The sequence below is a fragment of the Synechococcus sp. MIT S9504 genome (genome assembly GCF_047497135.1).
Taxonomy (GTDB): Bacteria; Cyanobacteriota; Cyanobacteriia; order PCC-6307; family Cyanobiaceae; genus Synechococcus_C.
Map to the genome: position 1 here is coordinate 388104 of NZ_CP138942.1, position 54260 is coordinate 442363.

65 protein-coding genes and 3 tRNA genes (2 of these 68 cut by a window edge) are annotated in these 54260 nt (G+C 58.9%); 32 read left to right on the top strand and 36 right to left on the bottom strand.

The genetic code is table 11. The features are described 5' to 3' along the window. Positions 1-1348: the 5' portion of an NAD(P)H-quinone oxidoreductase subunit N gene (locus SIB58_RS02170; protein WP_066905984.1), read on the bottom strand. 224 nt of this gene lie to the left of the window's left edge; 1348 of the gene's 1572 nt are visible here — the first part of the coding sequence; it begins with the start codon at positions 1346-1348; its stop codon lies beyond the left edge, outside the window. A 127-nt stretch (positions 1349-1475) separates the two neighbouring features. On the opposite strand from SIB58_RS02170, the gene topA reads away from it, so the two are divergent. The 5 genes from topA to SIB58_RS02195 are packed head-to-tail and all read left to right on the top strand — an operon-like array spanning position 1476 to position 7537. Then, positions 1476-4178, top strand: coding sequence for a type I DNA topoisomerase (gene topA, locus SIB58_RS02175; protein WP_066905982.1), 2703 nt, complete (start codon positions 1476-1478; stop codon positions 4176-4178). After that, positions 4178-4699 (top strand): hypothetical protein, encoded by a 522-nt coding sequence (locus SIB58_RS02180; protein WP_067325872.1) that lies wholly within the window; start codon positions 4178-4180, stop codon positions 4697-4699. The genes topA and SIB58_RS02180 overlap by 1 nt, the downstream gene beginning before the upstream one ends. Beyond that, complete coding sequence (locus tag SIB58_RS02185) at positions 4699-5343, top strand: DUF2232 domain-containing protein (RefSeq protein ID WP_066905978.1); 645 nt, start codon at positions 4699-4701, stop codon at positions 5341-5343. Before SIB58_RS02180 ends, SIB58_RS02185 begins: the two co-directional genes overlap by 1 nt. Next, positions 5315-6517: a nicotinate-nucleotide--dimethylbenzimidazole phosphoribosyltransferase gene (locus tag SIB58_RS02190; RefSeq protein WP_067325869.1), complete on the top strand. Its 1203-nt coding sequence runs from the start codon at positions 5315-5317 to the stop codon at positions 6515-6517. Before SIB58_RS02185 ends, SIB58_RS02190 begins: the two co-directional genes overlap by 29 nt. Before the next feature lie 9 nt (positions 6518-6526). Beyond that, a complete protein-coding gene (locus tag SIB58_RS02195) occupies positions 6527-7537 on the top strand; it encodes a twin-arginine translocation signal domain-containing protein (protein WP_066905974.1) in 1011 nt (336 codons plus the stop codon). On the opposite strand, the gene SIB58_RS02200 is transcribed toward SIB58_RS02195, so the two are convergent. Together SIB58_RS02200 and SIB58_RS02205 are read right to left on the bottom strand one after the other, a co-directional pair. Further along, positions 7526-8659 carry an aldo/keto reductase gene (locus tag SIB58_RS02200; RefSeq protein WP_066905972.1) on the bottom strand — a complete coding sequence of 378 codons (1134 nt, stop codon included), beginning with the start codon at positions 8657-8659 and terminating at the stop codon, positions 7526-7528. The two genes, SIB58_RS02195 and SIB58_RS02200, sit on opposite strands and share 12 nt — an antisense overlap. Positions 8660-8679: 20 nt before the next feature. After that, the gene (locus tag SIB58_RS02205; RefSeq protein WP_066905970.1) at positions 8680-9264 is read right to left on the bottom strand and encodes a bifunctional nuclease family protein; all 585 of its coding nucleotides are present in this window, start codon (positions 9262-9264) and stop codon (positions 8680-8682) included. Between the two features lie 65 nt (positions 9265-9329). Here SIB58_RS02205 and SIB58_RS02210 point away from each other — a divergent pair, with 65 nt between their 5' ends. Then, positions 9330-9977, top strand: a complete 648-nt coding sequence (locus tag SIB58_RS02210; protein ID WP_066905968.1) for a riboflavin synthase — start codon at positions 9330-9332, stop codon at positions 9975-9977. Between the two features lie 73 nt (positions 9978-10050). After that, positions 10051-10641 (top strand): HdeD family acid-resistance protein, encoded by a 591-nt coding sequence (locus SIB58_RS02215; protein WP_066906171.1) that lies wholly within the window; start codon positions 10051-10053, stop codon positions 10639-10641. Between the two features lie 92 nt (positions 10642-10733). Here SIB58_RS02215 and SIB58_RS02220 read toward each other — a convergent pair whose 3' ends face one another. From SIB58_RS02220 to SIB58_RS02235, 4 genes are all read right to left on the bottom strand, one after another. Continuing rightward, the gene (locus SIB58_RS02220; protein ID WP_067325866.1) at positions 10734-11090 is read right to left on the bottom strand and encodes an AbrB family transcriptional regulator; all 357 of its coding nucleotides are present in this window, start codon (positions 11088-11090) and stop codon (positions 10734-10736) included. Positions 11091-11185: 95 nt separating this feature from the next. Continuing rightward, positions 11186-11788 (bottom strand): heme-copper oxidase subunit III, encoded by a 603-nt coding sequence (locus SIB58_RS02225; RefSeq protein WP_066905963.1) that lies wholly within the window; start codon positions 11786-11788, stop codon positions 11186-11188. After that, on the bottom strand, positions 11785-13455 hold the full coding sequence (gene ctaD, locus SIB58_RS02230) for a cytochrome c oxidase subunit I (RefSeq protein WP_067325863.1): 1671 nt from the start codon (positions 13453-13455) through the stop codon (positions 11785-11787). Before ctaD ends, SIB58_RS02225 begins: the two co-directional genes overlap by 4 nt. Continuing rightward, positions 13452-14276 (bottom strand): cytochrome c oxidase subunit II, encoded by an 825-nt coding sequence (locus SIB58_RS02235; RefSeq protein WP_066905960.1) that lies wholly within the window; start codon positions 14274-14276, stop codon positions 13452-13454. Before SIB58_RS02235 ends, ctaD begins: the two co-directional genes overlap by 4 nt. Positions 14277-14507: 231 nt before the next feature. On the opposite strand from SIB58_RS02235, the gene SIB58_RS02240 reads away from it, so the two are divergent. Genes SIB58_RS02240 through SIB58_RS02270 form a run of 7 tightly spaced genes read left to right on the top strand, consistent with a single transcriptional unit; the run spans position 14508 to position 19783 of the window. Continuing rightward, positions 14508-15437 carry a COX15/CtaA family protein gene (locus SIB58_RS02240; protein WP_066905958.1) on the top strand — a complete coding sequence of 310 codons (930 nt, stop codon included), beginning with the start codon at positions 14508-14510 and terminating at the stop codon, positions 15435-15437. Further along, a complete protein-coding gene (locus SIB58_RS02245; protein WP_066905956.1) occupies positions 15430-16437 on the top strand; it encodes a heme o synthase in 1008 nt (335 codons plus the stop codon). The genes SIB58_RS02240 and SIB58_RS02245 overlap by 8 nt, the downstream gene beginning before the upstream one ends. Before the next feature lie 28 nt (positions 16438-16465). After that, positions 16466-17479: an ATP-binding cassette domain-containing protein gene (locus SIB58_RS02250; RefSeq protein ID WP_066905954.1), complete on the top strand. Its 1014-nt coding sequence runs from the start codon at positions 16466-16468 to the stop codon at positions 17477-17479. 37 nt (positions 17480-17516) lie between these two features. After that, positions 17517-18374 (top strand): ABC transporter permease, encoded by an 858-nt coding sequence (locus SIB58_RS02255; protein ID WP_066905952.1) that lies wholly within the window; start codon positions 17517-17519, stop codon positions 18372-18374. Next, on the top strand, positions 18367-18858 hold the full coding sequence (locus tag SIB58_RS02260) for a hypothetical protein (RefSeq protein ID WP_067325861.1): 492 nt from the start codon (positions 18367-18369) through the stop codon (positions 18856-18858). The genes SIB58_RS02255 and SIB58_RS02260 overlap by 8 nt, the downstream gene beginning before the upstream one ends. A 21-nt stretch (positions 18859-18879) precedes the next feature. After that, positions 18880-19581, top strand: a complete 702-nt coding sequence (locus tag SIB58_RS02265; RefSeq protein ID WP_369813413.1) for an N-acetylmannosamine-6-phosphate 2-epimerase — start codon at positions 18880-18882, stop codon at positions 19579-19581. Positions 19582-19600: 19 nt separating this feature from the next. Beyond that, positions 19601-19783: a hypothetical protein gene (locus tag SIB58_RS02270; protein WP_066905948.1), complete on the top strand. Its 183-nt coding sequence runs from the start codon at positions 19601-19603 to the stop codon at positions 19781-19783. 25 nt (positions 19784-19808) lie between these two features. Here SIB58_RS02270 and groL read toward each other — a convergent pair whose 3' ends face one another. Next, on the bottom strand, positions 19809-21470 hold the full coding sequence (gene groL, locus SIB58_RS02275; RefSeq protein ID WP_066905946.1) for a chaperonin GroEL: 1662 nt from the start codon (positions 21468-21470) through the stop codon (positions 19809-19811). Positions 21471-21599: 129 nt separating this feature from the next. On the opposite strand from groL, the gene SIB58_RS02280 reads away from it, so the two are divergent. Then, positions 21600-21776, top strand: coding sequence for a hypothetical protein (locus SIB58_RS02280; RefSeq protein ID WP_170953727.1), 177 nt, complete (start codon positions 21600-21602; stop codon positions 21774-21776). Positions 21777-21801: 25 nt separating this feature from the next. Here the strand turns inward: SIB58_RS02280 and fabG are convergent, their stop codons facing one another. The 3 genes from fabG to SIB58_RS02295 are packed head-to-tail and all read right to left on the bottom strand — an operon-like array spanning position 21802 to position 24532. Further along, complete coding sequence (gene fabG / locus SIB58_RS02285) at positions 21802-22554, bottom strand: 3-oxoacyl-[acyl-carrier-protein] reductase (RefSeq protein ID WP_066906169.1); 753 nt, start codon at positions 22552-22554, stop codon at positions 21802-21804. A 47-nt stretch (positions 22555-22601) separates the two neighbouring features. Next, positions 22602-23702 (bottom strand): potassium channel family protein, encoded by a 1101-nt coding sequence (locus tag SIB58_RS02290; protein WP_066905944.1) that lies wholly within the window; start codon positions 23700-23702, stop codon positions 22602-22604. Beyond that, entirely contained in the window at positions 23702-24532 is an 831-nt protein-coding gene (locus SIB58_RS02295; protein ID WP_066905942.1) for a glycosyltransferase family 9 protein, read from the bottom strand. Before SIB58_RS02295 ends, SIB58_RS02290 begins: the two co-directional genes overlap by 1 nt. Positions 24533-24604: 72 nt before the next feature. On the opposite strand from SIB58_RS02295, the gene ispD reads away from it, so the two are divergent. Beyond that, on the top strand, positions 24605-25276 hold the full coding sequence (gene ispD, locus SIB58_RS02300; protein ID WP_066906167.1) for a 2-C-methyl-D-erythritol 4-phosphate cytidylyltransferase: 672 nt from the start codon (positions 24605-24607) through the stop codon (positions 25274-25276). Here ispD and SIB58_RS02305 read toward each other — a convergent pair. Both SIB58_RS02305 and SIB58_RS02310 read right to left on the bottom strand, forming a co-directional pair. Beyond that, on the bottom strand, positions 25267-26184 hold the full coding sequence (locus SIB58_RS02305; protein WP_067325858.1) for a S66 peptidase family protein: 918 nt from the start codon (positions 26182-26184) through the stop codon (positions 25267-25269). The genes ispD and SIB58_RS02305 overlap by 10 nt on opposite strands. After that, complete coding sequence (locus tag SIB58_RS02310; RefSeq protein ID WP_066905938.1) at positions 26184-27077, bottom strand: 4-hydroxybenzoate polyprenyltransferase; 894 nt, start codon at positions 27075-27077, stop codon at positions 26184-26186. The genes SIB58_RS02305 and SIB58_RS02310 overlap by 1 nt, the downstream gene beginning before the upstream one ends. Positions 27078-27178: 101 nt before the next feature. On the opposite strand from SIB58_RS02310, the gene SIB58_RS02315 reads away from it, so the two are divergent. Further along, entirely contained in the window at positions 27179-28840 is a 1662-nt protein-coding gene (locus SIB58_RS02315; protein ID WP_066905936.1) for a Ppx/GppA phosphatase family protein, read from the top strand. On the opposite strand, the gene SIB58_RS02320 is transcribed toward SIB58_RS02315, so the two are convergent. Continuing rightward, positions 28824-29630 (bottom strand): helix-turn-helix domain-containing protein, encoded by an 807-nt coding sequence (locus tag SIB58_RS02320; RefSeq protein WP_066905934.1) that lies wholly within the window; start codon positions 29628-29630, stop codon positions 28824-28826. The two genes, SIB58_RS02315 and SIB58_RS02320, sit on opposite strands and share 17 nt — an antisense overlap. Positions 29631-29833: 203 nt before the next feature. Here SIB58_RS02320 and SIB58_RS02325 point away from each other — a divergent pair, with 203 nt between their 5' ends. Next, the gene (locus SIB58_RS02325) at positions 29834-30208 is read left to right on the top strand and encodes a hypothetical protein (RefSeq protein WP_066905932.1); all 375 of its coding nucleotides are present in this window, start codon (positions 29834-29836) and stop codon (positions 30206-30208) included. A 135-nt stretch (positions 30209-30343) separates the two neighbouring features. Here SIB58_RS02325 and SIB58_RS02330 read toward each other — a convergent pair whose 3' ends face one another. The 7 genes from SIB58_RS02330 to petC form a co-directional block, all read right to left on the bottom strand. Continuing rightward, the gene (locus tag SIB58_RS02330) at positions 30344-30535 is read right to left on the bottom strand and encodes a hypothetical protein (RefSeq protein ID WP_066906165.1); all 192 of its coding nucleotides are present in this window, start codon (positions 30533-30535) and stop codon (positions 30344-30346) included. A gap of 220 nt (positions 30536-30755) precedes the next feature. Next, positions 30756-31049: a DUF1330 domain-containing protein gene (locus SIB58_RS02335; RefSeq protein ID WP_066905930.1), complete on the bottom strand. Its 294-nt coding sequence runs from the start codon at positions 31047-31049 to the stop codon at positions 30756-30758. Between the two features lie 304 nt (positions 31050-31353). Continuing rightward, positions 31354-31425 (bottom strand) — tRNA-Val (locus SIB58_RS02340). 37 nt (positions 31426-31462) lie between these two features. Further along, entirely contained in the window at positions 31463-32218 is a 756-nt protein-coding gene (gene cobM / locus SIB58_RS02345) for a precorrin-4 C(11)-methyltransferase (protein WP_066905928.1), read from the bottom strand. Continuing rightward, positions 32215-33066, bottom strand: a complete 852-nt coding sequence (lgt, locus tag SIB58_RS02350) for a prolipoprotein diacylglyceryl transferase (protein ID WP_066906163.1) — start codon at positions 33064-33066, stop codon at positions 32215-32217. The genes cobM and lgt overlap by 4 nt, the downstream gene beginning before the upstream one ends. A 20-nt stretch (positions 33067-33086) precedes the next feature. Next, positions 33087-34019: a cytochrome f gene (gene petA, locus SIB58_RS02355; RefSeq protein ID WP_066906161.1), complete on the bottom strand. Its 933-nt coding sequence runs from the start codon at positions 34017-34019 to the stop codon at positions 33087-33089. A gap of 41 nt (positions 34020-34060) precedes the next feature. After that, positions 34061-34597: a cytochrome b6-f complex iron-sulfur subunit gene (petC, locus tag SIB58_RS02360; protein WP_066905926.1), complete on the bottom strand. Its 537-nt coding sequence runs from the start codon at positions 34595-34597 to the stop codon at positions 34061-34063. A gap of 104 nt (positions 34598-34701) precedes the next feature. Between petC and SIB58_RS02365 the strand changes: the two genes are divergently transcribed. Next, on the top strand, positions 34702-35049 hold the full coding sequence (locus SIB58_RS02365) for a DUF3067 family protein (protein ID WP_066905923.1): 348 nt from the start codon (positions 34702-34704) through the stop codon (positions 35047-35049). On the opposite strand, the gene tatC is transcribed toward SIB58_RS02365, so the two are convergent. Then, positions 35000-35734 (bottom strand): twin-arginine translocase subunit TatC, encoded by a 735-nt coding sequence (gene tatC / locus SIB58_RS02370; protein WP_066906159.1) that lies wholly within the window; start codon positions 35732-35734, stop codon positions 35000-35002. The two genes, SIB58_RS02365 and tatC, sit on opposite strands and share 50 nt — an antisense overlap. A 117-nt stretch (positions 35735-35851) precedes the next feature. Next, positions 35852-37570, bottom strand: coding sequence for an NFACT family protein (locus SIB58_RS02375; RefSeq protein WP_066905921.1), 1719 nt, complete (start codon positions 37568-37570; stop codon positions 35852-35854). A gap of 63 nt (positions 37571-37633) precedes the next feature. On the opposite strand from SIB58_RS02375, the gene gmk reads away from it, so the two are divergent. Next, on the top strand, positions 37634-38206 hold the full coding sequence (gmk, locus tag SIB58_RS02380) for a guanylate kinase (protein ID WP_066906157.1): 573 nt from the start codon (positions 37634-37636) through the stop codon (positions 38204-38206). 5 nt (positions 38207-38211) lie between these two features. Here gmk and psaJ read toward each other — a convergent pair whose 3' ends face one another. Further along, positions 38212-38328, bottom strand: a complete 117-nt coding sequence (gene psaJ / locus SIB58_RS02385; protein ID WP_066905917.1) for a photosystem I reaction center subunit IX — start codon at positions 38326-38328, stop codon at positions 38212-38214. 32 nt (positions 38329-38360) lie between these two features. Next, complete coding sequence (locus SIB58_RS02390; protein ID WP_066906154.1) at positions 38361-38840, bottom strand: Photosystem I reaction center subunit III; 480 nt, start codon at positions 38838-38840, stop codon at positions 38361-38363. Positions 38841-38916: 76 nt separating this feature from the next. Here SIB58_RS02390 and tsaD point away from each other — a divergent pair, with 76 nt between their 5' ends. Next, positions 38917-39987, top strand: a complete 1071-nt coding sequence (tsaD, locus tag SIB58_RS02395; RefSeq protein ID WP_066905915.1) for a tRNA (adenosine(37)-N6)-threonylcarbamoyltransferase complex transferase subunit TsaD — start codon at positions 38917-38919, stop codon at positions 39985-39987. A 38-nt stretch (positions 39988-40025) separates the two neighbouring features. Further along, entirely contained in the window at positions 40026-40220 is a 195-nt protein-coding gene (locus tag SIB58_RS02400; RefSeq protein ID WP_066906153.1) for a hypothetical protein, read from the top strand. Between the two features lie 17 nt (positions 40221-40237). On the opposite strand, the gene SIB58_RS02405 is transcribed toward SIB58_RS02400, so the two are convergent. After that, positions 40238-41398, bottom strand: a complete 1161-nt coding sequence (locus SIB58_RS02405) for a type IV pilus twitching motility protein PilT (protein WP_066905913.1) — start codon at positions 41396-41398, stop codon at positions 40238-40240. 112 nt (positions 41399-41510) lie between these two features. Between SIB58_RS02405 and wecB the strand changes: the two genes are divergently transcribed. Genes wecB through SIB58_RS02425 form a run of 4 tightly spaced genes read left to right on the top strand, consistent with a single transcriptional unit; the run spans position 41511 to position 44643 of the window. Further along, entirely contained in the window at positions 41511-42623 is a 1113-nt protein-coding gene (gene wecB / locus SIB58_RS02410) for a non-hydrolyzing UDP-N-acetylglucosamine 2-epimerase (RefSeq protein ID WP_066905911.1), read from the top strand. Next, the gene (locus SIB58_RS02415; RefSeq protein WP_231857009.1) at positions 42604-43149 is read left to right on the top strand and encodes a DUF1643 domain-containing protein; all 546 of its coding nucleotides are present in this window, start codon (positions 42604-42606) and stop codon (positions 43147-43149) included. The genes wecB and SIB58_RS02415 overlap by 20 nt, the downstream gene beginning before the upstream one ends. Beyond that, positions 43149-43394, top strand: coding sequence for a hypothetical protein (locus tag SIB58_RS02420; protein WP_066905907.1), 246 nt, complete (start codon positions 43149-43151; stop codon positions 43392-43394). The genes SIB58_RS02415 and SIB58_RS02420 overlap by 1 nt, the downstream gene beginning before the upstream one ends. Beyond that, complete coding sequence (locus SIB58_RS02425; RefSeq protein ID WP_067325855.1) at positions 43384-44643, top strand: cation:proton antiporter; 1260 nt, start codon at positions 43384-43386, stop codon at positions 44641-44643. Before SIB58_RS02420 ends, SIB58_RS02425 begins: the two co-directional genes overlap by 11 nt. Here the strand turns inward: SIB58_RS02425 and gltX are convergent. From gltX to SIB58_RS02455, 6 genes are all read right to left on the bottom strand, one after another. Then, positions 44587-46020 carry a glutamate--tRNA ligase gene (gene gltX, locus SIB58_RS02430; RefSeq protein WP_066905904.1) on the bottom strand — a complete coding sequence of 478 codons (1434 nt, stop codon included), beginning with the start codon at positions 46018-46020 and terminating at the stop codon, positions 44587-44589. The genes SIB58_RS02425 and gltX overlap by 57 nt on opposite strands. Positions 46021-46041: 21 nt before the next feature. Next, a tRNA-Asp gene (locus SIB58_RS02435) sits at positions 46042-46115 on the bottom strand. Between the two features lie 426 nt (positions 46116-46541). Then, on the bottom strand, positions 46542-46730 hold the full coding sequence (locus SIB58_RS02440; RefSeq protein WP_006043540.1) for a hyperconserved protein Hcp: 189 nt from the start codon (positions 46728-46730) through the stop codon (positions 46542-46544). Between the two features lie 36 nt (positions 46731-46766). Further along, positions 46767-46839: transfer RNA gene (locus SIB58_RS02445), tRNA-Trp, on the bottom strand. A gap of 62 nt (positions 46840-46901) precedes the next feature. Next, positions 46902-47363 carry a 50S ribosomal protein L19 gene (gene rplS / locus SIB58_RS02450; protein ID WP_066905902.1) on the bottom strand — a complete coding sequence of 154 codons (462 nt, stop codon included), beginning with the start codon at positions 47361-47363 and terminating at the stop codon, positions 46902-46904. Between the two features lie 33 nt (positions 47364-47396). Further along, positions 47397-47720, bottom strand: coding sequence for a peptidase (locus tag SIB58_RS02455; RefSeq protein WP_082823319.1), 324 nt, complete (start codon positions 47718-47720; stop codon positions 47397-47399). A 60-nt stretch (positions 47721-47780) separates the two neighbouring features. On the opposite strand from SIB58_RS02455, the gene map reads away from it, so the two are divergent. Then, on the top strand, positions 47781-48620 hold the full coding sequence (map, locus tag SIB58_RS02460) for a type I methionyl aminopeptidase (protein ID WP_066906145.1): 840 nt from the start codon (positions 47781-47783) through the stop codon (positions 48618-48620). Here the strand turns inward: map and SIB58_RS02465 are convergent. After that, on the bottom strand, positions 48601-49389 hold the full coding sequence (locus SIB58_RS02465; protein WP_156486592.1) for an SDR family oxidoreductase: 789 nt from the start codon (positions 49387-49389) through the stop codon (positions 48601-48603). The genes map and SIB58_RS02465 overlap by 20 nt on opposite strands. 2 nt (positions 49390-49391) lie before the next feature. Here SIB58_RS02465 and ebsA point away from each other — a divergent pair, with 2 nt between their 5' ends. From ebsA to SIB58_RS02480, 3 genes are all read left to right on the top strand, one after another. Further along, the gene (gene ebsA / locus SIB58_RS02470) at positions 49392-49787 is read left to right on the top strand and encodes a type IV pilus biogenesis protein EbsA (RefSeq protein ID WP_231857008.1); all 396 of its coding nucleotides are present in this window, start codon (positions 49392-49394) and stop codon (positions 49785-49787) included. 29 nt (positions 49788-49816) lie between these two features. Next, positions 49817-50926 (top strand): phosphotransacetylase family protein, encoded by a 1110-nt coding sequence (locus tag SIB58_RS02475; protein WP_067325852.1) that lies wholly within the window; start codon positions 49817-49819, stop codon positions 50924-50926. 81 nt (positions 50927-51007) lie between these two features. Continuing rightward, the gene (locus SIB58_RS02480) at positions 51008-51493 is read left to right on the top strand and encodes a DNA-protecting protein DprA (RefSeq protein ID WP_231884138.1); all 486 of its coding nucleotides are present in this window, start codon (positions 51008-51010) and stop codon (positions 51491-51493) included. Positions 51494-51496: 3 nt separating this feature from the next. Here the strand turns inward: SIB58_RS02480 and SIB58_RS02485 are convergent, their stop codons facing one another. Then, positions 51497-51940 (bottom strand): NfeD family protein, encoded by a 444-nt coding sequence (locus SIB58_RS02485; RefSeq protein ID WP_066905896.1) that lies wholly within the window; start codon positions 51938-51940, stop codon positions 51497-51499. 59 nt (positions 51941-51999) lie between these two features. Here SIB58_RS02485 and SIB58_RS02490 point away from each other — a divergent pair, with 59 nt between their 5' ends. Continuing rightward, positions 52000-52914, top strand: a complete 915-nt coding sequence (locus tag SIB58_RS02490) for an SPFH domain-containing protein (RefSeq protein WP_067325847.1) — start codon at positions 52000-52002, stop codon at positions 52912-52914. On the opposite strand, the gene SIB58_RS02495 is transcribed toward SIB58_RS02490, so the two are convergent. Then, the gene (locus SIB58_RS02495) at positions 52911-53363 is read right to left on the bottom strand and encodes an MAPEG family protein (protein WP_066906144.1); all 453 of its coding nucleotides are present in this window, start codon (positions 53361-53363) and stop codon (positions 52911-52913) included. The genes SIB58_RS02490 and SIB58_RS02495 overlap by 4 nt on opposite strands. Before the next feature lie 231 nt (positions 53364-53594). Here SIB58_RS02495 and SIB58_RS02500 point away from each other — a divergent pair, with 231 nt between their 5' ends. Continuing rightward, a complete protein-coding gene (locus SIB58_RS02500; protein ID WP_067325844.1) occupies positions 53595-54089 on the top strand; it encodes a YajQ family cyclic di-GMP-binding protein in 495 nt (164 codons plus the stop codon). A gap of 3 nt (positions 54090-54092) precedes the next feature. On the opposite strand, the gene SIB58_RS02505 is transcribed toward SIB58_RS02500, so the two are convergent. Then, positions 54093-54260, bottom strand: partial view of a carbohydrate porin gene (locus SIB58_RS02505; RefSeq protein ID WP_066906142.1) — the final stretch only. 1107 nt of this gene lie beyond the right edge of the window; 168 of the gene's 1275 nt are visible here — the last part of the coding sequence; the start codon falls outside the window, past its right edge; its stop codon occupies positions 54093-54095.

Consider the following 54260-nt stretch of genomic DNA (forward strand, 5'->3'; position numbering starts at 1 on the left):
TGACCACCATCATCTTGATCACTCCGATGTAGTAGTAGATCGAAACCACCGAGGTGATCAGGCCCACCACCACCAGCAGATACTGGTGATCAGCCCAGCCCGCGAAGAAGAGATAGATCTTGCCGAAGAAGCCGAGCATGGGCGGGATGCCACCAAGCGACAGAAGGCAGAGACTGAGCCCGAGTGTGATCAGGGGATCCTTCTGATATAGACCGGCGTAATCGGAGATTCGATCACTGCCGGTGCGAATTGAAAACAGGATGATGCAGGCAAAAGCCCCCAGGTTCATGAACAGGTAGGCAGCCATGTAGAGGACCATGGCGGCGAAACCGTCCTCGGTGCCGCAAACCAGGCCGATCATCACGAAGCCGGCCTGACCGATGGAGCTGTAGGCCAGCATCCTTTTCATCGAGGTCTGGGCGAGCGCAACGACATTGCCGAGGGTCATGCTGAGCACCGCGAGAACGGTGAACAGCAGTTTCCATTGCGTGTCGAAGCTGCCAAAACAGCCCACGAGGATTCGAAGAGCCAGGGCGAAACCGGCGGCTTTGGAACCGACTGACAGGAAGGCGACCACCGGGGTCGGAGATCCCTCGTAAACGTCTGGTGTCCACTGGTGAAACGGCACTGCCGCGATCTTGAACGCCACGGTTGCCAGCACGAAAACGAGTGCCAGAGCAGCAAGAGGGGTGGGACTGGTCAGCAGTGATTGCCCGATCGCTTCAAGGCTGGTGGAGCCGCTGAGTCCATACAGGAGAGATGAACCGTAAAGAAAGACCGCAGCTGCGGCGGAACCCACCAGCAAATATTTCAGCGCCGCTTCCGAACTGCGGGCATCGCGTTTCATGTAGCCGGAGAGCAGGTAACTCGCGACTGAAAGAGTTTCCAGCGAAACAAAAATGCTCACCAGATCGGTGGCACCGCAGAGCAGCATGCCTCCAAGCGTTGCCGCTAACAGGATTGCGGCGTATTCACCCACAGGGGTTCCACCCTGTTCGGCATACCTCCAGCTAATCAGCAAAGACAGCAGCGTTGAGCAAGCCACAACTGCCCGGAAGGCAATTGCCAGGTGATCAGAGAGGAATGCGCCAAGGAAGGAGGGCTCAAGCGGGGCGTTCCACTGCAGGGCAAGCAGCACCAGAGCCGTACCCAGACCTGCGTAGCAAATGGGTGGAACCCAGCGCACGGAGACTTTTTCGCCGGCCAGATCCACCAGCAGGGTGGCCAGCATCGCCAGCAGGACTGCACCTTCCGGGGCAATAGCACCGGCGTTCAGCGCAAGGTTGAGCAAATCACCCGGCGCTGCCAAAGGCTGGGTATCGAGAAGCAAGGCACCCATCTCGGGCATGGCGCGCGCAGGGCAAAGCGGTTGGAACGACTGTAGCTGCGCTTCCGTTCTTCCTTGAGGCATCACGTGTATTCGCTGCAACTGGAGCGGCGGTGCGATAAAGAAGGGAACGGTTATCTGCCCTCCTTTGGCGCACACCCTGGTCATCGTTGAGAGCCCCACCAAGGCCCGCACCATCCGTGGATTCCTCCCCAAGGACTTCCGGGTGGAAGCCTCCATGGGGCATGTGCGCGATCTCCCGAACAACGCCAGTGAAGTTCCAGCGGCTCAGAAGGGCCAGAAGTGGGCCAATCTCGGCGTCAACACCGAGTCCGATTTCGAGCCCCTTTATGTGGTGCCGAAGGACAAGAAAAAAACGGTCAAGGAGCTGAAGGACGCCCTCAAAGGTGCTGACCAGCTTTTGCTGGCGACGGATGAAGACCGGGAAGGCGAAAGCATCAGCTGGCATCTGTTGCAGCTGCTTGCGCCGAAGGTTCCGGTGAAACGAATGGTGTTTCACGAGATCACCAAGGAGGCGATTGGGCGGGCTCTTGACCAGACCCGTGAGCTGGACATGGAGCTGGTGCATGCTCAGGAAACCAGACGAATTCTTGACCGTCTGGTGGGATACACGCTGTCGCCGCTGTTGTGGAAGAAGGTGGCTTGGGGTCTGTCCGCGGGACGCGTGCAGTCCGTTGCTGTGCGTCTGCTGGTGCAACGGGAACGCGCACGTCGGGCATTCCGCAGCGGCAGCTACTGGGACCTCAAGGCCGGTCTCGAGCAGACCGGCAGTCGTTTTGACGCCAAACTCACCCACCTGGAGGGGCAGCGCATTGCCACCGGCAATGATTTTGATGAAAACACCGGTGAGCTCAAGGCCGGGAGCAAGGTCCGCCTTCTCAGTGAAAGCGATGCCCTGACCCTCTCCGAAACGGTGAAGTCGGTGGCATGGAGCGTCACGTCCGTGGAGGAAAAACCCACGGTGCGACGCCCCGTTCCACCGTTCACGACCAGCACCTTGCAGCAGGAGTCGAACCGCAAGCTCCGGCTTTCTGCCAGGGAAACCATGCGTTGCGCTCAGGGTCTCTATGAGCGTGGTTTCATCACTTACATGCGCACCGATTCGGTGCATCTCTCTGATCAGGCGATCAGCGCTGCCCGCAGCTGTGTTGAATCGCGGTACGGCAACGACTATCTGAGCAAGGGGCCCAGGCAGTTCAGCACCAAGGCCCGCAACGCACAGGAGGCCCACGAAGCGATTCGCCCTGCTGGCGAGAGTTTTCGTGCTCCACAGGAGACAGGTCTAGATGGCAGGGACCTAGCCCTCTATGAACTGATCTGGAAGCGCACCGTTGCCAGCCAGATGGCTGAGGCCCGCCTCACGATGCTGTCTGTTGATCTGAGTGCCGCTGATGCTGTGTTCCGAGCCAGCGGCAAGCGCATTGATTTCCCTGGTTTCTTCCGCGCCTATGTGGAGGGAAGTGATGACCCCGACGCGGCCCTGGAAGGCCAGGAAGTGTTGCTGCCAGCGCTCAAGCAGGGGGATTCTCCCAACCTCAAAGACGTTGAGGCGCTTGGCCACCAGACCCAGCCTCCGGCCCGTTTCTCGGAAGCTTCCCTGGTCAAGATGCTCGAGAAGGAAGGGATCGGCAGGCCCTCCACCTATGCCTCGATCATCGGAACGATCGTGGATCGGGGCTACGCCGCACTCCAGAACAATTCACTCACGCCCAGCTTCACAGCCTTTGCGGTGACGGCGCTGCTCGAGGAGCACTTCCCCGACCTGGTTGACACCTCCTTCACCGCCAGGATGGAGAACACCCTCGATGAGATCTCTCATGGAAAGGTGCAGTGGCTTCCTTACCTGGAAAGCTTCTACAAGGGCAACGAGGGGCTGGAGTCCCAGGTTCACCTGCGGGAGGGCGATATCGACCCCGGTGCCTCGCGCACGATCGACCTCGAGGGACTCCCCTGTGTGGTCAGGATCGGTCGCTTTGGGGCCTATCTCGAAGCCAAACGTGTCGGCGACGACGGAGAGGAGGAGCTGATTAAGGCCACCCTGCCTCGTGAGATCACCCCCGCCGATCTCGATCACGATCAGGCCGAACTGATCCTCAAGCAGAAAGCCGATGGGCCTGAGGCCTTGGGGGAAGATCCGGAAACCGGAGATTTTGTCTATCTGCTGTTCGGTCAATACGGGCCCTACGTGCAGCGCGGGCAGGTCAGTGATGAGAACCCCAAGCCCAAGCGTGCCTCGCTGCCCAAGGGAGTGAAGCCCGAAGACCTCAGCCTCGATGATGCTCTGGGACTGCTGCGACTGCCCAGGCTGCTGGGAGAGCACCCTGATGGTGGCAGGGTTCAGGCCGGACTTGGTCGTTTTGGCCCCTATGTGGTCTGGGACAAGGGCAAAAGTGAGAAGGACTATCGCTCCTTGAAGGGCGACGACGATGTGCTCGCCGTGGGACTCACCCGTGCTCTTGAACTGCTGGCGATGCCCAAACGTGGTCGAGGCGGCCGAACCGCGCTCAAGGATCTCGGTAAGCCCGAGGGCAGTGATGAGTCGGTGCAGGTGTATGACGGCCCCTACGGTCTCTATGTGAAGCAGGGCAAGGTCAATGCTTCTCTTCCGGAAGGGAAGGGGGCTGATGACATCACTCTTGAGCAGGCGGTGGAGCTGCTGGAGGCGAAGGCCGCCAGTAAGAAGGGAGGCCGAAAGGCTTCCACCAACAAGAAACCTGCAGCTAAAAAAGCTGCAGCCAAGAAGCCAGCAGCCAAGAAGCCTCCTGCCACGACGAAGTCAGGTCGTCTGCGTGCCAGTGCCGTGCGCGTGATTCGCCCCGCCGACTCCTGATGGGCATCAGGATCAGGCTGTTTGCTCGGTCGTTGCTGCCCTTGCTCCTGCTGCTGCAAGCCTGTGATGGCACACCATTCGGCCAGCGGCTGTCAGAAAGCTTCGACTCTCAGGCAGGCGAAGTCAGTCCAGAAGTCACCCAGGCGGAGCCAGACGACAACGATCCAGAGGACAAAGATCCAGCCGACAACTTTGCAGATTCCCGTGTTGTTACTGACAAGAACGAAGATCAGGCCAAGGTCAACGACAACGACAACGACAACGACAACAAACAGCCCAAAGCCAGAGTCAGCGAAGCTGAGGACTCGACTGAAAGACCCGAGGTGAAACCCACTCCGGAGCGAACCCTGCCGTATCGCATCATGATCCGCCTCTCAGCAGCGGATCCAGCGGCTCCCGCGGAGGGGGTCACCGAGGCTCTCAGGCGTGCTGGCATTGGCTTCGAGGTGGAGACCATCGAAAAGGTGCCCGTCAGCGATCTGAATCAGCCTTCCCAGCTTCAGCCGAAGCCTGCTTCCTGATGCGACCAGTTCTCAGCCATCGCCAGGCTCTGCGAATGATGGAATCCTCCTATCTGGCGGCCGCGGCTGCCTTGATCTGGCTGGCTCTCTACTACCTCCCGGTCGGCGGAGCTCTGTTCCGTCTTGCCCTGCCTCTGCCACTCGCCTTGCTGGCTGTGCGTCGGGGTGGCCGTGCCGGGGTCGAAGGCCTGGCGGTTGCGATTCTTCTGCTGATCGCCTTGATGGGGCCTGTCCGCGGACCCTTGATGCTGTTCCCCTATGGCTTGTTGTCCGTATGGCTCGGCTGGTGCTGGTTGCATCGCTGCAGCTGGTGGCTGAGCTGGGGGATCGGCCTGCTGATCGGTGCTGCTGGTTTTCTCGTCCGCGTTGTTGCTCTTTCGCTGTTGGTGGGTGAAAACCTCTGGGTGATCATCACCCGTGCCGGTGCCGGCCTGCTGGACAGGTTGCTGGAACTGCTGCAGTTGCCACTCGCGCCTGATCTGCTGCTGGTTCAGCTGATGGCGCTTGCTCTTGTGCTCATCCAGCAGCTGGTTTACGTGCTTGCTCTCCACGCGCTGGCTTACTGGATTTTCCCCCGATTGCAGGCCCCCGTCCCGGACCCTCCCCCGCTGCTTCATGGACTGGTCGCCCTCGACCCCCTCTGATCCTCCATTCGGGGTTTGTCGACTGACCGGTTCGCCGGCCACGGCAGATGCAACACGCTTTGCAGGCATCTGGTCTGATCCTGTCCAACCACTTCCGGATCTGTTGCTGGTGCTCGCCTCCACAAGGACCGCTGAACAGCAGGGAATCTCTGCGGCGGGCTGCACACCAGCTGCACGCCGCACCACGGCTCTTGCTGATGCGGAACTGCTGCTTAAGGGGCCATCCGTTCCTCCGCTCTGGTCCCTGCCACCTTTGCCGGCAGGGGTTTCACCAGCCTTGATCAGCTGGGTTGTGTGCGATCAGCTCGGCCTCGACCCGCAGGTTGCCGCTCTCGGCTTGACGGTGCCACCGCACTTTCCCCATCTCCGCTTTGAGGACCCACGCTGCGGGCCGGGGCAATGTGTCTCCAGCGGCGCTGCAATGTCTCCCGACAGGGTGCTCCAGTTGCTGCAGCGCGGTCGGCGTCTTGGGCGACAACTGCGTCGGCCGCTGGTGCTGGCGGAATGTGTTCCCGGTGGCACCACAACAGCCTTGGCAGTGCTGACGGGGCTGGGATTGCCTGTGCAGGCACTGGTGAGTGGCAGTGCTCTGCATCCCCCCATGGCGCTCAAGCAGCAGCTGGTCAGCGAAGGGCTGTCTCACTTGCCTGGCCACTCAAAAATCGATGCTCAGGCCTTGCTGGCGGCCGTGGGTGATCCTTTTCAGGCCCTTGCCACAGGGTTGTTGATCGGGGTGCTTGATACGGATCAGCCCATACTGCTCGCCGGTGGCAGTCAGATGGCTGCGGTGCTTGCCCTTGCACTGCGCGCGGTTTCAGCAGACCGTCGTCAGCGGCTCTGCGATCGGGTTGTGATCGGAACCACCGCTTGGCTGGCCGCGGAGCGTCTGCAGGCTGCAATGCCTGCGTCTTCCCTGGTGACGCTGCTCAGCAACCTCGAGCAGCACTACGCCGTTTCACTGCAGGCCTATGCCTCTGGTCTGCGTTTCTCGGCAAGCCGCCACTCCCGCCTCCGCGATTTCGAGCTGGGCCATGTGAAAGAAGGAGTCGGTGCTGGTGGCCTGGCCCTTCTGGCTCAGTGGAGAGGTGTTTCCCCTGACACTCTGCTTCAGTGCTGCGATCGGGCGGTCGATCAGCTGCTCGCGGCAGGCCATGCGAACACTGTCGCCCCGTAGGTTCGGACCATGAAGCCTGTTGCCGTTCCTGCGCCATTGTTGAACCGTCGTCGGTTTCTCCAGTTCGCCGCTGTGACAGCGGCGGCGGGGCTCAGCGGCTGTGGTCGTGGAGGAGCGGTTCCCACCCTGCGTGCAACCCCGGACTGTCTGCCCTCTCTCTGGCGTCGTGATCTGCCAGCACCCTGGCGTTTCGATGCTCTGTCAGGAGCGACACCACTCGAGAGTCCCTGGCCGCTGCCAACCGACCTTCTGGCTCTCACTGACGGCTGGTTGTCGGTGATCAGCCCCGAGCGTCTGCAGGCGATAGCTGCTGATGCTCTTCTGTCGAGGATGGGGCCTTCTGGACAACGCTTCCTCAGCGAGGCTCCCCTGGCTTGGAGGGGCCTGATGTTGCCGGTGGCTTTTAGTCCATGGGTGATGGTGATCCGGCGGGATGGGACCAATGCACCTGCGCCGGATGCTGGCTGGAACGCTCTGCTCGACCCGGCAGCCAAGGGCAAGCTGCTGCTGCCATCCAGTCCGAGGCTGCTGATCTCACTCGCAGAGAGAATGCAAGAGGGCGATGCCTTGCGTCGCTTGCGTGCGGCGACCCTCAGTTTTGATGACCGTTTCGGCATGAACTGGCTGCTGCAGGGCGATGCCAGGGTTGCCGTGCTGCCTCTGCAGCGCTGCATGGCTGCCCTCCAGCGTGATCCCAGACTCACCGCTGTGTTGCCTGAGCAGGGTGCACCACTCCACTGGACGCTGCTGGTTCGGCCGTCCCAGACGGCTGAACCCATTCCGCAGGACTGGGTGCTGAAAGCCTGGAACCAACCTTTGCTGTCTCGATTGTTGGCTCAGGGTTGGATCCCGCCGTTGCCCAGAGATGAGCTTGTCGAGGCGGAGGCTCGGATTCCGCTCAGACTGCGTCCTCTCGTGCTTCCTCAGGAATCGGTCTGGACACAGAGCTGGATGTTGTTGCCACCCGATGCTCCAGAAGCGCAACGTTTGCAGCAGCTCTGGGAAGCATCAACCCCATAGCCGCCGCCGCGGTGCCGCTGCCAGCAGTCGATGGGTCTCCGCCAGTAAGTCGGGGATCGGCAGCTGGTGCGGGCAGCGCGGCAGGCAGTCTCCGCAGCTGTCGCATTGGCTCGCATCGACCGTTTCCCACCAGTGCCCGGCCCTGCCGATCAGGTTGTAGCGCTCCCCGGTGAATTCCATCAAGTCATGGCCGTGGGCAAGATTGCGCAACCTCAGCAGCTCGGGGATCGGGACGTCGTTGGGGCATGGAAGGCAGGCACGGCACTGGCCGCAAAGCTCATGCCCCAGTCGACTCTCACGCTGCTGCTCAAGGTGAGTAAGAGCTCGCTGCTCCTCCAGATCCAATGGACCCTCACTGGCTGCGAGCGATCGAGCCAGTTTGAGGTCTGCGGCGCTCCGGGCTCCCACGGTCAGTGTGCTGATGCCGGCCGCCAGCAGAAAGCGATAAGCCAGCTGCAAGGGCTGGAAGGGGCTGCAGTCAACTTTCAGCTGTTCACTTGGTGCCTGAAGGCGACCACCCTTGTCAGCCGGTGAAATCGCAAGAACGCCCATGGATCGCTCTAAAGCCTGCTGTGCCAGAGGCATGCGCGTGGGGTCCAGCAGATGCAGATGCAGGCAACAGAACCTGAAGCGATCACTGGCGATGGCACGCTCGATCAGGGCATTGGACCCGTGGCTGCTGAAACCCACCTGTCGGACCTTGCCGCTCGCCAGGGCCCAGTCGATCAGCCGGGCTCCCTCGCCGGAGAGCACCCAGTCGAGATGGCTGTCCAGGTTCAGGCCATGAATGGCCAGATTGTCCAGTCTGTTGATCCCCAGTCTGCTGAGGCTGGACTCCAGAGCCTCACGCCCAGAAAGAAAACTCTGCCCTGGAAGCAGTTTGCTGGTGATCACCCAGCCACCGTCGGCCGGGGCGACGCCCTCCTTGCTCAGCTGAGCAAGCGCCTTGCCAAGAAAGGCTTCAGCTGGTCCATAGGCCGGTGCGGTCTCAAGATGGTTGATCCCAGCCTCAAGAGCGGCGCGTAACACCTGCAGCATCTGCTCCGGAGACTGGAGAGCGCGCATGGTGCCAAGAGTGAACAGGCTCACGTCGGTCCCGTCACCGAATGAGCGGCGCAGCACAGCCCGGGGGAGTGTGCTGCTCAAGGGTCCTGGGTGTCGCCCTGGGTATCCCTGGGATCCCCAGACTGGCGGGATTCCAGGTGTCGTCCCAGGGCAGCGGGACTGATCCCATCGAGAAAACGACGGAATTCATCACGATCCTCCGCATCCGCTTCGGCATCGACGGCAATCGAGGCTTCCGCAACCACCTCTTCAAGCATCCAGATGCTGCTGCCGGTGCGGATGGCCAGTGCGATCGCATCACTGGGGCGTGCATCGATCTCAAGCAGGTTGTCGTCCTCATCGACAGCCGCCTCAAGCTCACCCTCTCCGGAAGCCACGGAGTCGTGGTCGCTCCCGCCTAGGCGCAATACGGCTCTGAAGGTGCTGTCTTCGATCGCATGAATGATCACGCGCTCCAGCTGCAATCCCCCTGCCTCCAGCAATGCCGCCATCAGGTCATGGCTGAGTGGCCTGGGCTGAGGCGTGTCACTGAGGCCGGCCATGATGTTATGCGCCTGCGCCTGATCAATCCAGATCGGCACCTGACGGCTTCGGGATGGGTCCCGCAGCAGCACGATCGGACTGCGGCTGCTGGCATCCAGGGCGATTCCCGCCACGCTCATCTCGATCAAGTACGGCTCCGCCGCTCTCTCGATTATGACCAGTGCAGAGGGGATGGAGATGGGCAATGTTCACCGGGTTGGTCCAGGCGGTGGGTCAGGTCGAACGACGTGGCCGCGCTCTGCTTGTTGAGGGCTGCAGTGCTTTCGCTCCACTGCAGCTTGGTGACAGCGTCGCTGTGGACGGTGTCTGCCTCACGGTCGCTTCACTGGTGGGTGATGGCTTTCTGGCGGATGTGAGTGAAGAGACGCTTCAGCGCACCACTCTCGGGGCGAAGGCTGCAGGGGGAGGGTCTGTGAACCTCGAGCCCGCTCTTCGTCTGTCAGACCGTTTGGGAGGCCATCTTGTGAGCGGACATGTGGACGGCATCGGTGAGGTGGTCGCCGTGGAGTCTTTGCCCCAGTCATGGCATCTGGAACTGCGCTGGCGGGATGCGGACTTCGGTCGCTACATCTGCGATAAGGCCAGTGTTGCGGTGAATGGCATCAGCCTCACCGTGGCGGGTTGTGCTGATGCCGGGTCAAGGTTCTGGTTGGCGGTGATTCCGCACACCTGGTCGGTTACAGCCCTTCGTGATCTGCAGGTGGGTGATGAGGTGAACCTCGAGATTGATCTGCTGGCTCGCTATACGGAACGGCTCATCAGTGCCAGTGGCTCTCAGGAAGGAACTCCCCCGATCAGCGCCGCCTGGCTTGCAGAGCATGGCTGGGGCTGACCGCTAACCACAAACCATGGCGGGATTTGTGAGGTCTCAATACCTTTCGGATGTTGTTCATTCTGAACTGTTCATGAATTCCGAGGACCGCTCCGAATCCCTGGGCACCTTCAAAGCCTTCTCGATTGCTGAGGGCATTCTTCTCATCGTTCTGGGCGTCCTGGCCCTGATCTTCCCAGTCATTGCTTCGTTCTGGACCACAGGCGTGATTGCCGTGCTGTTTCTGGTCGGCGGTGTGGTCGGCTGGATCAGCAACCTTGCCCGTTCCGGCAGGATGGGCCGCTGGATCTGCTTCTGGCGTTTGGTGGTGTCCACCCTCTTCATCGTTGCCGGTGGCTCGATGATCAGTAACTTTCGGGATCCCGGTGAAGCCGCAGAGCAGGTTGCTGCGTTCGCCTTGGCCATCGGCATCGTCTTTCTTGTGGAGGGCGTCGTGGCCTTCTTCAATGGACTGGCTAACAGCGGTCAACCCGGCGCTGGATGGGCCATCGCCAACGGCGTGATCACCTTCATTTTGGGCCTGTTGATTGTCACTCTCAAGTTCTGGGGTCTGCTGTGGGTGCTCGGAACGCTGGTGGGCATCAGCTTCCTGTTCAGTGGAATCGAGCTGATCGCGTTCAGCTCCAGCATCGATGACAACCAGGATCCTCCTGCCATCGCCTAAGACGACATCCTGAACACAACTAATCCAAGGAGCAGCACACAGTTGTCTCCTTGGGCGAACACGATGAATAATCGGTGCTCTGAAGTGTTGATTCAGGTGGATTCAGCAAGCGGCAGAAGCGTGATCGTGCCGGAATCCTTGTTCAGTTCAATCTTGAATTCCTGGCCCGGAACAAGATCAAGGCGTTTGGTATAGGCATGGCCGATCAGAAGATTGCCGTTGCCATGAACGCGTGTGCGGAATTCGGCCTGACGTCCTCTGCTGCCTCCGCCTGAACCACCGTTGCTGGAAGGAAGTTTGTACCCCTTGGCTTCCACCAGGGCTCTGTAAAAACTTTTGCGCATCAGACGGCCACTGGGACCGACGTAACCGCAGCCCCGGGCGATTTCATCTTCAGGACGGTTGCTGAGAGCTCGCGCCTTGTTCAGTAATTCCTCTCCAACCAGCATGTCTATCGGAAAAGACACATCAATTCTGACCCCAGACTGCAACCCGGGCAAGGAGTTCGTCGAAGTTCTGTCAATTGAACCGATCTCGATGCTCGTTAGATCAGGTAGAGAATCACAAACAGAATGACCCAGATTCCGTCCACGAAATGCCAGTAGAGCTCGGCTGCCTCGAGCGGAAAATGATTGCTGGCACTGATACGACCTGAAGGTGTGCGGCATTGCCACCACACAATCAGGATCATCAGTGTTCCGAGAGTCACGTGCAGCCCGTGGAACCCCGTGAGGGCATAAAAGGTGCTGGCGTAGAGATTGTCGGCGAGGCCGAAGGGCAGGGTGAAGTACTCCACCATCTGGCTGGCGAGAAAGCCCAGACCGAGAATGGCGGTCAGCATCAGCCATCTGCGGCAGCGTTCGTTGTGCTGTCTGCGCAGGTTCACGCCAGCGCGGTGAAAGGTTGCGCTGCTCACTAACAGCAGAATGGTGTTGAGCGTTGGCAGTGGCAGTTCAAGCTCATAAATCGCACCTGGCACTAACGGATTGACTGCCTTGAAGGTGAGATAAGCAGCGAAGAACCCGGCGAACGTCATGGCGTCAGCCACCAGGAAGGTGGCCAGGCCAAACATGCGGTGATCCGGATGTTCAGCCCCGTGATCATCCATGTGATCAAGCTGAGCGTTTTGAGGAGTGAGGGATGTCATTGACCGCTTCTCCAAAGATCACTGCCGCTGGCGGAGTTCAGATCGATCTCGTCGGCCGGGGTGCCATAGCCGTATGGATGGGTCACCAGCGGTGGATCTTCTTTCCAGTTCTCAACCGGTGGCGGCGATGACGTCAGCCATTCAGGAGTGAGTGCTCTCCATGGGTTGTCGCCTGCGATGGCACCGTGAAATGCGCTGGCAATCACATTCCAGAGAAAGGGGAGGGTGCTGATGGCCATCAGCAGCGCTCCTGCACTGCTGATCTGATTGACCAGCTGAAACTGGGGGTCGTATTCGGCAACCCGGCGTGGCATGCCGTTGAGGCCAAGCCAGTGCTGCGGAGCAAAGCAGAGGTTGAAGCCAACGAAGGTCAGCAGGAAATGCAAGCGTCCGAGATGTTCATCGAGCATGCGTCCGGTGATCTTGGGGTACCAGTGATAGATCGAAGCGAAAATCACAAACACCGACCCCCCATAGACGATGTAGTGGAAGTGGGCAACAACGAAGTAGGTGTCGTGAACATGAACATCAAACGGAACCTGGGCGAGGGCGACACCAGTGATTCCTCCGAGCACGAAGTTCACAATGAAGCCACAGGAAAACAGCACGGCACTGTTCAGACTGATTCGACCTCCCCAGAGCGTTGCCAGCCAATTGAAGAATTTAATTCCGGTAGGAACCGCAATGAAGGCTGTCGCAATGGTGAAGAACAGACGCATCCAGGGCGGAGTTCCACTGGTGAACATATGGTGAGCCCAAACCACGAGTCCAAGAACAACGATGGCCATAATCGAATACACCATGGTTGTGTATCCGAAAAGAGGTTTACGGCAATGAACCGGAAGGATTTCGCTGACTAAGCCAAAGGCGGGCAGCACCATGATGTAAACCGCTGGATGAGAATAGAACCAGAAAAGATGTTGGTAAACAACAACATTTCCACCCATTCCAGGGTTGAAAAAACCCGTGTGAGCAACAATATCAAAGCTCAGCATAATCAGCGTTCCAGCGAGAACTGGAGTGGATAGAACCACGAGAATGCTGGTGCCAAGCATTGCCCAGCAGTACATCGGAAGCTGCATCAACTTCAGGCCAGGGCGGCGGAGCTTGAGAATCGTCGCGATGAAATTAATGCCGCCGAAGATTGAACTTCCGCCCAGAAGAAGAACACTCAGAATCCAGATGATCTGACCGGTTGCGGGTGTTGTGATGCTGAGTGGTGGATAAGCTGTCCAGCCGGATTGTGCAGCTCCAGTGATGAAATAACTGCTGATAAGCATCAGCCCTGCTGGAGGAATGAGCCAAAAAGCAACCGCATTCAGTCTTGGATAGGCCATGTCCCTGGCGCCCACATAGAAGGGGATCAGGTAATTGCCGAAGGCCCCATTGACCACTGGAACGATCCAGAGAAAGATCATCACTGTCCCGTGCAGTGTGAGGATCTGGTTGTAAACATCCCTGGCCATGAAGTCTGAAACCGGACTCAGCAGTTCGGTTCGGATCGCGCCCGCCATGGCTCCTCCGATCAGATAGAAGGCAAATCCGCAAACGAGATACTGAATGCCGATCACCTTGTGATCGACGCTGAAGCTCAGATAGCGAAGCCATCCCGTCGGCTGCAGTGATGGTGAAGCTGGCGCTGTTTTTGGGGGAGCTGTAATCGTCATGCTTCAGCAGCGGTTGGCTTTCGGTTGGACTGGAGCCAGGTGTCGAAGTCATCGGCGCTGTCGACCACGACGCTCGAGCGCATGCCTCCGTGATAAGGACCGCAGAGCTCTGCGCACACGATCGAGTAATTGCCCGTGCGGGTTGGGGTGAAGTCGAGAACCGTTGGCTGCCCGGGGATCACGTCCTGCTTCAGCCGGAATTCAGGAATCCAGAATGCATGAATGACGTCTTTGGCTTCCATTCGCAGTGAAACCGGTCGGTCGACGGGCACATGCATTTCTCCGGAAATGATGTCTCCGTCGGGGTAATGGAACAGGAATGCGAACTGCATAGCTGTCACCTCGATGGGCAATGGAGGGATCCCCGCCGTTGTGGCTGTCTGGGAATCCTGCGTCGAGCCAATGCCTCCCCAGATGCGCTGATCAACCATCGTCTCCGAGCCATGGTTGCCATGTCCGAGTGGCACCATCCCGCCCATGCGTTCGTAGATGTCGTAGCTGTAGAGCCCAACGAAGAGAACAACGATTGCAGGAACAGCAGTCCAGAACACTTCGAGTGGAAGATTTCCTTCAAGAGCCAATCCATCACCGAGCTGTCCGGGACGGCGACGAAAACGCACAAGGCTGAAAAGAATTAAACCGACTATTCCTACGAAAAGGATTGTGCCAATGCTGAACAAAACACGAAACAACTCGTCGTAAATCGGGGCATTGGCGCTGGCATCAACTGGAAGAAGGTTGATGTTCTGGCCAATCCATAGCCCCCCGAGCACGAGGAGCATTCCTAAGACCAGCGTCAGAATTGCTGAGGGGATGGGCACCCCGGACCTCAATCTGTTTCTACTCAGGTTATGGAGGTTGGTTACTAATCACCACGCGTTGATTGTTAAGCAAGCCTGAAAATCCTTCGGCTTTTCTGAGCTCAAGAGCACTCTTGTCAGCAAAGTCGCATCAAGTCTGAGATTGCAGATGTTGCACTCGGCTACACATCGTGCCGTTTTGATTCAGATGGCTACGTTCCGTGGATAACCATCTCCATTAAGGAGTTTGCGTTGACTGCATCGTCTCTCAATCCGATTCGTCTCCGCCTGGCTCAGTTGGCTGCCCATCTCGTGGTGGCCCTTGTGGCTCTGGTGGTGATCGGAGGAGCGACGAGGGTCATGGAGGCAGGCCTGGCCTGTCCTGATTGGCCTCTTTGCTACGGAAGCCTGCTGCCTGGTCGACAGATGAACGTCCAGGTCTTCCTCGAGTGGTTTCACCGTCTCGACGCCTTTGTCGTCGGCGTCGCTCTTCTGGTGCAGATGGTGGTCGTCTGGTGGTATCGCCGTGATCTGCCTGGATGGTTGCTACCACTCAGCGCCCTTCTGGTGCTGATGGTTGCTCTGCAGGGAGGCCTTGGAGCACTCACGGTGCTGAAGCTGTTGCCTTCCGGGGTGGTCACGGCTCATCTGGCCCTGGCTCTCACGCTGGTGATCACTGTCAGTGGTCTTACCCAGACTCTTCTGGCAGACCCCAAGTCCGTTTCGCCTCCTCGCTGGTGGACCGTTTTCGGCTCATTGAGTGTGCTGGCGGTTTCTGCCCAGTGCCTCCTGGGTGCTGGCATGGCCACGTCCTGGGCCTCTCAGCGCTGTCTTGAGGTAGGTCAGTCCTGTCAATGGCTGCACTGGCATCGTGCCGCGGCCACGCCTGCAGCTTCCTGTGTGCTGCTCTTTGTTCTGGTGGCCCTGCTCAGTGGGCGCTGGGGCCGAGAGCAGTGGCCGCTTCTGTTGATGGCTCCTTTGCTGGTGGGCACACAGATCGGCCTTGGTGTCACGACTCTGCGTCTTGGCCTTTCACAGCCCGCAGTGACCGTGGCTCATCAGCTCGTGGCGTGTCTTCTGGTCGCGGTTCTCGCAGGACTGACCTGCAGGCGTCAACCACCTTCATCAGATCCACTGTCCGTCGTTCTCGACTCTTCCGCCCTGGAGGCCTGTCATGGCTAGTTCCGCCACAGCTGCATCCTCGGCTCCGCTCACGCGCGAACAGGTTGTTCCTTCGCGCAAGCGAATCAAACTTCCTCCCTGGCTTGAGGTGGCCAAGCCGCGACTGATTCCTCTGCTGCTGGCCACAACACTTGGAGGAATGGCCTTGACCGAGGGCTGGCCACTCTCCTCTCCGAGACTGGTCTGCACGCTTGGTGGTGGAGCTCTTGCCGCCGCCGCTGCAGGAGTCCTCAATTGCCTGTGGGAGCAGGAACTTGATGGCCGCATGCAGCGCACAAGCGGCCGTGCTCTGCCCTCGGGTCGACTGTCGCCAACAGCTGCTTTCGCCGGTGCTGTCTCCTGCACTCTGGCGGCGGCAATGCTGCTCGTCAGTGGTGTGAATTGTCTCGCCGCAGGCCTTTCGCTGCTTGGGCTCTGCAGTTACGTCCTGCTTTACACGGCACTGCTCAAGCCAAGGACCCCCCAGAACATCGTGGTTGGAGGTGTTGCTGGCGCCATTCCTCCTCTGGTAGGCGCAGCCGCAGCCACCGGTCATGTGGGGCTGAGTGGCTGGTGGCTGTTCGCGCTGGTGATGGTGTGGACGCCGGCGCACTTCTGGGCTCTGGCTCTGCTTCTGCGCGATGACTACCGCGCGGTCGGCATACCCATGCTGCCGGTCGTGAAGGGGTCTGTCGTCACAGCCCGCGCCATTCGCCGTTACGGCTGGGCCACGGTTCTGATCAGTATGCTCGGGATCTGGGCCTTGCCGGAGGGTGGGCTTTTCTATGGCCTGCTCGTACTTCCCTTCAATGGACGCCTGCTTCAGATGATCGGCAAACTTGCCGAAGACCCTGACAGCATTGATCGCGCCAAGGGATTGTTCCGCTGGTCGATTCTTTATCTCTTCGGGATCTGTCTGTTGCTGATCATCAGCCGTCTCTCGGCGGCGTCCCTGTTTGATCTTCAGCTCAGGGGATGGCTGATGACGCTGACTGCAGGGTTCACAGGAATTGCTTCCTAGATTTCAACCGATTGTTTCCGTGGGCGGGATGTCATTGCTTGAGCTCGATCAACTGGAAAAGTCCTATGGGACCGTTTCGGCTCTGAGCGGACTCAGTCTGTCGGTTCCTTCAGGCTGCCTCTACGGATTGCTTGGACCGAATGGAGCGGGAAAGACCACTGCGCTGCGCATTCTGGCCACACTGCTTGCCCCTGATCAGGGACGCGTCGTTGTTGCAGGGATCGACGCGCTTCAGGAGCCTCGTACGGTGCGTCAACTGATGGGCTATGTGGCTCAGGAGGTGGCGATCGACAAGATCCTCACCGGTCGCGAGCTTCTGGCACTCCAGGGAGATCTTTACCATCTGCCGCGGCACGACCGGAACAACCGAATTGATCAGCTGGTGGATCGGATGTCGATGGCTGACTGGATCGATCGTCGCTGCGGCACCTATTCCGGTGGGATGCGACGGCGTCTGGATCTCGCTTCCGGTTTGCTGCACCAACCACAACTGCTTGTTCTTGATGAGCCGACAGTCGGTCTCGATATCGAAAGTCGCGCTGTGATCTGGGAGGTGCTTCGAGACCTCCGCGATCAGGGAACCACGATCCTGTTGAGCAGTCATTACCTCGAGGAAGTGGAGGCTCTGGCTGATCGGATGGCGATCATCGATGCTGGTCGCGTGATTGCGGAGGGCGCGCCTGAAGCCTTGAAACAGCAGCTCGGCGGTGATCGGGTGACCTTGAGAGTCCGCGAATTCAGTGACCAGCCCGAAGCGGAACGGGTTTGTCAACTTCTGGAGGTGGTGGATGGTGTGAGACGGATCGTGATTAACCGCGCTCAGGGTTATTCACTCAATCTCGTTGTCGACGGTGAGCATGTGCTTGCAACGCTGAAGCAACGGTTGGCGAGCGAGGCTCTTGAAGTGTTCTCCCTGTCACAGAGCCGTCCCAGTCTCGATGATGTGTATCTGCAGGCCACCGGTCGCACTCTGATGGATGCCGAGCTTGCCGTGGCAGGTCAGCGCGATCCCAAGCAAGAGAGACGCCAGTCGATGCGTTGATCCCTCACCTGATCATCTTTCAGTTTCCGTCTTGTCCATGACCAGTCCTGCCCTCGATTCAAGCCCCTCCAACTCCGACAACGGTTCGGCGATCGCCGAGCTTCTGCAGGAAACATTCGCTCTGACGAGACGTCTGTTCCTTCAGCTTCAACGACGTCCGTCCACCTTGGTGGCCGGTGTGCTTCAGCCCTTGATCTGGCTGGTTCTGTTCGGTGCTCTCTTCTCACGCGCACCGGAGGGGCTGCTGCCCGGTGGCATGAGCTATGGCCGTTTTCTCGGAGCTGGGGTGATTGTCTTCACTGCCTTCAGTGCCGCGCTCAATGCAGGGCTTCCAGTGATGTTCGACCGTGAATTCGGCTTTCTGAACCGCCTGCTGGTGGCACCGTTGCGCAGTCGCAGTTCGATTGTTCTGGCCTCTGTGATCTACATCACGACGTTGAGTCTTGTGCAGAGCCTGGCGATCATGCTCACCGCATCTTTGCTCGGCTATGGATGGCCAGGCGCTGCAGGTCTTCTGCTGGTGATGGTCACCTTGCTGCTGCTGGTCTTCGCAGTCACAGCGTTGAGCCTTGGACTGGCGTTTGCCCTGCCTGGTCACATCGAACTGATTGCAGTGATCTTTGTGGCCAACCTGCCTCTGCTTTTCGCAAGCACGGCGCTTGCCCCTCTGAGCTTCATGCCCCCCTGGCTGGGCTGGCTTGCATCGCTAAATCCCCTTACCTTCGCGATTGAACCCATTCGTGCCGCCTATGCCGGCCCGCTTGATCTGTCATCGGTTCTGCTCGAAGCTCCCTATGGCTCCGTTACCGGCACCACCTGCCTTCTGGTGTTGACGCTGCTGACGGCCGCTTTGTTTCTGCTGATCCGCCCTTTGCTCAACCGCAAGCTTGCCTGATTCCGTGAACCATTCCCCTTATCAGCATCAGGATCCTCGCCAAATCAACCTTCAGCAACTGATTGAACTGGCTCAGCAACAGGACGATCAACCGTTGTTGACACGGCTCGAACTGCAGTGGGTTCACCGCTTCGGTGTCGCCTCCCTGCCGCAGGGTTTGCTGGCATCTGAAGAATGTTCGCAATCGTCCATGGCACAGCCTTTGGCTGAGGTTGCTCCGATTGCTGCGCCTGAATCGAATGCATCGCCTGCTGCCAAAGCCGAAGCAGCTTCGGATGTGGAATCTGAGCTGCCGTCCCCTGGGATCAATCGTTTCAGCTCCTTGTTGAAAACCTGTCTGGATGATGTCGGTCGCGTTGTTGATCCTGAGATCAGTCAAAACACTCCGGCCCCCAGTCTTCGACCGGTTCCTGCCGCAGGTCCGCAACGATTGCGGCGCTGGCTGACACCCGTCAGCCAACAGGATCTGCCCAAGGCGTCCTGAAAGGGCATGGTCGTCTTGCCGGTGAATCACTTGTCCCGGGACCATCTCCAGGGTGGCCTGATCGTTTCGGTTCAGGCCCCAGAGGGGTCTCCCATGCGTCATCCCGATGTGATCGCCGCTATGGCCGAAGCCAGTCTTCGCAACGGCGCCATCGGGGTCAGGCTGGAGAGTCCTGAGCACATCGGCGCTGTTCGGGAGCGTTGTCCGGAGGCCCTGATCGTGGGGCTGTGGAAACGCTCTTTCCCGGACAGTTCGGTCTACATCACGCCTCGATGGGAGGACATCAGAGCGGTCTGGGCGGCTGGTGCCGACGTGATCGCTTTGGATGCAACGGCACGCAAGCGACCCTCGGGCCAAGAGCTTGAGTCGCTGATCCAGCGAGCGAGAACGGAGCTCGGTGCAGCTCTGATGGCGGATGTCGACAGTGTTGAGAATGGCCTCAAGGCTGCGGCTCTGGGATGTGACTGGGTGGGAACGACGCTTTTTGGCTACACGGAAGACACCGCTCAGTTCTTTCCACCAGCCATGGAGCTGTTGCATCCTTTGAGACAACAGCTTCCTTCCTCCACGCCGCTGGTGTGCGAAGGAGGCATCGCTTCTGCTGTCACCGCAGCTGATGCCATCAAGGGCGGTGCTGATGCGGTCGTTGTCGGAACAGCCATCACCGGCGTGGATCTCCAGGTCGCGGCCTATTGCCGTCACCTGAAAAGGCAGACTGGCTGAGTCCCGCGAGACTCATGCCATGTTGCGCCTGATTTCACTCCCGGCGATGGTCGGAGGACTTGTTCTGGCTTTGCCGGTAGCAGGCCTGCCGATGGGTGAGCTCCAGGCTCTGAACAGGGAGCTTGGGCATCTCTGCAGCAAGCCCCCGCGCGAAGCACTGGCGGTCTGTCGGATTCATGCGCGCCTGGTTCAGGCTCTCTGAGTTAAACCAGGCGCGCATGGTTGGATCACATCATCCCGGGCATTCCCATTCCGCCCATGCCACCCATTCCGCCCATGCCACCCATGGGATCGCCACCGGGTGCTGCCGGAGCAGGGGGCTCAGGTTTGTCGGCCACAACGACTTCAGTGGTGATCAGCAGAGATGCGATCGAAACAGCGTCCTGTAGTCCAAGGCGAACCACTTTGGCGGCATCAAGAATGCCTGCCTGCAGCAGATCCTCGTAATTGCCGGTCACGGCGTTGAAGCCCTGCCCGGAGCTCTGCACCTGTTCCACAACGATGTCCCCGTTGGCACCAGCGTTGATGGCGATCTGCTTGAGGGGTGCGCTCAGGGCGCGCTGAACAATCTCCACGCCCGTTCGCTGATCTCCCTCCAGCTCCGCAGCAACGGAATCAAGAGTTCCTGCCAGTTGCAGCAATGTGGAACCACCCCCAGCAACAATGCCTTCTTCAACGGCGGCACGGGTTGCATTCAGGGCATCCTCGATGCGCAGCTTGCGGTTTTTGAGCTCAGTTTCGGTAGGTGCACCCACCTTGATCACGGCAACGCCACCAGCAAGTTTGGCAATGCGTTCGCTGAGCTTCTCCCGGTCGTATTCCGATTCGGTGTTGTCGAGTTCACGCCGAATGGAGGCCACCCGCTCAGCCACTGCGTCACGGCTTTCCTCGCCGGCAACGATCGTCGTGCTCTCCTTGCTGATCGTGATTCGGCGGGCGCGGCCGAGATCGGCGAGTGAGACCTTCTCGAGCGTCATCGCTCTGTCTTCGCTGATCACCGTGCCGCCGGTGAGGATGGCGATGTCCGCCAGAGCCGCTTTGCGGCGCTCACCAAACGATGGAGCGCGAACAGCAGCGACCTGGAGAACGCCGCGGTTCTTGTTCACCACCAGGGTGGCCAGGGCTTCCCCATCCACCTCTTCGGCCAGAACCACAAGCGGAGAGCCGGACTGCTGCACGGCTTCCAGCACAGGCACCAGGTCGGCCACCGCGCTCACCTTGCGGTCAGTCAGCAACAGCAGTGCGTTATCGAACTCGCAGATCTGACGGTCGCCGTCCGTCACGAAATAAGGGGAGCTGTAGCCCCGGTCGAAGGCCATGCCTTCGGTGACATCGAGCTCAGTGGCCAGCGATTTGGATTCCTCAACGGTGATCACTCCGTCGACGCTGACCTTGTCCATGGCTTCTTTCACCATCTGGCCCACCTCTTCATCGCCGCCGGCGCTGACCGTGGCCACCTGACGGATGGCATCTCCACTGACGGCCTGGCTGCGCTCAGACAGGCCTTTGACCACGTGTTCAACCGCAGCTTCCATGCCGCGGCGCAGTTCGATCGGGCTGGCTCCGGCTGCTGTGTTGCGCAGACCTTCCTCAACCATGGCCTGAGCCAGCACGGTTGCTGTGGTGGTGCCGTCTCCGGCCTTGTCCTTGGTCTTGGACGCCACCTGCTGGATCAGTTTGGCGCCGATGTTCTCGAAGGGATCCTCGAGCTCGATTTCCTTCGCGATCGTGTCGCCGTCATTGATGATGTCGGGTGCTCCGAATGACTTCTCAAGCACCACATTGCGACCGCGCGGGCCGATGGTGACTCGCACGGCATCGGCGAGAGCGTTCATACCCCGCTCCAGCGAAGCGCGGGATTCATCCGAAAAACTGAGAAGCTTGGCCATGGTCGACACGTACCCGCTCGTCAATGTCCCACAACGACTGGACGTCTGACTCGCTGCAGGAAGTGGGGAAAGCCGAATCATCGTGCGCTGATGTCTGCTGAAGGCCGCTGCGCTCGTTAGCGTTGACCCATGGCCAATTCAGGGGCACTCTTCTTTGTTCTGCTGACCGGTCTGGCCGGGATCATGGCTTTGGTCTACGTGCCGTTACGCATCTTTCTCACTGCAACAGAGCGCAGTCGAAGATTCAGATTGCTGCAGCGGATCCGCAAACTCAGGGATGAACTGGGGCAACCTCTTGAGCCTTGATGCATTCGGCCGCCGCTGACTCTCGTCAGCCCATCACCATGCCCCCGTCAACCTGCAGAACCTGACCGGTGATGTAGGCCGCAGCAGGGTCAGCTGCCAGAAACCGCACAGCTCCGGCAACCTGATCCGGAGTTCCGAATCGACCCAGGGGGATGGCCGCGAGGATTCCCTCCGTATCAAGCTCCTTGGTCATATCGGTGGCGATGAAACCGGGAGCCACTGCATTCACGGTGATTCCACGGCTGGCCATCTCCTTGGCGGTGCTTCTGGTGAATCCCACGACGCCTGCCTTGGCTGCGGCGTAGTTGGACTGACCGGCGTTGCCCATCAGGCCCACAACAGAGGTGATGTTGATGATCCGTCCGCTTTTCTGCTTGAGCATCGGGCGGGTCACGGCCCTGGTGCAGAGGAAGACTCCACTCAGATTCAGATTGATGACCGCCTGCCAGTCTTCGGTCTTCATCCGCATCAGCAGCCCATCGCGGGTGATGCCGGCGTTGTTAACCAGAATGTCGATCCTTCCACTGCGCTCGATCACGGCCTTGATCAGACCGTTCACAGCCTCCTCGTCGGCCACATTCGCTTGAAGGGCATAGGCCTGACCTCCAGATTGCTGGATCTCACTGACCACCGCATCGGCCGCATCAGGTGAGCTGGAGTAGTTCACAACCACCTCAGCACCGGCCTCAGCCAGGGCGAGGGCGACGGCTCGACCGATTCCACGGCTGGCTCCTGTCACCAGAGCGATCTGGCCATCGAGGGTGCGGATGCTGCTCATGCAAGGACCTGTGACCGGGTGATCGTACGGACCTGCAGAACCAGCTTTCATTCAGTGGCCTGCATGCCTCGCATGGTTTCCACTGCGTCAATGGCGTCACCAAGAATCTGACGCAGGTCCTCCAGTTGCTGCTTGCTACCCATCACCACAAGCATCTGGCCCGGGGCCAGGGTCACCTCCCCATTGGGGTTGGCCAGCAGGGTGCTGTTGTCACGGATGGCGAGCACCATGGCGCCGCTGCGCCGTGCCAGGTCCAGTTCCTGCAGGCTGCGGTGAGCAATCTGACTCATCAGCAGAGGATCTTCACTGAGGCGGAATTCCTCGATTTCGCAGTCGGATCCCGCCAACAGATCCGTGAAGTCGACGGCCAGTGGTCGCAGGGCCGTCGTCGCCATCAGCCGACCGCCTGCCACGTAGGGGCTCACCACCACACTGGCACCAGCCAGTTCAAGCTTGGCCGCTGCTTCTTCGCTGTCAGCACGGGCGATGAGGCGACATCGCTTCTCAAGTCCCCGGGCGCTCAGGATCACGTAGAGATTGGCTGCATTGCTGGGCAATGCGGTCACCAGACTTCTGCAACGATCGAGGCCGGCCTCCATCAGTGTTTCATCCAGAGTGGCGTCGGCCTGGAGCACCTTCAGTCCGCGTTCTTCAGCCGCTTTTTTGCGCAACGGGTCGAGTTCGACCACGAGTACCGGTGCCTTTTCGAGCAGCAGCTGCTCGCCGATCTCACGACCGATCCTGCCGTAGCCGCAGAGAATGACGTGGTCCTGCATGCGCCGCAGCATCCGGCGAAACCTCAGCTCCCGTACCTGACGGAAGTATCCGGATTCTGACAACCCCAGCACACGCTGAATCGAGAGCTGAACAACCAGCAGTCCTCCGGCGATGATCAAAACCGTGACCAATCGCCCTGGCTGGGAGAGAGGCTCCACTTCCCCATAGCCAATGGTGCTGATCGTGATCAGCACCATCCACAGGCAATCCCCCCAATCCCATCCTTCGGTGATTCGGTAACCGATGGCTCCTGCGAGGACTAACGCGGTCAGTGCCAGTCCCGGCAGCATCCAGGGACGTGCGAGGAGTTTCAGTTGATGTGGACGGCCACGGAGCAGACCTTGTCGTCTGCCACGCCGGGGGCGCATCATCAGAAGCCGAGAGCCTGCATCACGTCCGGGACCGACAGAGAACTCAGATCATCCGTGTCGAGCCTGCGAATCATGTCCCTTTGGGGAAGCTGGTCTGTCTTGGCACCCAGTGCAACCAGCGGCAGCCCGCAGTAGGTGGCAATCAGCTGGGTCAGGGAACAACTGCTGAGCACCACATCAGCGCAGGCAACGGCAGCGGCACGCTCGGCGACGGGCATGTCAGTCGGTAGAACAAGGCTGCGCAACTGGGGCAGCTTGCTGCGGATGGTCTCCGGGAGTGACGTCCAGCGTTCCTGAGGCCAGTCACCAGGGAATGCCCCGGGGGCAAGCAGCAGCAGAGGACCATCACCTGCGGGCTGAGCACTGCGGGCTTTTTCCATGGCATCCGCAGGCAGGCTGAGGCGGAAGGCATCGGCATTCAGAGAAACGCCCATCGGGGACAGAAACGCTTCAAGTTTCTGCGGCGTCCAGCCTGCTTCAACCGTGGCGGAGGCCGTACTGGCAAAGCCTTCCGTGGCCACCCGCATCGGGATATGGCTCATCGACAGCATCAAATTCACCTGCCTCCCTGTGGCGAAATTGAGGCAGGCCTGGAAGTCAGGTTCCCTGACCAGCCCCAGAAGGTTGGCCCAATCCGAGAGGTTCGGAGTCGCTTCGAACGGGAAGGGAATCACTTTCTTCACCGCGGGCAGCATGGTCCAGAGCGCGCGATGGGATGGATCGCAGGCCACCTGGAGGCTGGCCTCAAGCTGATCAGCGGCAGCAGCGAGAGCCGGCAGGCGCTCGAGCTGCTGTTGAAGGCTTCCGGGGCTGAGAGCGAGAACGCGCATGAACCAGCAGCACAGGTGGTGCGAGCTGATTGTATGGAGGCCGTTTCAGACTGCTGGCAGCAGGAGTCGCTTGTGCATCTGTTGATTGCCGCAGCGGGCAGCGGCCGGCGTATGGGGGCTGATCGCAACAAACTCCTGCTCAAGCTTCGGGGCAGGCCTCTGCTGGCCTGGACGCTGGAGTCGGCTTTCGCGGCAGAGGAGATCGGTTGGATCGGGGTGATCGGTCAGCCTGGCGATCAGCACGAGATTGCCCCCCTACTGCAGGCTGCGCCCAAGCCTGTTGCCTGGATCGAAGGTGGCAGCACACGCCAGGAATCGGTGGAGCGAGGCTTGGTGGCACTCCCGGGGGACGCGGAGCATGTGCTGATTCATGACGGTGCCCGTTGTCTTGTTGATCCAGGATTGTTCGATCGCTGCGCTGCTTCGGTTTTGGGCGGTGATGCGGTGATCGCTGCGACGCCTGTAACCGACACGATCAAGCGTGTGAACGGTGGGGGACTCATCGCTGAAACACCGGATCGAGCAGAGCTCTGGGCAGCGCAGACACCCCAGGGTTTTGCTGTTGCTGCTCTGCGTGAAGGCCATGCAAAGGCCAGGGCCCTCGGTTGGTCGGTCACCGACGATGCCTCCCTGTTTGAACGCCTGGGATGGCCAGTCCGGGTGCTGGATGCCGGCCCCGCCAACATCAAGGTCACCACGCCGTTCGATCTCATCGTGGCTGAGGCTGTGCTTGCTCAGCGTTGAGTCGACAGCTCCAGGCTGAGGGTGCCGCTGTTGCCATCCAGTTGAGCGGGCACGCCCATCGGCAGGGCTGCATTGCCTCCGTTCCCGTGACCCACGGGCAAATCCGCTACCACAGGACAACCCAGGTCCTGAGTGCGTTCACGCAGCACCTGCTCCAAGCTGAACGTGTGTGTGGGATCGCTCTCCTCAGCGTCGTCGCAACCGCTGAAGCGCCCGAAACCAATGCCTGCTACCCCCTGAAGTGCCCCCACAAGCCGCCAATGGGTGAGCATTCGATCAAGGCGGTACGGAGCTTCACCCACGTCTTCGATCACCAGGATTGCACCACGCAGATCGGGTAAGTGAAGACTGCCGAGCAGGTGGGATGCCACCGTGAGATTCACCGTGATCAATGGGCCGGATTCGATGCCTCCAGCCCAGCTCGTCCCCTGAAGGGGGGCAACCGAATGCCTAAACAGCAGATCATGAAGACGCTGTTGGCTCCAGACAGGTTCGCCAGCCAGCGTTGTGACCAGCGGTCCATGGATGCCGCCTCCAAAGCCGCTCGCCATGCGGCTGCAGAGCAAGGCTGTGACATCGGAGAAGCCAAGAAACCACCCTTCCTTCCAGGCAACGGCATGTTCCAGGAGACGGGCGGCTCCCCAGCCGCCTCGGGCACAGGCCAGCAGTGCGCTCCCCGCTTGAGCGGACAGATCGCTGGATCGTGCGCTGTCGCGCCCTGCCAGATAGCCCCAGTGCCGACCTAGGCAGGTTGGGGTGTTCACTGTCAGCCCCCATGACTCGAGCACGGCGATCCCTGCATGCAGGCTGGCTTCATCGCAGATCGCCGAGCTTGGAGCCGCAATGGTGACGTTGTCGCCCAACTGCAAAGGAGCGGGCATTGGCCAGAGAGGTGCGGATGGCTGCATCAGCTCAGACGAGAAAGCACAAGGCCGATGAGCAGCAAGGCTCCGATCTGGACCTGACGCCCGAAATGGCGGGCATAGACCTTTGCTGGCTGTTGTTCACTGGCTCGCAGGGTTTGTGTGGAGCGCCAGAGACCAATGGTGGCCATGACCCAGAAGGGCCAGAAGAACACCCCAACATCGGCGGCTGCGGCCGCTATGGCCAGGGATGCTGATGTGAGCCCATATCCAGCTCGAACGGTTCGGATGGCGTTGCGTCCGAGAGTCAAAGCGCTGCTGCGCAGGCCGAGCCGCGCGTCATCCGGACGGTCGGCCATGGCGTAGACCGTGTCGAAGCTGAAGGTCCAGCACAGGGTGGAGAACCAGCATCCGATCAGGGGGATCGATGGGGTGATGCTTCCTGTGAATGCCGCCCAGGGGATCAACACCGCGAAGCCCCAGCAGATCGCCAGCAGTGCCTGAGGGAATGGGAACCAGCGTTTCGCGGATGGGTAGATCAGGATCGGAGGAAGTGCCAGGACTGCCAGTTGCAGGCAGAGCAGCATCTGGGACGACAGGCTGAGAACAATCCCAAGGGATAGAGCCAGGAGCAGCACGAGCCCAGCAGTCGCCTGTTTCCGGTTCAGTGCACCGCTGGCGAGGGGACGTTGGCGTGTGCGTTCGACCTCTCTGTCAATCCTCTGGTCCCAGAGATCATTGGCGATGCAGCCGGCCCCGCTCACGGCCAATCCGCCGATCAGGATCTGCATCACCAGTAGCGCCGGGGGAGGAGCGTCCGGAGCGAGCCAGAGACTCCACCCGGCGGGGACGAGAAGAATCAGGCGTCCGCTTGGTTTGTTCCATCGCAGCAGAGCCACCCAGGGCGACATGACGCGAGAAAAGGTCGTGCCAGTCACAGTGCGCAGAACCCGAAGCGTGGATTTTTGGAACCTTAATCAGCGGCGACTCGGCCCGGAGCACCGATGGCAGAGTGGGTTCGTCTCCATCACGGTGCGCCATGCCAGGTGCCGAGTCTTCCCCAGCACCCGCGGTGGACCCCAGCCATCAATCGGCCAAGCAGTCAGCGAACGGTGATCTGAGTGGATCGCGAAAAGTCAGGACTGTTGCCGCCATTGACGTGGGCACCAATTCCACCCACATGCTCGTGGCTTCGGTGGATGTGGCCCTGGGGACTTTCAGCATCGATCTGGCCGAGAAGTCGAATACCCGTCTCGGGGAGAGAGATCCCGAGACAGGCGAGCTGACACCCGAAGCGATGGCCAGAGGGTTGGAGAGCCTTCGCCGTTTTCGTGAGCTGGCCGTGAGCCATCAGGTGGAGCAGGTTGTTGTTGCCGCGACCAGTGCTGTACGGGAGGCTCCAAACGGCAGGGACTTTCTGCAAACAATCAAGGATGAACTCGACCTGGATGTGGATCTGGTCAGTGGCCCGGAGGAGGCACGGCTGATCTACCTGGGCGTGCTGTCGGGCATGCCCTTCGGTGATCGTCCTCATCTGGTGCTGGATATCGGCGGAGGCTCCACGGAACTGATCCTTGCGGATGGTCGGGATGCCCGTGCTCTCACCAGCACACGCGTCGGTGCCGTCAGGCTGCAGCGGGATTTCGTCAAGGACGACCCGATCCCTCCCCAGCGCCGCTCATTTCTGCAGGCGTTCATCCAGGGTTCGCTTGAACCTGCTGTGGACAAGGTGCATCGACGTATCAAGCCTGGAGAGACACCAGTGCTTGTGGCGACCAGCGGCACGGCAATGGCCATCGGTGCTTTGGCGGCCAGCGAAGACGACCGGCCACCTCTGAAGCTCCATGGTTACAAGGTTTCAAGGCAGCGTCTGAACCGTGTCGTGGACCGTCTGGCCGTCATGACACCTGAGCAGCGACGTGGTCTAGCGGCCATCAACGATCGGCGTGCGGAAATCATCGTGCCTGGTTCGCTCATCCTGCAAACCACAATGCAGATGCTGGGAGTTGATGAACTGGTTCTGAGCGAGCGGGCGCTGCGCGAGGGGCTGATCGTGGATTGGATGTTGCGTCATGGCCTCCTGGAAGACCGCTTCAGTTTTCAAAGCAGCATCCGCCAGCGCACCGTGATCCATCAGGTGCAACGTTTTGCTGTCAATCAGGCCCGTGCAGAGCGGGTTGCCAGCCACGCACTCAATCTTTACGACAGCACCCACAAGACCTTGCATCGTGATGACGGATCCGGCCGGGATCTCCTCTGGGCTGCGGCCATGCTCCATGCCTGTGGTCAGCACATCAATCTCAGTGCCTATCACAAGCATTCCTGGTATCTCATCCGCCACGGCGAGCTACTGGGTTATTCCGAATCCGAACATCTGATGATTGCGGCCATCGCCCGTTATCACCGTCGCAGTCTTCCGAAGAAGCGTCATGAGTCCTGGCAGGCCCTTCAGACCCGGGATAATCGCAAAACAGTGTCAGAGATGGCTCTGTTACTTCGCCTGGCCGCGGCCCTGGATCGACGTCCCGATCCCGTTGTTCAGACGTTGAAAACCGATGCGAAAGGTAATGATCTGATCCTGGAGCTGGTGCCGGAGCGTCTGAATCAGAACCTCAGCCTTGAACAGTGGAGTCTTGAAAGCTGCTCAGCACTGGTGAGGGATGTCACCGGTCTGCACCTCAAAGTCAGAGTTCAGGATTGAGTTTGTACCAGCGCACCTGATCGATGGGCCCGAGGGGCCTGGGTGCTTCGTCTCCATTGCTGATCAGGACCAGGTCAGGCCGTCCGGCGTAGATCTCCAAATTCGATTCTGCAGGCAGGGATTTGCTGTCAGAGAGGGTTCCCTCATAAACAATCTCCCCTTCGCCATTGCGGATTGAGAGCCAGCTGGGTTCCTTGCTGCTGATGGAGATCGATCCTGCGGACTTCTCCTGAGGTGCAGCTGGTTGAGGTGTGGGCGCAGTGGGTTGTTTCAACATCGTTGCCGCCTTGATCGAGGCTGGCTCAATGGATCGACGTTGACTGGCCACCACCATTGCTCCACCGGTGACAGCACCGATCGCCAGAGCAGCCAATGCCAGGCGCTGCCATGGCATAAAAACGCTGTCGGTGCTTTGCGAACGGGTTGACGCTCCTGCCTTTGCGACACCACCGTTGGCAGCAACACTTCCGGACAGGGAACTCGAGAAGTTGTTGGCGGCCTTGGGAGCAGGCAGAACGTCTTGAAGTCTGGTGATCAGGGGGTCGCTATCGAGTCCGAGCTTGGAGGCGACCCTGCGGGTCATTGCCTTGATGAAAACCGGTTCAGGAAGTCTCTGCAGATCACCATTTTCAAGAGCCTGCAACTGTTCGCTGCCCATTTTCAGGGACTGAGCTAGTTGCTCGCAGCTCAGACCCTGTTCGAGCCGAGCCTGACGGAGCAGTTCACCGATCTCCTGCAGGGTTGAGACGGTTGTTCCATCCTTTGCCTGCTCGGAATCCGATAACCACATCCGACCCTCACTGAAACAATTGCCGTGAAATTAAGCTTGATCTGCTGTTCTGTCAGTGCCACGAGGCACACAGAGACAGTTGCCACATCGGAATTCAGCCTTCCCTTATTGCGGTCAGGCGTGGCTGAGCCTTGTTTTCCGCATGGCATCAGGATTTGAGGTGATTGTGAGGGAGTGAGCACAGCTTGATGAAATCAACCCGGATGACTCAGCTGCTTCTGGCGGCTCTGGTTGTGACTCAGGTTCCCAACCTCGTCAGTTTCATTGAGGCCCTCGGACGTTATGAGTCGTCGGAGTCAGCCTTGCGGGCATGCAGTCGGTGGGCTGAATCTGCCGGTCGTTACAGCGTGCGCAGAGCGGGGTTATGGACCAGCTATTCGCAACATCAGGTGCGTTCTTGCAAACAAGAAGGTGATCAATTTGTGGGCTATGAGTTGCCGATGCAAGGGGCTGTTGAGGTCAGCGACAATCCTGGAGATCCGAAGGGGTTCAATGCAGGTGAAGTCCCAGAAGTGGAGGACTCGGGCAAGCGATGGCGATACAGACGCAAGCGCTGGTCTCTTGTGATTCCCTTCTGAACGATGGACCCCGAAGTTCGTAATCTGGTGATCGCTCAGCTGCTTGTGATCGTGATTCCAGTCGGAACATTGTTTGCAATCTGGCTTTGGATGCTCACGCTCCGTCAGCGTTGATCGCTGTTTCCTGATGCAATATCAGGCAATACCGATCATCGGTGCCAGCCATTCAGCATGCATGGCTGAGAGAGCCGTCATGTTGAAAGCATGCACTGCTGGATTGGTCTTGTCAGCAACCCAGAGAAGCGCAAAGGGAGCATTGAGGGCGATCTGCATGCGCCATCTCCAGGTGAGGACCGCCCAGATTTTTTGAAGAATCGGGTTCTTCATTCGAAGCATCGCCTGATCCAAAATTGCAGCGATCTTGGCGCATCTGCTCACAGAACTGCGGATGGGCTGTGGTCGTCATGTCCAGCGGCGTGGATCAGCCAAGAAAAAAAGGAGGGTCCCACCCCTCCTTGGTTCGACGCATCTCCGGTGTTGACCCGAAGACGAGATGATTTTGCACGAAAACCTTCAAAACATCCGTAGTGATCAACACCCTGAAGAATTAGGCAACCAACTCTTCCGAGATCGACAGGGTGAGATCAGAGTGGGGTGTTCGCAGCTCAATCAGGGACTGATAGTCCTTTGACTCATAGGCAGAAACCGCTGACTCCAGAGATGGGAACTCGATGATCACATTCAGGGAACCAGGGGATCCTTCACGAACATCACACTGGACATCACGCACAAGAAATTTTGCTCCGACGGTCGGTAGCCATTCAGTGAGTCGGCTGATGTAAGGGACCATGGCCAACGGGGTGTGAATCGTGCCAGTGCTGATCCAGTAGCCCTTTGCCATGACAAATGAAATCTTTTGAACCGAATGTAGTTTGAACCGGTCTGCCAGGCCCCCTTCATGCAGAAGGCTATTGATGGATGAAGCGCTATCAAGACTCAATAACAAAGATGACTCAGGAGGCTTGTCAGGGCTGCATCATCGCAATGAATCGCGGATTGAGTTTTCAAGATCAAAAGCTCGATAGTCAAATCCGCTAATTGGTCTTTGGCTTGTGGTTTTTGTTGCTTTAAATAATGTTGCTTTTGAAAGGCATCTGAACTTGGGAATCAGATGAAACCCCTGCAAAACAAGGGCCTGAAATCCATGGGCGATACTGGATTCGAACCAGTGACCCCTTCCGTGTGAAGGAAGTGCGCTACCACTGTGCTAATCGCCCGATGGGGCAATCTTAAAACACCACCTGTCCCCAGTTTTCAGTGCCTGGGCCGGAATAAATGGTCATGATCAGGCGAATACAGTTTCGATCGCTGATTGGTTGAACGAAAGGCTGGACTAATCACATACAGCGTGGTGCGAATCAGATTGCGATCGTGCGTGATCTTCGCCATCTGATCGAGAGGGACCAGGTCCAGTGATTCATCAGGCCAGCTGACCCGATAGCCGATAGCGACCGGAGTGTCTGCTGGGTAGTGCTGAAGCAGCGTGGATTGAACCTCATCCACATGGCGGGCGCTGAGGTAGAGACAAAGCGAAGCCTGAAGGCTTGCCAGGTTCCTCAGATCTTCTCGTTCAGGAACGCCTGTTCGGCCTCCGCTGCGACTCAGCACGATCGTCTGAACCAGACCTGGGATCGTCAGTTCCGCCTTCAGAGCAGAAGCGGTTGCCTGATAGGCGCTGATGCCAGGAACAACCTCCACCTCGATTCCTGCATCGGCAAGTCCGCAGACCTGTTCACTCAGAGCTCCGTAGAGACAGGGGTCGCCATCATGAAGGCGCACCACTTTCTTCCCGCTGGTGGCACGTTCGATCATCAGGGGCAGAACCTCTTCCAGAGTGAGAGTGCTGGTCCGGACCCGTTCACATCCAGCGGGGGCAAGATCGGCGATCTGAGGTGAGACCAGCGAGTCGGTCCAGATCAGAACATCAGCGTTGAAAATGCGGTCTTCGGCTCGGCGAGTCAGCAGATCAGGTGCTCCCGGGCCAGCACCCACGATCGAGATCATGGTCATGAAGGGTCTGCCTGCTTCAGACCCGGATCCGGAAGAGCCGTCTTGCGTCCATACAGCCAGAACAAACCGAAGCCTGCAATGGCCATCAAGCTGAGGCTCATCAGCTGAGCGATGCGCAGGCCCCCGTCACAGAAGGGTGGTTGTCCGCCGAGGCAGAGCGGGTCGATCCTCAAGCCTTCGATCCAGATGCGACCAAGGCTATAGCTGAGCAGATAAATGCAGCTGAGAGCTCCTGACGGCAGCGAGATCTTTCTCTCGCGTCCGAGTCGAAAAAGAACCATTAACAACACAAAAATTCCGATGTTCCAGAGGGATTCGTAGAGAAATGTGGGGTGGAAGAATTCAGACGTTTTGAAAACACTTGGCCGGTTTCCTTCGGGAATAAACAGTTTCCAAGGCAGATCGGTTGGGACCCCAAACGCTTCCGAATTGAAGAAGTTCCCCCAGCGCCCGATGGCCTGTCCCAGTACCACTGAGGGCACCAACACGTCCAAAAGATCCCAGAAGGGAACCCGTCGCCAACGGCAGAACAGAATCACCGCCAGTGAGCCCCCCAGGAGTGCTCCATGGATAGCAATACCTCCTTTCCAGATTGCGAACACATCCCACCATGAGCGTTGGTAGGAACCCCACTCGAAGGCGACGTAATAAGTCCTCGCACCGACGACTGCGGCAAGCACGAGGATCGGCAGCAGATCACTGATCAGATTGGCGTCAAGGCCGCGCTGTCGCGCCAGCCAGCTGGAGAGATTGAGTCCGATCAGGACTGCAACAGCAATCAGCAGTCCATACCAACGCAGTGCGAAAGGCCCGAGCTGAAACAGCTCGGGCCCGGGGGACGTGAAAATTGCAGGGACCAACACTGATCTCAGACACCCTCAGCGGCTTGCACCTTCTCGATCTGCTTCTTCTTCAGAACCAACATGATCTGGGCGAGAGAAACAGCTGCGAAGAAAGCCAACAGACCATAGATGCGAACGGGGTTCTGAAGCACAACTTCAGCATCAACCTGGCCGAAGCCACCCACATTCGGGTCATCGGTCAGGGGAGCACCGGCTTCAATGGCATCACCGACTCCAACCAGCAGCGCAGGCCCCACGGGAATGGTTTCCGTGCTGCTCTCGCCGTCAGCGGTGTCGATGGTGATGACCTTGGCTCCATTGTCGCCATCCTCAATGGCTGAGACGGTGCCGCTGGCGGGAGAGGTGTAAACGGTGTTGTTGCTCTTCTCTCCGGTGGGATAGACCTGACCGCGGCCTCGGTTACCCCCCACGAAAATCTGGTATTTGCCGAAGTGGATGTTGCTGTCGGTTGCAGGATCCGGTGAAAGGACAGGGAAAACGATTTCCTGGTGCTGATCACCTGGAATCGGACCTACAAGAAGAATGTTGGGTTGATCATCGCTGTACTGCGTGAAATAAACACCTTCCGTTTCCTCTTTGATCTCATCAGTCCAGCGGTCCTGGGGGGCCAGGGTGAAGCCGTCAGGGAGTTGGATCACAGCTCCGACCTGTAAACCCACATCACTGCCGTCTGCACCGATTTCCTGGAGGCCTTGCTCGTAAGGGATTTTCACTGACGCCTTGAACACCGTGTCTGGAAGAACGGATTGAGGAACCTCTGCCTGGGTGATTTTCTTGGCCAGGTGGCAGTTTGCGCAGACTATCTTGCCTGTGGCTTCTCTTGGGGATGCATAGTTCTGTTGAGCCCAGAAGGGGTAAGCCCAGCTGCTTGAGGGAGCCGCGAACACGGCAAAGCCCATGATCAGGGCTGCGAAAAGTGGGGAGAGAATTCGGCGCATCGGAGGCTTGTTTGAGAGAGCGGTGGGAAAAAGGTTGTTGATCAGCCCCACCAGGGCTTCTCACCTGTTCGGAAGTCGGTTTCGGTCCACTGGCTCACGAAAACGTTGTCGTCCTCAACGCTCACGTTGGCGAGGGCCAGAGAGAGGGGCGCAGGGCCCCTCACCACCTTGCCGGTGGCGTCGTATTGGCTGCCGTGGCAAGGGCACATGAACTTGTTGGCACCACTGTTCCAAGGGACAACACAGCCCAGATGAGTGCAGATAGCATTGATGCCGTAACTGCCGATGGCGTCCTCACCTTCAACGATTAAATAAGTGGGATCTCCCTTAAGCCCCTGGACAAGACTGCGATCACCTGTGGGGTGGTCACTCAGCCAGCCCGTCAGCGTCACGGGATTGCCGAGTTCATCCTTGGCACTGGTGCCTCCACCGCTTCCTGCAGCACGTGGAGGAATGAAGTAGTTCACCACCGGATAGAGCGCTCCGAGGGCGACGCCAGTCACGGACCCAAAGGTCAGAAGATTCATGAACTGCCTGCGGCCCATTCCGGGCACATCAGCGGCTGGCATCTGAGTCATGTCTGACGTTCGTTGGGCACTGGATGGGACCCATTATGGGCGCTATAGGGGCGTGTCACACTTTGCCGAGACTGGATTTTCATTGATGTTTAAGGTCTTCATCAGTGCTCGCTGATCCCTCCTCCGAGAGGCAGTCGCGCCCTCTGTCGGTCGATGAAGTCATCGACCTGCTGCGCTCTCGCTGGCAAGCCAGTTATGACCTTCAGCTCGTCACCAGGCGCAGGCGGATGTACATCCAGGTGATGTGGGCTTACCTCGAGCAACAGTCCTTCCCTCTGGATGAGCCCGATTACCGGGCTCATCTCGCGGAAGTCCTGGAAATCGTCAACAGACTGGGGGAAGCGGAGACTGTTCGGGACTGGTTGCTCACGACCCGGGACAAGCCGCGACTAGGAAAGGCGCTCAGTCTGCAGCTGCAGGGGGAGGGGACTCTGGAGGAGTTTCTGCTCTGAACCGTTGAACCGCTGCGACGAGAAGCACTCCGATCAGGTAGAGAGCGGTGATTGCCCCAGCTAGCAACAACATGGTGACCGGGTCCGTGGACGGCGTCAGGACAGCACCAGCCAGGGCTGAAATCAGCACGACCCAGCGCCATGCGGAGAGCATGCGTTGCCAGTTGACCAGGCCGAAGACTCCCAGAAGAAGCTGCAGAACTGGAAGCTGAAAAGCCAGCCCGGTCGACAGCATGAGCAGCAGAACGAAGTCGAGATAGCGCTCAATCGACCAGAGGGGCTCAACGACATCGGCGCCGTAACTGACGAGAAAATTCAGCGCAGCAGGCACCAGTGCCCACCACGCAAAGCCCAGCCCAGCCATGAACAGAACAGCTGATCCCGCCACCGACGGCGCAATCAGTCGACGCTCTCCACGGGTCAGGCCTGGCAGAACAAAGGCCAGTCCCTGATACAGCACGTAGGGGAGTGCCAGCGTGAGTCCCGCATAGCCGGCCACTTTGAAAGAGACGAACAGAAACTCCCCAGGAGCCAGTTGCAGGAATCGGATCGAACCGGCGGGCTCTTCAAGAATTCTGACCAGAGGCCGCACCGCCAGAAGGCAGGCCAAGGCACAGACAACCACTGCGACAAGACTGCGCAGCACTCTCTGACGCAGTTCCTCCAGATGATCAACCAGAGGCATCTCCACGTCGTTGGGAGGACTGTCCTGAACTCCGATCCGAATCGGCGGCGGCGGTGACAGCTTCGGGGACTCTTCAGGCGTGATCGGCGTCAGAGGTGATTGAGCAGGTGGCTTGGATCAGGCTAGGGGGTTCCAAGTCTCAAGGGTTTTGTGCGCACGGTCCGGTTCCGCCCAGACCAGCTCGGCCTGGCGATGTCTCACGGTCCCTGGTGCAGTGCCAGGAATTCTCTGGAGATGTTCCACGCCCGTCATCACCACCGGCACCCTTCGATTTCCCTTCGCCCTGCTGAACCAGGCTGCAAGGTCTGCCGCAAGCTGCAGGTCCAGCTCTGAAGCAGCCGCTGCCGAGGCCTTGAGCACGACATGGCTTCCCGGACACTCCTGTGCATGAAACCAGAGATCACCTGCGCGAGCCTGATGCAGACTGATCCACTCGTTCTGGCGGTGATTGCGCCCCACCTGAATCACAAGTCCATGCTTGGAGCGGATCTCCAGTGGCTGAGGTTGACCCGGTGGAGGACCGCTGCGGCGACGGCGACGGCGAGGGGTCAGCAAATCCTCCAGTTCGGCCTTCAGCTCGCGCAATTGTCGGTTGCGATCGTCAGCATCGTCCCAGTCCGCCTGCATCAGATCTGCCAGGAAGCTTGCGCTGCCTTCAATCAGCGCAAGACGTTGATCGTGATGGGCCAGTCGTTCTTCGATCAGAGGAATGGAGCGTCGCAGCCGTCTGGCGCGCTGGTAAAGCTTCTGGGCCTGGTCGATGCTGTCTCTGTCAGGAGCGGCCTGACAGAAAATGGCATCCGCCTGGTGTTGAAGATCATCGGCTCCAGCAGTGGCATGCAGTCGCTCAACCTGCTCGAGACGTTGGGCCTGTTCCCGTTGTCGGCTCTGTTCCAAAAGCTGTTGCAGCTCCTGGCTCTCCCTCAGCAGTTGTCGCTGGTTGAGATGGTTCCGGTAATACAGCCCTAAACGAAGGCTGAGTGATTCACCTTCACCTGCTGAGTCTGCCGGATCATTCCAGACGCGATAGCCACCCGACTCATCGAGGTAAAGGGTGAATTCGCCACGATTGAGATGTTTCAGCCATTGCGTCCAGCGTTGATGCAGCAGCAGCCACTGGTTGTCGCGGATCTCTGTTACCGGAGTGCTGGCTGAGAGCTGCAACGGCAGCTCATCCTCTGGGGGAAAGCTGATGAGTTGCCTTGTCAGAGCGGGGCTGATGCCCTGATAGGTGTCGCGCAGCGCTTTGCCCAGATCGACAGGGACCAGAGTCAGCCTGCGCTTCCACTGCTCGAACGGCTCCTCGAGGCTTGGTGGCAGGCTCTGCAGCGATGGTGGCGGGAGATAAGCATCTCCACTGCTCAAGGGCCGTACCCGTGACTGGTGCTGTCTGACCTGTCTGGCAATCGCGGTGATCCGCTTCTGGTCATCCAGCAGCAGCACATTGCTGTGGCGACCCATCAGCTCGAGAACCAAAGTGCGCACGCTTTCCTCGCCTGGGCGTGGGGCGAAATGCAACAGCACAACCCGCTCAAAGTCACGCTGCTCCAGTTCCACCAGGGCCAGCTGCTTCAGGCCGTGCTGAACCTGCTGAGCCAGCGTGCTGCCAGTTCCAATCCTGCTGGGAGGGGGAATCTGAACAAGTCTGGCGGCCTCTGCCTGCCAGCTGAGTTCCAGCCAGACCATCCCGGTCAGGGTTCGGAAGCCCAGCTGCAGGCTCTGCTGATTCGGTTGTTGTGCTTTTTCAAAGCGACTTGGAATGATCTGTGTTCGCAGATCCCCCAGAACCGCCCGAAGGCTGGTGAGGTCCATCACCTGAAGCGTGCTGTTTGCCATCGCTATCCGGTGGCCTTTCGACTGGGGTGCCTTCCTACCCTGCTGCCTGACCTCACACAAGCCATGGCAACGACTGATCTCCGCGCCAGGCTCACTTTGCTGACAGGCCCCAGTGGCGTTGGCAAAGGGACTCTGGTGACACGCTTACTTGAGCGTCATCCGCAGCTCTGGCTTTCCGTTTCGGCCACCACCCGGGCTCCTCGCGAGGGTGAAAAGGATGGCATTCATTACTTCTTCCACTCGCGTGAATCATTTGACCAACTGGTCAGCGAGGGAGGGTTGCTGGAGTGGGCTGAATTCGCCGGGAACTGCTACGGAACCCCCAAGCAACCTGTCTTGAAGAGGCTTGAGTCGGGGACTCCTGTTTTGCTGGAAATCGAACTCGAGGGTGCTCGTCAGGTGCGCGGCAGCTTTCCTCAAGCCCTGCAGATCTTTCTTGCACCGCCAAGTTTTGCAGAGCTCGAACAAAGGATCCGTGGCCGAGGCACGGAAGATGAAGCCGCGATTGCCAGACGTCTGGATCGTGCGAGGACTGAACTCAGAGCCCAGCAGGAATTTGACGCTGTTGTCATCAACGATGACCTCAAAACCGCTCTTGACGAGCTTGAGCGGTTAATGGGGCTGGCCGCAGCTTGAGCAAATCAGAGCGGGTGGAACAGCAGGTCGGGGAAGAATCTGTTCCACTCGATCAGGATGCCTGCCGTCAACGTGAACCAGATGGCGGCAACCACAGGTGCAGTGGAGAGAAATTTTTTCATCCTTGGGTAGTTAGGTAAAGGAGCTTTTGTAATCAGCGGGGTGAAACTGTGATTTTCGAATCACTTTCAGTCAGCTTGCCACTGTTGAACTCTGAAATGGCAGCAACAGGCCATGTGGCTGCTTTGACAACGGAGTTCAACGCAAGTTTCATGTCTAGCTGGATCTCAAGCATGTTTTGATCCTTGCGACCGCGAATGGCCTTGAGATAGTCACGTCCGGCCCAGCCAATGGTTCCGGTGATGTAAAGGAACATCAGTCCTGGGAGTACGAAATCACCAGCATGGTTCCAACGACCGTCAACGATCAGATGGGGAAGACCATCCTCACCACAGGAGGCTTTGCTGTACATCTTGAAGCGGGCGACGGCCTGTGGCGTTGAGGCTGCACTGGCACGTTGCTGGAAACGTGCACTTTCAGAACAGGGAGTCAGCCCTGCTACATCAGCTCTGGCGACCGGTGCGAAACCGAACACCAGCAGGGCCGAAAGCGCGAGAGCGAAGAAACGACGCATCGGAACGGTGCCTGTTGAACCTGCCCTTGGGAGGCAGGATGTATCAAATTGACAGTAGTGGAGCTTGTTGACCTGCATGGCCAAGGTGCTAGCGCTCGAAACAAGTTGTGACGAGTCTGCCGCGGCTGTTGTGGAACAGAGCGGAGGTCGCCTGCAGGTGCTGTCGCATCGGATTGCATCCCAGATTGAGGAACATGCCCAGTGGGGCGGAGTGGTGCCGGAGATCGCCTCACGCAGGCATGTGGAAGCACTGCCTCATTTGATCGGTCAGGCGCTCAATGACGCAGCACTGCCGATCAGCGATCTGGATGCCGTTGCTGCCACTGTGACCCCAGGTCTTGTTGGGGCCCTGATGGTGGGTTCCTTGACGGGCCGCACTCTGGCGGCGCTTCACAACCGACCTTTTATTGCCATTCACCATCTTGAAGCCCATCTGGCCTCGGTTCGGCTGGCGTTGTCCCCGCCAGCCCCGCCTTATCTCGTTCTGCTGGTGAGCGGTGGGCACACGGAACTGATACGCGTCGAGGCAACAGGAGCGCTGGAGCGGCTCGGTCGCAGCCATGACGACGCCGCTGGTGAGGCCTTCGACAAGGTTGCTCGTCTGCTGGGGCTGGAGTACCCAGGAGGGCCGGCAATTCAGGCTGCTGCCGTTGAGGGTGATGTCAGCCGCTTCAACCTTCCGAAAGGTCGCGTCTCAAAACCTGGAGGGGGCTATTACCCCTACGACTTTTCTTTTAGTGGCCTCAAAACGGCCATGCTTCGTCAGGTTGAGGCTTGTCGGACTTGGGATCAGCCACTGCCCCTGGCCGATCTGGCCGCCAGCTTCCAGCAGGTCGTTGTGGATGTACTGGTCGATCGCAGCCTCCGATGCTGTTGCGATCTTCATCTGTCAACACTGGTGATGGTGGGCGGCGTGGCCGCCAATCAACGGTTGCGTGAATGCATGCATGTCAGAGGTGCTGAACAGGGAGTTGAGGTGCACCTGGCACCACTCAGCTATTGCACCGATAACGCAGCGATGGTGGGGGCAGCTGCGCTTGGACGTTTGCACTCCGCAGCCATCTCCAGTTCATTGGCTCTGGGCGTTTCAGCACGCTGGGCTCTCGAAAACTGCGCTCCTCTGTATCAATCGAATCCGCCTTTCTGAGCTGCAGTGCATAGGGTGTCGCGACTTGCAACAAGGTGATGTCGATCAAGGCCGAGACGCGCCAGCAGAACAACGTTGAACAGGTTGATTCCGGTGAATTGAATGCTTGGCGCAGAGGTTTTACGCCCCAGGCAGAAATCTGGAATGGACGCCTAGCCATGCTGGGATTGTCTGTGTCGCTCGGAATTCTGTTCGTGATCAGGGTTTCCGCTTCCAGCGCCCCAGCCGCCTGACGATCGAAACCCCACGCCTAACCCTTTCCCCTCAAGGCCTGAGCCAGTTCATTGGGTTTCAGGCTCTGAGCCACAGCCTGGTCAGCTTCGACTCTCTCCTGCTCCACAAGACTCTGCAGGCATTGATTGGTGGTAACCATTCCGTCAAAACTACTTCGCTGCATGATCTCTTCAACTTCATCCAGGGCTCCACGCTGGATGTAGTCCTTACAGGCTTCCGTATTGATCAGGATGTCGTGGAAAGCGGCCCGCTTGCCATCTGTGGTTCGGATGAGGCCCTGAGAAATCACACCCAGTAGTGACTCCGACAGAGATCGACGCACGCTCTCCTGGTCCTCGGGTGGGAACATGCCAAGCACTCTCTCCACGGTCTTGACGGCTGAATTTGTGTGGAGTGTTCCAAACACCAGGTGCCCGGTTTGAGAGGCTTCCAGGGCAGTGCTCAGGGTCTCCTGGTCGCGAATCTCACCCACGAGAATGACGTCGGGATCTTCCCGTAGAGCCGCTTTCAGAGCGTTGTGAAATTTCAGGGTGTGCAGTCCGACCTCCCGATGTCGAATCAGTGAGCTTTGGCTTGTGTGGACGAACTCGACCGGATCTTCAATGGTGAGGATGTGGCGATTCTGGTTTCGATTGATCCAGTCGATCATCGCCGCCAGTGTTGTGCTTTTCCCGGATCCGGTTGGGCCGGTGATCAGGACGAGCCCCTTGGGTCGTGAGGACAGATCACGCAGAACACCGGGCAGGTTCAGCTGCTCAAGGGTCAGGATCGTCTGGGGAATCAGCCGCAGAACCATGGCTGGCCCCCGCAGGGAGTCCAGAAGGTTGATGCGCACGCGCACAAAGGAAAACGCGTGGGCACCATCGAATTCCTTGATCTGATGGAAATCATCGATCTGCTGCGGCGTCAGGATTTCCCTCAGCCAGCGCTGGAAGGTTTGCTGAGTTGTGCAGGGCCACTCCGTCGTCAGCATCTCGCCACGGGCCCGGTATCGAGGGATTTCACCGACTCCGAGATGAACGTCTGAATGTCCCTTTTCATGGGCGATGCGTACGATCTGCTCCAGGCTGGGCGCCCCATCCTTCCCGTCGCTGATCGCTGTGGCGGCTGGTGATGGATGCCCTGGCGGGGAGACGGCGCCAGTGGGAAAGCCCGGTGGAAAGATCGGCTGACTCACACAATTCCCTGACGTCTTTGCTCAGCTTCGCCACAGCTGTCCTGTTGGCAAGTGAATGCTTCAGAAGAGCTGCGTGAAACGCGCTTAGGATCGCTCCATCAACCCTCTGTTTATGGCTGCCAGGCCCCGTGTGACCATCGTGCTTGGCACCAGACCGGAAGCCATCAAGCTTGCTCCGGTGATTCAGGAATTCCGGGGCTGTTCAGCGCTGGATACTCGCGTTGTCCTCACGGGACAGCATCGCGAAATGGTGACGCAGGTCATGGATCTCTTCCGAATCAGGGCGGATCAGGATCTTGGCCTGATGGCTCCGCGTCAGACGCTGACGCACGTCACCTGCTCAGCTCTTCAGGGCCTGCGCGATGACTTCCAAGCTTTTCCGCCTGGACTGGTTCTGGTTCAGGGAGACACCACAACGGCCTTTGCCGCTGCTCTGGCAGCGTTTTACGAGCAGATCCCCGTGGGCCATGTGGAGGCCGGTCTGCGCACGGACAATCTCCTTGATCCATTCCCTGAAGAGGCGAATCGCCGGCTGATCTCCCAGGTGTCCCAGTTGCATTTCGCTCCCACCGAGCGCTCAGAAGCCAACCTGAAGGCTTCCGGCGTGGTCGGTCGGGTCATGGTCACGGGCAATACGGTCATCGATGCCCTCCTGCGCATGGCTGAGCAGGCCCCTGTTCTTTCTGATCTGCCCATCGACTGGGCCAATCAGCGCGTGATTTTGGCCACAGTCCATCGCCGGGAGAACTGGGGAGAGCGATTGCACAGCATCGCTGCGGGCATGCTTGAGGTTCTTGAAGGCCATCCTGACGTCGTGCTGCTGCTGCCTCTGCATCGCAATCCAACAGTTCGGGAGCCTCTGCGAGCTTTGCTCGGCGACCATCCCCGTGTGGTTCTGAGCGAGCCCCTCGACTACGACCGGTTGGTTGCTGCAATGAAAGGGTGCACCCTGCTGCTCACCGATTCCGGAGGTCTTCAGGAGGAGGCTCCCGCGCTGGGAAAGCCGGTCCTGGTGCTGCGTCGCACGACTGAGCGTCCCGAGGCCGTTGATGCCGGTACCGCAAGACTTGTCGGAACGGACACTGATTCAATCAACCGTGAGGCGTCACTCCTCCTCGATGATCCGAAGGCCTATGAGCAGATGGCCAGGGCTGTGAACCCCTTCGGAGATGGTCGAGCCAGCGGCAGGATTCTTGAAGCTGCACTTGCCTTGCTCAACGGCTGATGCCGCCTTCAGCCCCTGCGGGCGTTATCGCTGGATGCTGCGTCGTCCAATTCTCAGGCCGTCACCGGATGATCCCTTCAAGGTTCTCCTGTTTGTCGGCCTCAATCCTTCCCTGGCCGATGGTGGTCGTGACGACCCCACGCTGAGACGTCTGCAGGGTTTCGCACGGGCCTGGGGCTATCACCAGCTTGTGGTGCTCAATTTGTTTGGGAGGATCTCTCCATCCCCAGCGGCCTTGCATCGTTGCATCGATCCTGTAGGGCTGGACTGCGACCGAGTGCTGAACAGCTGGTTCGAGACATGGTCCCGCTCACCTGGCTGCGACCTGTGGTTGGGCTGGGGTGCGTCGGGCTCCCTGCATCTGCGTGACAAGAAGGTGGTCAAGATGCTCGCCAGGGCCCTTGCTGTGCGTGGGCAGGGGGCTCCTCCACTGGTGATCGGCACCACCCGCAGCGGTCAACCTCGTCACCCGCTCTATGTGGCTGCTGGGAGCCCGCTTTCCCCCTGGGCCTGTACGGTTCGCTGATGACACGCACCCCACGCCGTTACAAGATTTCGCTTCACCTCTCTGGAGGTCAAACAGAGGTCGTGCATTTCCCCACTCTCGAGTCCTTTCAGGAGTGGTACCAGGCACTGGCCAGCGGCGCGAGTGGTCAGGCTTTTGTGAATGTCCCCCTTGGGGATCTCGAAGGGGAGTATCTGGTGATTCGCCCTGAAGCGGTCATCGGTGTGCGTGTGGAACCGCAATTCGCATCCATCGATGACGCCTGAGAGGCTCGGACTGCTCTGGGGCATCACGGTGTTCGCCGGAGCCGGGGCGCGATTGCTTGCCGCCCTGTCAGGCCTTCCAGGGGTGGTGCTGTTGCTGTTGTCAGGACTGCTGATCGGACGATCCGGTCTTGGACTCGTGGAGCCTCTGGACCTGGGAGAGGGCCTTGAGACCACCGTTGGCCTGCTTGTGAGTCTCGTTCTGTTTGATGGTGGGCTGAATCTGCGCTTGCCCGGAGACACCATCAAAGCGACCGTGCTGCGGATTTCCGTGCTGCGTTTGCTGCTGTCGCTGGGAGCGGGAATTTTGGCAGCGCACTGGCTGGCCGGATTGGGATGGTCCGTGGCTGCGGTCTACAGCGCCATTGTGTTGGGAACAGGCCCCACGGTGGTCACACCGATCGTGCAACAGATCCGCCTGGCTCCTCCCCTCGGGGATGTCCTCGAAGCGGAGGGATTGGTGCTCGAGCCCGTGGGAGCGGTGCTGGCACTGTTGCTGCTTGAGCTGCTGCTGGGCGACCTCTACGGTTGGAGAGGTCTGGCGATTGGCCTGCTGTCCCGCCTGGGAGGTGGGGTGTTGATCGGAGTCGCTGTTGGATGGCTGCTTGCCGAGCTGTTGAGACGTTTGCCTTCAGAGCATGCCGTCGGCTTACGGCTGCAGTTAACTCTTGGCGTTCTGTTTCTCATGTTTGCCATCTGCGAGTGGCTGCTTCCCGAATCCGGTCTGCCGGCATCGGTCGCTGCAGGTGTTGTGGTGGGCCGTCGTCCATCCACGCAGGCCGCTCAGCTGGATGAGCTGATTCGCGAACTGGCCAGATTGGCGATCACGATGCTTTTCCCGCTGCTGGCGGCTGATGTGTCGTGGGCTGAACTCAGTCCGCTCGGCTGGGGTGGTGTCAGTTGTGTGATGATGCTGATGCTGCTGGTGCGTCCTGCAGCAGTGGGCGTTGCCACGATCGGATTGCCACTTGACTGGCGTCAACGCCTTTTCATGGGTTGGCTCGCGCCAAGAGGAATCGTGACGGCCGCCGTGGCATCACTGTTTTCGATTCGCCTTGAACAGGCCGGGATTCTCGGGGCAGGCCGACTTCAGGGTCTGGTGTTTCTCACGATTCTGATGACTGTGGGTTTGCAGGGACTGACGGCCCAGCCCTTGGCACGTGTTTTAGGCCTGATTCAGTCTGATCCTGAGGAGTCAGGTGAGGCAGCGCTTCAGACGGGGCAGGTCCTGCCCGACCCTGGCCAGCAATGACCAGGTTGTGATCAGATCCGGTCCCTTGAGACGGCCCAGCAGAGCAGCACGCAACGATTTCATCAGAACACCCTTTTTGACTCCGGCTTTGCTTGCGGCATTGGTCAGCAGTTCCTGTGCCTGTGCGGTGTCATTGCCGTCCCATGGATCACTCTCGAGCGACTCCACAAGTTGATCGATCGCCCCCCTGGCTCCATCGGCTTCAAGTTGCTTGAGCCCATCGTCCTCAAGCTCAGGACAGACAAAAAATGGTTGTGCCTGGTCAATGCCGTCCTTCAGCAGGGTGAGAGAGGGGCCGAGCAATTCGCACAAAGCGAGGCTCCAGCTCACGTCCTCAGGAAGGTTCCATCCCTGCTCGCGCCAGAGCGGCGAGATGTCCTCCAGCAGTTGCTGCGGTGTGAGGCCATGCAGCACCTGTGCATTGAGCCAGTTGAGCTTGTCCCAGTCGAAACGCGCACCGGCTTTGTTCACTCGATCGAAGCTGAACACTTCGGCTGCCTGCGAGAGAGTGAAGCGTTCCTCCATCCCTTCGGGAACAGACCAGCCAAGCAGGGTCATGTAGTTGGCGATCGCCTCAGCCGTGTAACCCATCGCCTGGAAATCATTGATCGAGGTGACGCCGTCACGCTTGGACAGTTTGCGCCCCTCCGCATTGAGGATCAGTGGGGTATGGGCGAAGATCGGGGCGGGCAGCTCAAGAGCCTGGTAGAGCAACAGCTGCTTGGCGGTGTTGGCGATGTGGTCCTCACCCCTGATGACATGCGTGATCGCCATGGCCGCGTCATCGACCACAACCACAAGGTTGTAGAGAGGGTCACCGATCTGGTCAGCGGGAGCGCGACGGGCAATAACCATGTCACCGCCTAGATCTGATCCACGCCAATGCATCGGTCCACGGACAAGATCACGCCAGTGGATCTCCTCACTGTCATCGATCCGGAAGCGGATCACCGCTTCACAGCCTTCAGCCTGAAACGAAGCTTCCTGCTCCGCTGTGAGGTGTCTGTGTCGGTTGTCGTAGCGAGGTGCCCTGTTCTCAGCTTTCTGGACCTCTCGCATGGCTGCGAGCTCCTCTTCGCTGGCGTAACAGCGGTAGGCAAGGCCTCGGTCAAGCAGCTTCTGAATGGCGGCACGATGCTCGTTGACCCGCTCGCTCTGAATCGTGGGATCTTCATCCCAGTCAATACCAAGCCATGAGAGGCCAGCAAGAATGTTGGCGGTGAACTCGGGCTTGGAGCGCTCCTTGTCAGTGTCCTCAATCCTCAGCAGAAACTGACCTTTCTGGTTTCGTGCGAACAACCAGTTAAAGACTGCTGTTCTTGCCGTACCAATGTGGAGAGTGCCCGTTGGACTTGGGGCCAGACGAACACGCACCATGGTGTGGCTCGGGATGAAGAACGGGACCGACGGGATTCGAACCCGCAACTTCCGCCGTGACAGGGCGGTGCTCTAACCGGTTGAACTACGGTCCCAGATCGGATTCAGATCGACGGTGCTCGTCCGTTGGAATCTGATCTGCGTCACTTGCGCGACTTCGAAAGTATCGACTGTTGCCCTGCCCTCCGTCAATACGCGCGTGGGTCGGGTTCAGAACAATTTGGCTTCAGAACCCACCATTTCTGAATTGGTATCAGTCATGGCGACAGGTTCGCTTTTCAGATGTCGGTTGAGGGCCCCTTTGGGAAGCTTGTTCCAGTGGAGATGAATGGACCCGAGCACACCTCAATTTGAGGCAGAACATGGGTTCCGCCTCAAGACTGCCCATCTGTTCACTAGAGGGGAAAACCCTGTTCAGACACTGAGAATGTTCTCACCGCAAGCACTTTAGGAAGACACAAAAAACCGGTGGGCACAGCCACCGGCCTCCGTGATCCCTTGCAGGGATGGATACGTTTTGGTCAGGGACGGAAACCTGCAGGCTCAATCAGACGGACCTGATTGCCACGCGCAGTGAACTCACGGCCCTGGTCGCTTTGAACGACCACACGCCCTCCGGATTTGACGCGAATGACACGGGCACGAACCCAGCCGAGGGCGGCTGATTCGAGGACCTTGACCACATCACCAGGTTGAAGATCCAACTCCATGCTCGAAACTAGGAAACTGCAGAAGGGGCCATCGGACGCGCCGTGGAGGACTTGAACCCCCGACATCAGGTTTTGGAGACCTGCGTTCTACCAACTGAACTAACGGCGCAAGGCGATGAACCCCTCGACCATCACAAACGCGATGGCATTGGATTGAACGAGGCCTAAACCTCAGCGATCGAAGCGCTGCTTCACGCGGGTGGCCTTGCCCACCCGTTCCCGCAGATAGAAAAGCTTCGCCCGACGTACCTTACCTCGGCGCTCCACCTTGATGGAAGCCACTTGAGGACTATGCAGCATAAAGACTCTCTCAACGCCGATTCCCTGAAAAATCCGACGAACCGTGATGGTTTGATTCACCCCGCCGTGACGCTTAGCGATCACCACTCCCTCGTAAGGCTGGACGCGTTCCTTGTTTCCTTCGCTGATGCGAACGCCGACTCGCACGGTATCGCCCACATAGATGTCAGGAAGATCGGTTTTCTGCTGAGCCTGCTCAAACTGTCTGATCAACTCATCAGGATTGAAACGTTCAGCCGTGGCAGCTGGAGCAGCAGTCTTCGGGGACTCGTTCTCAGTACTTGCGCCGTCTGCGTTGTCTTGTGCAGATGTGTCTTTCTGGTCCGCTGCCATCCCAGCTCCGGGTAATCACGCCAAACAATCAGCTTACCCTGCCGGCCCGCCGTCCACTGAGCGTTTCTTCCAGGCGTTTCTCCAAGACTGCAGCATCATTCCTCCGCCGGTGATCAACATCCACAGCACGCCCAGTGCATTGAGGACAACCACCACCGGCTCAAGCTGCGGCCCAAGCCATTCCCCTTCATGCAGGCTCATCAGCCAGTGGGCGTTGTCGCGGCTCACTCCGAACCAATCACGTGCCACTCGATAGCTCAGGCCCGTGATGACTGTGGTCATCAACGGCAGAAGAACCAAAGGCGCCACTTTGCTGTGCCAGCGCCGCAGTCGTGCCATCCAGAGAGCCACCGGCATTAGCTCGTCACCATTGATAGCGTGACAGCAGGACGTCGGGACTGCCCGAAGGAATCACCGATGAACTTGTTCGCTGACCTGCTTTCCTCGACCAAAACCGGAAGCGTGACGGCCACAGGCCCGCGCATTCAGCAACGTCGGGGCGTGGAGATCAAATCGGCGAGAGAGCTGAAAATCATGGCCAAGGCCAGTCGGATCGTGGCAACTGTGCTTCGCGAGATCATGGAAATGGTCGAGCCTGGTCAGACCACCGCTGATCTGGATGCCCATGCCGAGCGGCGCATTCGAGAAATGGGTGCAACGCCGAGCTTCAAGGGGTACCACGGGTTCCCCGCAAGCATCTGTTCGAGCATCAATGACGAGGTGGTGCACGGAATCCCCAGCAACAAAAAGGTGATTCAGGCCGGCGATCTGCTCAAGGTGGATACGGGAGCATTCTTCGAGGGCTATCACGGCGACAGTTGCGTCACCATCTGCGTTGGTGAGGTGAGTGAGCAGGCGGCCACCCTCAGCAGGGTGGCTCAGGAGTCACTGATGGCAGGACTGGCGCAGATCCGCTCAGGCAACACGCTGCTCGACATCGCTGGAGCCGTTGAGGACCGCGTCCATGAAGGGGGATTCAGTGTGGTGGAGGACTACACGGGGCACGGTGTGGGCCGCAATCTTCACGAAGAACCCTCCGTCTTCAACTTCCGAACGGACGTTCTGCCGAACGTCAAACTGCGACCTGGCATGACCCTGGCGGTGGAACCAATCCTCAATGCCGGCAGCAAAGCCTGTCGCACGCTCAGGGACCGCTGGACTGTGGTCACGCGCGATGGCAGCCTGTCTGCCCAGTGGGAGCACACAATCGTCGTGACCTCCGACGGATGCGAAATTCTCACGGATCGTGGCGATTAAGCCACAGGATCCTGTTGTAGACCAATCGCCCCAGCTCGATCAGAGGCATCGCCAGCAAGGTGATTGGATTGGGGGTGACGATGATCAGTGGCAGGCCCAGGTCGGCCTGCCAGAGGATCTGGCCTGCGACGAAATCAGCTGACATCACTCCGATCGGATTGAGGTTCGAACGAAATGGGCCGAGCACCAGTTTGCGCAGTTTCGGCAGCCTGGTCCTCTCCTGACGAGGAGCGCTCCAGCGCAGGCTCACGAGCTGGCCGATCAGGCGCTTGCTGAGCTCGTAAGCAGGGCTGAGTGCGGGTTGTATCTCCGCTTCCGATGTGTTCACCCATAGCTCCGGTGGATGTGCCGGTGGCTGGAGGCCCCTCTCAAGCTGCTCAAAGCGCTGCAAAAGCCTCCATTGGCTGAGGGCATTGACTTCAAGGGCCCTGTTCAGGCTCTCAGGGCTTTGATCGCCTCCGGGATTGATGCCGTGGTTGAGAACGAGCACATCCAGATCCAGCAAGGTGGAATCAAGTTCCTCTTCCTTTCCGCAGCTCCAGCAGACCCACTCCTGAGGCCCGGTCAAGCTGTTCAGTTCGGTCGGTTTGGGGCGGTGACTCAGAGCGATGACCCAGGCGCCCTTCTGTCTGAGACGTCGAGTCAGTGCACGACCCAGTTCACCTCCTGCTCCTGTGATTCCCACCCTGCGACCTGCCCAGGTTTCTGCAATAGAGCTCGAATCAGATGTCCTTGGCACAGGCTGGGCCATGGCGGTGAACTGGTGCATGCTTGAAACAGCTCGACGGTATGACGTTGTCCAGTCCGTCCGGAGACGCTCAACTGGCGCTGTTCGCTCCTTACTGCGGTGGGCTTCGCAGAGAGCAGGCCCTGCGACGTGCACTTGAACGATTGCCGTTGGGACAGTTCGAAGGGGCGCGTGCCCGCAGTGATGCACAGCCCCATCGGTACGTGCTGAGCTGGAGTGCTGCCAATGCCCCGCTGCAGGCGTGTCGCTGTGAGTTGCGCTTTCAGGACCGGGCTGATCAGCGTTATCCGTTTGAGTGCCCCGCGCATCAACTGCTGGATTGGCTGATGCAAGCTGATGAAGGTGGCCGTCAGGATTTGCCGGACAGCTTCTGGCAGTGGTTGTTGCTTGAGCAGATTGCTGATGATGGTTCCCCTTAAATTAAGGGCATCAACCTCAGACTTCCCTGATGGGCTCAACGCTGCTGATTGGATCCTGTGAACCCTTCAGTGGCAAGTCCGCCCTAGTGCTCGGGATCGCAAGGCATCTGCGCTCGGTTGGCATTCGGGTCCTTTTCGGTAAACCGCTTGCCACAAGCATGGACTGGGAATCCGATCATGGTTTGCTCCCCTCATCGTTGATCGATGACGACGTCCGTTTTGTCGGAGAGACCCTCGGGTTGCCGCCTCAGGACCTGATCCCTTCCCTGCATCTGCTCTCCCCTGATACCGCACAGCAACGGCTAGCCAAAGGAACCTTGGAGGCCGGTGAGGGGCTGGAACAACTACGCAACAGTCTTCAGCAGTCAGAGAATGGAGTCACTCTTCTCGAAGCCGCAGGCAATCTCCATGAAGGCCTGCTTTACGGACTGAGTCTGGTGCAACTGGCCCGCGATCTCGATGCACCGGTGGTGCTCGTGCATCTCTGGGAAGACAGTCGCAGCGTCGATGCGTTGCTGGCCGCCAGTCAGCAGCTCGGTGACCGACTGCGCGGGGTGGTGCTGAATGCAGTCACTCCGGATGATGTGGAAAGCCTTGAACGTGATGTGGTGCCCTCTCTTCAGGCACTTGGCATCAAGGTGTTCGGTGTGATGCCCCGATCGCCTCTGCTGCGCAGCGTCACGGTGGGCGAACTCGTTCGTCGGTTGGATGCGCGGGTGATCTGCTGTAGAGAGAAACTCGACCTCTTGGTCGAGACGCTCAGTATCGGGGCGATGAATGTGAACTCAGCGATGGAGTTCTTCCGCAGACGCCGCAACATGGCTGTGGTCACTGGAGCAGATCGCACCGATATCCAGCTGGCAGCCCTGGAGGCATCCACGCAATGTCTGATTCTGACGGGTGCCGGAGATCCGCTTCCCCAGCTGATCAGTCGAGCGGACGAACTGGAGGTGCCACTGCTCAAAGTCGAGCAGGACACACTCGGGACCGTGGAAGTGATCGAACAGGCGTTCGGTCATGTGCGTCTGCACGAGGCGGTGAAAGCGACTTACGCCTTCCGCCTCGTGGAAGAACACTGCCGCCTTGCGGACCTGCTCAGCGCCGTGGGACTGGAGCACCTTGCAATCGGCTCAAAGTGATGGTCCCGACAGGGTTCATCGCTGCTAGCTTCTAGGAACGCTCGCAGGTAGTCATTGAGCCGATCCCTTGATCTTCCTGCAATGGACAGGGTGGACACCCTCGCGCAGGAATTGGCCTTGCTCCAGGACAAGGGAGCGCGGAGGATTGCCATCCTCGGCAGCCGCCATGTTCCTGTGGTTGCCATCCATCTAATCGAGTTGATCGCCCGATCGCTTGCTCAGGAAGGCCACTCTCTGGTCACCTCAGGTGCGCAGGGGGTCAATGCAGCGGTGATCCGGGGCGTTCTCGCTGTGGATGCCTCCAAGCTCACAGTTCTTCTGCCTCAGAGTCTCAGTCGTCAGGGGCCTGAGATCCGTGATCAGTTGGAGAATGTTCTGCATCTGATCGAAAAGCCTGAGCATGACGATCTGCCTTTGCCGATGGCCAGCAGCCTCTGTAACCAGGACATCATCAGCCGTTGTGATCAACTGATTTGCCTGGCTTTTCATGACAGCGAGACACTTCTCGCCAGTTGTCGCAATGCCGAGGACATGGGGAAGGTTGTCAGCCTGCTGTTTTTCGATTGAAGCTCAGGGCGTAGGCGGGGTCGGCAGAACCTTGAGCCTGGTGCCCTCCCTGCTGATCACAAGCACGCGATCTCCGGCCCGGAGGGGAGTCTCCACATCCAGTGAACTGGCCGCCCAGCTCTGACCATGCCAGCGAACCCTCCCTTCTCCTCCGGGCTCAATCGTTGCCAGCACCTCTGCCGTGTCGTCTTTCAACCGTCGACGTCCGGGCCTTGGATTGCGCTGGGCTGACCAGCGGCTCAGCCAAAGCGTTCCCAGCAAGGTGATGAGACTGAACAGGATGATCTGAATCCAGACCTGCAGCGGCAGCAAGGCCGTCAGCACAGACACGACAAGCCCGCCCAGGACGGCGAACATCAGCCCGTCGAAACTGGGTTGCACGAGCTCCACGATCAGCAGCACGCCTGCCACCAGCAACCAGATCAAAGGAGTCCAGAGAGGTGGCATGACAGGTGGCTTGTTCGCCTCACTTTGGGGACTAGCGTCGCCTTAGACATCCAATCGTCATGGAAGCGCTGCTAAGCCTGCCTGCACTGATCCTGATCGCACTTCTCGGCAGTGGCAGTGTCAAGGTGACCAGCGGTGGTCGCTCCCGTCTTGTTGAGCGGCTCGGCAAGTACGACCGTGAGCTGCAGCCAGGGCTCTCCGTCGTGATTCCCGTGGTCGAACGCGTGGTGAGTCACGAGTCACTCAAGGAACGGGTGCTGGATATTCCTCCCCAGCTGTGCATCACCCGAGACAATGTCTCCATCGAGGTCGATGCGGTGGTGTATTGGCAGTTGCTTGAGCATTCCCAGGCGTATTACGCCGTTGACAATCTGCAGGCAGCGATGGTGAACCTGGTGTTGACCCAGATTCGTGCCGAGATGGGCAAGCTGGATCTGGATCAGACCTTCACCACCCGCAGTGAAGTGAATGAGCTTCTACTCAAGGAGCTTGATGAGGCAACCGATCCCTGGGGAGTGAAAGTGACTCGCGTTGAAATGCGCGATATCAACCCCTCTCCGGGAGTCAAGCAGGCCATGGAAGCTCAGATGACTGCCGAACGGGAAAAGCGTGCTGCGATTCTGCGTTCCGAGGGGGAAAAGGAAGCCCAGTTGAATGAGGCTCGTGGCCGTGCAGAGGCTCTCGTTCTTGATGCCCGTGCCCAGAAGGAGGCGATCCTGCTTGAGGCCGAAGCTCAGGCCAAGCAGCAAGGTGTGATGGCTGAAGCGAAGTCGGAAGCGGCGCGCGTGATGGCAAGGGCTCTGGCTGAGAGCCCTGAGGCTGAAGAAGCTGTTCGGCTGATGCTTGCTGAGACCTGGATGGCCATGGGGCAGCGAATGGCCGACTCTCCAGCCGGCAGCGTGCTGATGGTGGATCCCCAGTCGCCTGCGTCACTGCTGGCGGCCCTGAAGCAATTCCAGCAGGGCAAGAGTTAAACGATCAGCAGAGCCTTGACGCCCTCGATGTAGAGGATTCCGGTGCAAACCAGGGCGCCAGCCCAGCACAGTCCTCTCAGGGGAGGGATATTGGCTACATAGGCCGGCAGATAAATCAGACGCAGAACCGGCTGGAGCAAAGCTGCGGGAATGGCAAGCCCTTGAAGTGGCCCGATCTGAAGCACGGCGATCAGGGCCAGAAGTGCTGCTGGAGCATGCAGGCTGAACGCTTCAAAGCTGTTTTGATGCGCCCAGCTGGCCCGTTTTCCCCACTCGGGAAGACGGTCGAACATGGCCCTGGGAGCCTGCATGTCGTCGAGGGTGAAATCAGCCTGTGATCGGGCGGCACCCAGGGGAAGAATGCTTGCAATCACGACAGCTCCCGAGAACACGAGTGACAAGGCATAGGGCGCTGCGGGCGTCCTGGTGAGAAGGTCCGTGATGAACACAAACAAGCCAATCGCGGTTGAAAGGATAGTGATCGACTGTCGATCGATGCGATCACACCGTCTGCTTCGCCAAGTCGTCTGTATCCGTCTTTGTCATGCCCTTTCTGAAGCGGTTTTGGAATGGAGTTGCTGATCGAAGATGAAAATCTTTCACTATCCACCCCTTGTCAGATGTCCTGTTAGGAGCGGTTTCATGAGCATTGCTAGCCTCCAACCACTGACGCTTGATCAATGGCTTCGTATTCATTTGATGTGGTCTCTGACTTTGACCGTCAGGAGTTGGTGAATACGCTTGACCAGGTTCGTAGGGACGTTTCCCAGCGCTATGATCTCAAGGATTCCGGCACGGAGATCGATCTCGAAGACGCCGCTGTGGTGATCACCACCGCCAGTGATATGACACTGCAAGCTGTTGAAGATATTCTGCGGGCCAAGGCTACAAAAAGAAACCTATCTCTGAAGATTTTTGATTTCCAGCCAGCGGAGACAGTGGGTGGTAATCGTGTGCAGCAAATGGTCAAGCTCAAGAAAGGACTCAGTCAGGAACTGGCCAAGAAAATGAGCAAGATGGTGCGTGATGAGCTCAAGAAAGTCACCGTGGCCATTCAGGGTGACAGTCTCAGGGTCACAGGTAAGAGCAAGGATGATCTTCAGCAGGTGATTCAGTTGTTACGTTCAAAAGAAGACGAGCTGGATGTGCCGCTTCAGTTTGAGAACTATCGCTGACTTTTAAAGACTCAAATTGATTTGTACGCCTCCGGCCCAGATGCCTGGCACTTTGCCCTCTCCACCTGGATTGATAATCCATTGCATCACTGGCTGAATTTGCAAAATCTCTGAAAGATAAAATGAATAATTCAACTCGATTGTTCCCTCGTAACTCAGCCCAGGGTTGAT

Coding starts and splice junctions, on each gene's coding strand:
- psaJ (WP_066905917.1), bottom strand. CDS start 38,328: ATGAAAAAATTTCTCTCCACTGCACCTGTGGTTGCCGCCATCTGGTTC.
- SIB58_RS02305 (WP_067325858.1), bottom strand. CDS start 26,184: ATGCAGCCATCCGCACCTCTCTGGCCAATGCCCGCTCCTTTGCAGTTG.
- ctaD (WP_067325863.1), bottom strand. CDS start 13,455: ATGACGATTACAGCTCCCCCAAAAACAGCGCCAGCTTCACCATCACTG.
- cobM (WP_066905928.1), bottom strand. CDS start 32,218: ATGACCATGATCTCGATCGTGGGTGCTGGCCCGGGAGCACCTGATCTG.
- SIB58_RS02315 (WP_066905936.1), top strand. CDS start 27,179: ATGCCAGGTGCCGAGTCTTCCCCAGCACCCGCGGTGGACCCCAGCCAT.
- SIB58_RS02440 (WP_006043540.1), bottom strand. CDS start 46,730: ATGGAGTTGGATCTTCAACCTGGTGATGTGGTCAAGGTCCTCGAATCA.
- SIB58_RS02215 (WP_066906171.1), top strand. CDS start 10,051: ATGAATTCCGAGGACCGCTCCGAATCCCTGGGCACCTTCAAAGCCTTC.
- SIB58_RS02335 (WP_066905930.1), bottom strand. CDS start 31,049: ATGGCAAAGGGCTACTGGATCAGCACTGGCACGATTCACACCCCGTTG.
- SIB58_RS02205 (WP_066905970.1), bottom strand. CDS start 9,264: ATGAGCGTGGCGGGAATCGCCCTGGATGCCAGCAGCCGCAGTCCGATC.
- SIB58_RS02290 (WP_066905944.1), bottom strand. CDS start 23,702: ATGATGCGCCCCCGGCGTGGCAGACGACAAGGTCTGCTCCGTGGCCGT.
- SIB58_RS02195 (WP_066905974.1), top strand. CDS start 6,527: ATGAAGCCTGTTGCCGTTCCTGCGCCATTGTTGAACCGTCGTCGGTTT.
- SIB58_RS02280 (WP_170953727.1), top strand. CDS start 21,600: ATGGCCAATTCAGGGGCACTCTTCTTTGTTCTGCTGACCGGTCTGGCC.
- SIB58_RS02180 (WP_067325872.1), top strand. CDS start 4,178: ATGGGCATCAGGATCAGGCTGTTTGCTCGGTCGTTGCTGCCCTTGCTC.
- SIB58_RS02210 (WP_066905968.1), top strand. CDS start 9,330: ATGTTCACCGGGTTGGTCCAGGCGGTGGGTCAGGTCGAACGACGTGGC.
- SIB58_RS02225 (WP_066905963.1), bottom strand. CDS start 11,788: ATGACATCCCTCACTCCTCAAAACGCTCAGCTTGATCACATGGATGAT.
- groL (WP_066905946.1), bottom strand. CDS start 21,470: ATGGCCAAGCTTCTCAGTTTTTCGGATGAATCCCGCGCTTCGCTGGAG.
- SIB58_RS02500 (WP_067325844.1), top strand. CDS start 53,595: ATGGCTTCGTATTCATTTGATGTGGTCTCTGACTTTGACCGTCAGGAG.
- SIB58_RS02185 (WP_066905978.1), top strand. CDS start 4,699: ATGCGACCAGTTCTCAGCCATCGCCAGGCTCTGCGAATGATGGAATCC.
- SIB58_RS02390 (WP_066906154.1), bottom strand. CDS start 38,840: ATGCGTCGTTTCTTCGCTCTCGCGCTTTCGGCCCTGCTGGTGTTCGGT.
- tsaD (WP_066905915.1), top strand. CDS start 38,917: ATGGCCAAGGTGCTAGCGCTCGAAACAAGTTGTGACGAGTCTGCCGCG.
- SIB58_RS02320 (WP_066905934.1), bottom strand. CDS start 29,630: ATGTGGTTATCGGATTCCGAGCAGGCAAAGGATGGAACAACCGTCTCA.
- map (WP_066906145.1), top strand. CDS start 47,781: ATGAACTTGTTCGCTGACCTGCTTTCCTCGACCAAAACCGGAAGCGTG.
- gltX (WP_066905904.1), bottom strand. CDS start 46,020: ATGGTGCGTGTTCGTCTGGCCCCAAGTCCAACGGGCACTCTCCACATT.
- SIB58_RS02255 (WP_066905952.1), top strand. CDS start 17,517: ATGACCAGTCCTGCCCTCGATTCAAGCCCCTCCAACTCCGACAACGGT.
- petC (WP_066905926.1), bottom strand. CDS start 34,597: ATGACTCAGATGCCAGCCGCTGATGTGCCCGGAATGGGCCGCAGGCAG.
- SIB58_RS02270 (WP_066905948.1), top strand. CDS start 19,601: ATGTTGCGCCTGATTTCACTCCCGGCGATGGTCGGAGGACTTGTTCTG.
- SIB58_RS02425 (WP_067325855.1), top strand. CDS start 43,384: ATGACGCCTGAGAGGCTCGGACTGCTCTGGGGCATCACGGTGTTCGCC.
- SIB58_RS02190 (WP_067325869.1), top strand. CDS start 5,315: ATGGACTGGTCGCCCTCGACCCCCTCTGATCCTCCATTCGGGGTTTGT.
- SIB58_RS02220 (WP_067325866.1), bottom strand. CDS start 11,090: ATGCTGGTTGGAGAGGAATTACTGAACAAGGCGCGAGCTCTCAGCAAC.
- SIB58_RS02295 (WP_066905942.1), bottom strand. CDS start 24,532: ATGCGCGTTCTCGCTCTCAGCCCCGGAAGCCTTCAACAGCAGCTCGAG.
- petA (WP_066906161.1), bottom strand. CDS start 34,019: ATGCGCCGAATTCTCTCCCCACTTTTCGCAGCCCTGATCATGGGCTTT.
- SIB58_RS02325 (WP_066905932.1), top strand. CDS start 29,834: ATGACTCAGCTGCTTCTGGCGGCTCTGGTTGTGACTCAGGTTCCCAAC.
- SIB58_RS02480 (WP_231884138.1), top strand. CDS start 51,008: ATGGACAGGGTGGACACCCTCGCGCAGGAATTGGCCTTGCTCCAGGAC.
- SIB58_RS02490 (WP_067325847.1), top strand. CDS start 52,000: ATGGAAGCGCTGCTAAGCCTGCCTGCACTGATCCTGATCGCACTTCTC.
- SIB58_RS02475 (WP_067325852.1), top strand. CDS start 49,817: ATGGGCTCAACGCTGCTGATTGGATCCTGTGAACCCTTCAGTGGCAAG.
- tatC (WP_066906159.1), bottom strand. CDS start 35,734: ATGCCTCTGGTTGATCATCTGGAGGAACTGCGTCAGAGAGTGCTGCGC.
- SIB58_RS02250 (WP_066905954.1), top strand. CDS start 16,466: ATGTCATTGCTTGAGCTCGATCAACTGGAAAAGTCCTATGGGACCGTT.
- SIB58_RS02420 (WP_066905907.1), top strand. CDS start 43,149: ATGACACGCACCCCACGCCGTTACAAGATTTCGCTTCACCTCTCTGGA.
- wecB (WP_066905911.1), top strand. CDS start 41,511: ATGGCTGCCAGGCCCCGTGTGACCATCGTGCTTGGCACCAGACCGGAA.
- gmk (WP_066906157.1), top strand. CDS start 37,634: ATGGCAACGACTGATCTCCGCGCCAGGCTCACTTTGCTGACAGGCCCC.
- SIB58_RS02400 (WP_066906153.1), top strand. CDS start 40,026: ATGTCGATCAAGGCCGAGACGCGCCAGCAGAACAACGTTGAACAGGTT.
- SIB58_RS02245 (WP_066905956.1), top strand. CDS start 15,430: ATGGCTAGTTCCGCCACAGCTGCATCCTCGGCTCCGCTCACGCGCGAA.
- fabG (WP_066906169.1), bottom strand. CDS start 22,554: ATGAGCAGCATCCGCACCCTCGATGGCCAGATCGCTCTGGTGACAGGA.
- SIB58_RS02455 (WP_082823319.1), bottom strand. CDS start 47,720: ATGCCGGTGGCTCTCTGGATGGCACGACTGCGGCGCTGGCACAGCAAA.
- SIB58_RS02465 (WP_156486592.1), bottom strand. CDS start 49,389: ATGCACCAGTTCACCGCCATGGCCCAGCCTGTGCCAAGGACATCTGAT.
- SIB58_RS02375 (WP_066905921.1), bottom strand. CDS start 37,570: ATGGCAAACAGCACGCTTCAGGTGATGGACCTCACCAGCCTTCGGGCG.
- rplS (WP_066905902.1), bottom strand. CDS start 47,363: ATGGCAGCGGACCAGAAAGACACATCTGCACAAGACAACGCAGACGGC.
- SIB58_RS02330 (WP_066906165.1), bottom strand. CDS start 30,535: ATGAAGAACCCGATTCTTCAAAAAATCTGGGCGGTCCTCACCTGGAGA.
- SIB58_RS02485 (WP_066905896.1), bottom strand. CDS start 51,940: ATGCCACCTCTCTGGACTCCTTTGATCTGGTTGCTGGTGGCAGGCGTG.